Origin of the sequence: Marinobacter xestospongiae (genome assembly GCF_023156385.1) — a bacterium.
GTDB lineage: Bacteria > Pseudomonadota > Gammaproteobacteria > Pseudomonadales > Oleiphilaceae > Marinobacter > Marinobacter xestospongiae.
Window position 1 is genome coordinate 1 of the sequence record NZ_JAKZAK010000005.1, and the last position, 57,671, is coordinate 57,671.

53 protein-coding genes (1 of these 53 running past the window's edge) are annotated in these 57,671 nt (G+C 60.5%); 39 read left to right on the top strand and 14 right to left on the bottom strand.

The genetic code is table 11. The features are described from left to right. Positions 1-187 precede the first annotated feature (187 nt). From MLD24_RS04430 to MLD24_RS04440, 3 genes are all read right to left on the bottom strand, one after another. Entirely contained in the window at positions 188-484 is a 297-nt protein-coding gene (locus MLD24_RS04430) for a PilZ domain-containing protein (RefSeq protein WP_344815562.1), read from the bottom strand. 215 nt (positions 485-699) lie between these two features. After that, on the bottom strand, positions 700-1,371 hold the full coding sequence (locus MLD24_RS04435; protein ID WP_316973642.1) for a TIGR04211 family SH3 domain-containing protein: 672 nt from the start codon (positions 1,369-1,371) through the stop codon (positions 700-702). Positions 1,372-1,470: 99 nt separating this feature from the next. Continuing rightward, complete coding sequence (locus MLD24_RS04440; protein ID WP_248165002.1) at positions 1,471-1,770, bottom strand: YciI family protein; 300 nt, start codon at positions 1,768-1,770, stop codon at positions 1,471-1,473. 139 nt (positions 1,771-1,909) lie between these two features. Here MLD24_RS04440 and MLD24_RS04445 point away from each other — a divergent pair, with 139 nt between their 5' ends. Next, positions 1,910-2,770, top strand: coding sequence for a PHP domain-containing protein (locus MLD24_RS04445; RefSeq protein WP_248164527.1), 861 nt, complete (start codon positions 1,910-1,912; stop codon positions 2,768-2,770). Positions 2,771-2,788: 18 nt separating this feature from the next. On the opposite strand, the gene MLD24_RS04450 is transcribed toward MLD24_RS04445, so the two are convergent. Beyond that, a complete protein-coding gene (locus tag MLD24_RS04450; RefSeq protein WP_248164530.1) occupies positions 2,789-3,328 on the bottom strand; it encodes a YecA/YgfB family protein in 540 nt (179 codons plus the stop codon). A gap of 3 nt (positions 3,329-3,331) precedes the next feature. Then, a complete protein-coding gene (gene rne / locus MLD24_RS04455) occupies positions 3,332-6,673 on the bottom strand; it encodes a ribonuclease E (RefSeq protein WP_248164534.1) in 3,342 nt (1,113 codons plus the stop codon). Positions 6,674-7,416: 743 nt separating this feature from the next. Between rne and rluC the strand changes: the two genes are divergently transcribed. From rluC to MLD24_RS04470, 3 genes are all read left to right on the top strand, one after another. After that, complete coding sequence (gene rluC / locus MLD24_RS04460) at positions 7,417-8,430, top strand: 23S rRNA pseudouridine(955/2504/2580) synthase RluC (protein WP_248164547.1); 1,014 nt, start codon at positions 7,417-7,419, stop codon at positions 8,428-8,430. Positions 8,431-8,452: 22 nt separating this feature from the next. After that, entirely contained in the window at positions 8,453-9,106 is a 654-nt protein-coding gene (locus MLD24_RS04465) for an HAD family hydrolase (RefSeq protein ID WP_344815558.1), read from the top strand. 97 nt (positions 9,107-9,203) lie between these two features. Then, a complete protein-coding gene (locus MLD24_RS04470; RefSeq protein WP_248164552.1) occupies positions 9,204-10,217 on the top strand; it encodes a S49 family peptidase in 1,014 nt (337 codons plus the stop codon). Here MLD24_RS04470 and MLD24_RS04475 read toward each other — a convergent pair. Further along, positions 10,193-10,810 (bottom strand): Maf family protein, encoded by a 618-nt coding sequence (locus MLD24_RS04475; protein ID WP_248164555.1) that lies wholly within the window; start codon positions 10,808-10,810, stop codon positions 10,193-10,195. The two genes, MLD24_RS04470 and MLD24_RS04475, sit on opposite strands and share 25 nt — an antisense overlap. A gap of 175 nt (positions 10,811-10,985) precedes the next feature. Here MLD24_RS04475 and MLD24_RS04480 point away from each other — a divergent pair, with 175 nt between their 5' ends. The 16 genes from MLD24_RS04480 to MLD24_RS04555 all read left to right on the top strand — a co-directional run bounded on the left by MLD24_RS04480 (position 10,986) and on the right by MLD24_RS04555 (position 29,255). Next, positions 10,986-11,531, top strand: coding sequence for a YceD family protein (locus MLD24_RS04480; RefSeq protein WP_248164558.1), 546 nt, complete (start codon positions 10,986-10,988; stop codon positions 11,529-11,531). A gap of 81 nt (positions 11,532-11,612) precedes the next feature. Next, complete coding sequence (rpmF, locus tag MLD24_RS04485; RefSeq protein WP_227175575.1) at positions 11,613-11,792, top strand: 50S ribosomal protein L32; 180 nt, start codon at positions 11,613-11,615, stop codon at positions 11,790-11,792. A 40-nt stretch (positions 11,793-11,832) separates the two neighbouring features. Next, on the top strand, positions 11,833-12,858 hold the full coding sequence (plsX, locus tag MLD24_RS04490; RefSeq protein ID WP_425562297.1) for a phosphate acyltransferase PlsX: 1,026 nt from the start codon (positions 11,833-11,835) through the stop codon (positions 12,856-12,858). Between the two features lie 133 nt (positions 12,859-12,991). After that, a complete protein-coding gene (gene fabD / locus MLD24_RS04495) occupies positions 12,992-13,930 on the top strand; it encodes an ACP S-malonyltransferase (protein ID WP_282450452.1) in 939 nt (312 codons plus the stop codon). Positions 13,931-13,984: 54 nt separating this feature from the next. Further along, positions 13,985-14,728 carry a 3-oxoacyl-ACP reductase FabG gene (gene fabG, locus MLD24_RS04500; RefSeq protein ID WP_248164560.1) on the top strand — a complete coding sequence of 248 codons (744 nt, stop codon included), beginning with the start codon at positions 13,985-13,987 and terminating at the stop codon, positions 14,726-14,728. Between the two features lie 130 nt (positions 14,729-14,858). Continuing rightward, a complete protein-coding gene (gene acpP / locus MLD24_RS04505; protein WP_092021478.1) occupies positions 14,859-15,092 on the top strand; it encodes an acyl carrier protein in 234 nt (77 codons plus the stop codon). Positions 15,093-15,220: 128 nt separating this feature from the next. Continuing rightward, entirely contained in the window at positions 15,221-16,462 is a 1,242-nt protein-coding gene (gene fabF / locus MLD24_RS04510) for a beta-ketoacyl-ACP synthase II (protein ID WP_227175578.1), read from the top strand. After that, complete coding sequence (locus tag MLD24_RS04515) at positions 16,463-17,278, top strand: aminotransferase class IV (RefSeq protein ID WP_248164563.1); 816 nt, start codon at positions 16,463-16,465, stop codon at positions 17,276-17,278. 7 nt (positions 17,279-17,285) lie between these two features. Next, the gene (gene mltG, locus MLD24_RS04520; protein ID WP_248164565.1) at positions 17,286-18,341 is read left to right on the top strand and encodes an endolytic transglycosylase MltG; all 1,056 of its coding nucleotides are present in this window, start codon (positions 17,286-17,288) and stop codon (positions 18,339-18,341) included. Continuing rightward, on the top strand, positions 18,338-18,964 hold the full coding sequence (gene tmk, locus MLD24_RS04525) for a dTMP kinase (RefSeq protein WP_248164568.1): 627 nt from the start codon (positions 18,338-18,340) through the stop codon (positions 18,962-18,964). The genes mltG and tmk overlap by 4 nt, the downstream gene beginning before the upstream one ends. 261 nt (positions 18,965-19,225) lie before the next feature. After that, complete coding sequence (locus tag MLD24_RS04530) at positions 19,226-20,014, top strand: helix-turn-helix transcriptional regulator (RefSeq protein ID WP_248164571.1); 789 nt, start codon at positions 19,226-19,228, stop codon at positions 20,012-20,014. Positions 20,015-20,306: 292 nt separating this feature from the next. After that, complete coding sequence (gene putA, locus MLD24_RS04535) at positions 20,307-23,486, top strand: bifunctional proline dehydrogenase/L-glutamate gamma-semialdehyde dehydrogenase PutA (protein WP_248164573.1); 3,180 nt, start codon at positions 20,307-20,309, stop codon at positions 23,484-23,486. A gap of 102 nt (positions 23,487-23,588) precedes the next feature. Beyond that, positions 23,589-25,064 (top strand): sodium/proline symporter PutP, encoded by a 1,476-nt coding sequence (putP, locus tag MLD24_RS04540; protein ID WP_227175584.1) that lies wholly within the window; start codon positions 23,589-23,591, stop codon positions 25,062-25,064. A 266-nt stretch (positions 25,065-25,330) separates the two neighbouring features. After that, positions 25,331-26,338 (top strand): TAXI family TRAP transporter solute-binding subunit, encoded by a 1,008-nt coding sequence (locus MLD24_RS04545; RefSeq protein ID WP_248164576.1) that lies wholly within the window; start codon positions 25,331-25,333, stop codon positions 26,336-26,338. A 6-nt stretch (positions 26,339-26,344) separates the two neighbouring features. Next, the gene (locus tag MLD24_RS04550; RefSeq protein ID WP_248164579.1) at positions 26,345-28,495 is read left to right on the top strand and encodes a TRAP transporter permease; all 2,151 of its coding nucleotides are present in this window, start codon (positions 26,345-26,347) and stop codon (positions 28,493-28,495) included. Positions 28,496-28,508: 13 nt separating this feature from the next. Beyond that, positions 28,509-29,255 (top strand): sulfite exporter TauE/SafE family protein, encoded by a 747-nt coding sequence (locus MLD24_RS04555; RefSeq protein WP_227175587.1) that lies wholly within the window; start codon positions 28,509-28,511, stop codon positions 29,253-29,255. A 76-nt stretch (positions 29,256-29,331) separates the two neighbouring features. Here the strand turns inward: MLD24_RS04555 and MLD24_RS04560 are convergent, their stop codons facing one another. Further along, positions 29,332-29,559 carry a hypothetical protein gene (locus MLD24_RS04560; RefSeq protein WP_227175588.1) on the bottom strand — a complete coding sequence of 76 codons (228 nt, stop codon included), beginning with the start codon at positions 29,557-29,559 and terminating at the stop codon, positions 29,332-29,334. A gap of 203 nt (positions 29,560-29,762) precedes the next feature. Continuing rightward, entirely contained in the window at positions 29,763-32,357 is a 2,595-nt protein-coding gene (locus MLD24_RS04565; protein WP_248165020.1) for a bifunctional aconitate hydratase 2/2-methylisocitrate dehydratase, read from the bottom strand. Between the two features lie 356 nt (positions 32,358-32,713). On the opposite strand from MLD24_RS04565, the gene MLD24_RS04570 reads away from it, so the two are divergent. Next, positions 32,714-33,322: a MiaE family protein gene (locus MLD24_RS04570; protein ID WP_248164582.1), complete on the top strand. Its 609-nt coding sequence runs from the start codon at positions 32,714-32,716 to the stop codon at positions 33,320-33,322. Here the strand turns inward: MLD24_RS04570 and MLD24_RS04575 are convergent. Next, entirely contained in the window at positions 33,319-34,233 is a 915-nt protein-coding gene (locus tag MLD24_RS04575; protein ID WP_248164584.1) for a LysR family transcriptional regulator, read from the bottom strand. The genes MLD24_RS04570 and MLD24_RS04575 overlap by 4 nt on opposite strands. Positions 34,234-34,347: 114 nt before the next feature. Here MLD24_RS04575 and MLD24_RS04580 point away from each other — a divergent pair, with 114 nt between their 5' ends. The 5 genes from MLD24_RS04580 to MLD24_RS04600 all read left to right on the top strand — a co-directional run bounded on the left by MLD24_RS04580 (position 34,348) and on the right by MLD24_RS04600 (position 38,206). Next, positions 34,348-35,118, top strand: coding sequence for a ferredoxin--NADP reductase (locus MLD24_RS04580; protein WP_248164587.1), 771 nt, complete (start codon positions 34,348-34,350; stop codon positions 35,116-35,118). Positions 35,119-35,256: 138 nt separating this feature from the next. Beyond that, entirely contained in the window at positions 35,257-35,871 is a 615-nt protein-coding gene (locus MLD24_RS04585; RefSeq protein WP_248164590.1) for a hypothetical protein, read from the top strand. 238 nt (positions 35,872-36,109) lie between these two features. After that, positions 36,110-36,961, top strand: coding sequence for a substrate-binding periplasmic protein (locus MLD24_RS04590; RefSeq protein WP_248164592.1), 852 nt, complete (start codon positions 36,110-36,112; stop codon positions 36,959-36,961). Between the two features lie 38 nt (positions 36,962-36,999). Then, positions 37,000-37,587 (top strand): hypothetical protein, encoded by a 588-nt coding sequence (locus MLD24_RS04595; RefSeq protein ID WP_248164594.1) that lies wholly within the window; start codon positions 37,000-37,002, stop codon positions 37,585-37,587. Between the two features lie 34 nt (positions 37,588-37,621). Then, the gene (locus tag MLD24_RS04600) at positions 37,622-38,206 is read left to right on the top strand and encodes a uracil-DNA glycosylase family protein (RefSeq protein WP_248164597.1); all 585 of its coding nucleotides are present in this window, start codon (positions 37,622-37,624) and stop codon (positions 38,204-38,206) included. Between the two features lie 16 nt (positions 38,207-38,222). On the opposite strand, the gene MLD24_RS04605 is transcribed toward MLD24_RS04600, so the two are convergent. Continuing rightward, a complete protein-coding gene (locus MLD24_RS04605) occupies positions 38,223-39,104 on the bottom strand; it encodes a LysR family transcriptional regulator (protein ID WP_227175597.1) in 882 nt (293 codons plus the stop codon). 213 nt (positions 39,105-39,317) lie between these two features. Here MLD24_RS04605 and MLD24_RS04610 point away from each other — a divergent pair, with 213 nt between their 5' ends. From MLD24_RS04610 to MLD24_RS04620, 3 genes are all read left to right on the top strand, one after another. Further along, positions 39,318-40,448 (top strand): S-(hydroxymethyl)glutathione dehydrogenase/class III alcohol dehydrogenase, encoded by a 1,131-nt coding sequence (locus tag MLD24_RS04610; protein WP_227175599.1) that lies wholly within the window; start codon positions 39,318-39,320, stop codon positions 40,446-40,448. A 47-nt stretch (positions 40,449-40,495) separates the two neighbouring features. Beyond that, a complete protein-coding gene (gene fghA, locus MLD24_RS04615; protein ID WP_324197265.1) occupies positions 40,496-41,347 on the top strand; it encodes an S-formylglutathione hydrolase in 852 nt (283 codons plus the stop codon). Between the two features lie 260 nt (positions 41,348-41,607). Beyond that, positions 41,608-43,758 carry a methyl-accepting chemotaxis protein gene (locus tag MLD24_RS04620; RefSeq protein WP_248164600.1) on the top strand — a complete coding sequence of 717 codons (2,151 nt, stop codon included), beginning with the start codon at positions 41,608-41,610 and terminating at the stop codon, positions 43,756-43,758. A gap of 17 nt (positions 43,759-43,775) precedes the next feature. On the opposite strand, the gene MLD24_RS04625 is transcribed toward MLD24_RS04620, so the two are convergent. Further along, positions 43,776-44,108, bottom strand: a complete 333-nt coding sequence (locus MLD24_RS04625) for a phasin family protein (protein ID WP_227175603.1) — start codon at positions 44,106-44,108, stop codon at positions 43,776-43,778. A gap of 267 nt (positions 44,109-44,375) precedes the next feature. Between MLD24_RS04625 and MLD24_RS04630 the strand changes: the two genes are divergently transcribed. From MLD24_RS04630 to MLD24_RS04670, 9 genes are all read left to right on the top strand, one after another. Further along, positions 44,376-44,699, top strand: coding sequence for a TraR/DksA family transcriptional regulator (locus tag MLD24_RS04630; protein ID WP_248164602.1), 324 nt, complete (start codon positions 44,376-44,378; stop codon positions 44,697-44,699). A 29-nt stretch (positions 44,700-44,728) separates the two neighbouring features. Continuing rightward, a complete protein-coding gene (locus MLD24_RS04635; RefSeq protein WP_248164605.1) occupies positions 44,729-45,442 on the top strand; it encodes an ABC transporter ATP-binding protein in 714 nt (237 codons plus the stop codon). Positions 45,443-45,446: 4 nt separating this feature from the next. Next, the gene (locus MLD24_RS04640) at positions 45,447-47,810 is read left to right on the top strand and encodes an ABC transporter permease (RefSeq protein ID WP_248164607.1); all 2,364 of its coding nucleotides are present in this window, start codon (positions 45,447-45,449) and stop codon (positions 47,808-47,810) included. A 45-nt stretch (positions 47,811-47,855) separates the two neighbouring features. After that, on the top strand, positions 47,856-49,052 hold the full coding sequence (locus MLD24_RS04645; protein WP_248164610.1) for an efflux RND transporter periplasmic adaptor subunit: 1,197 nt from the start codon (positions 47,856-47,858) through the stop codon (positions 49,050-49,052). 16 nt (positions 49,053-49,068) lie between these two features. After that, positions 49,069-49,716, top strand: coding sequence for a DUF2238 domain-containing protein (locus tag MLD24_RS04650; protein ID WP_248165023.1), 648 nt, complete (start codon positions 49,069-49,071; stop codon positions 49,714-49,716). Between the two features lie 331 nt (positions 49,717-50,047). Next, positions 50,048-50,848: a C39 family peptidase gene (locus MLD24_RS04655; protein WP_227175610.1), complete on the top strand. Its 801-nt coding sequence runs from the start codon at positions 50,048-50,050 to the stop codon at positions 50,846-50,848. Positions 50,849-50,910: 62 nt separating this feature from the next. Beyond that, positions 50,911-51,921, top strand: a complete 1,011-nt coding sequence (locus tag MLD24_RS04660) for a transporter (RefSeq protein ID WP_227175612.1) — start codon at positions 50,911-50,913, stop codon at positions 51,919-51,921. Between the two features lie 38 nt (positions 51,922-51,959). Continuing rightward, positions 51,960-53,585, top strand: a complete 1,626-nt coding sequence (locus MLD24_RS04665) for an OmpP1/FadL family transporter (RefSeq protein ID WP_227175614.1) — start codon at positions 51,960-51,962, stop codon at positions 53,583-53,585. A gap of 34 nt (positions 53,586-53,619) precedes the next feature. Continuing rightward, positions 53,620-54,771 (top strand): MalM family protein, encoded by a 1,152-nt coding sequence (locus tag MLD24_RS04670; protein WP_248164613.1) that lies wholly within the window; start codon positions 53,620-53,622, stop codon positions 54,769-54,771. On the opposite strand, the gene MLD24_RS04675 is transcribed toward MLD24_RS04670, so the two are convergent. Genes MLD24_RS04675 through MLD24_RS04685 form a run of 3 tightly spaced genes read right to left on the bottom strand, consistent with a single transcriptional unit; the run spans position 54,772 to position 57,159 of the window. Further along, complete coding sequence (locus tag MLD24_RS04675) at positions 54,772-55,812, bottom strand: polysaccharide deacetylase family protein (protein WP_248164615.1); 1,041 nt, start codon at positions 55,810-55,812, stop codon at positions 54,772-54,774. 9 nt (positions 55,813-55,821) lie between these two features. Beyond that, on the bottom strand, positions 55,822-56,466 hold the full coding sequence (locus MLD24_RS04680; protein ID WP_248164618.1) for a DNA-J related domain-containing protein: 645 nt from the start codon (positions 56,464-56,466) through the stop codon (positions 55,822-55,824). Positions 56,467-56,514: 48 nt separating this feature from the next. Further along, complete coding sequence (locus MLD24_RS04685; RefSeq protein WP_248164621.1) at positions 56,515-57,159, bottom strand: TetR/AcrR family transcriptional regulator; 645 nt, start codon at positions 57,157-57,159, stop codon at positions 56,515-56,517. 91 nt (positions 57,160-57,250) lie between these two features. Between MLD24_RS04685 and ttcA the strand changes: the two genes are divergently transcribed. Then, positions 57,251-57,671 carry the 5' portion of a tRNA 2-thiocytidine(32) synthetase TtcA gene (ttcA, locus tag MLD24_RS04690; RefSeq protein ID WP_425562296.1) on the top strand. The gene runs 500 nt beyond the window's last position, so 421 of the gene's 921 nt are visible here — the first part of the coding sequence; it begins with the start codon at positions 57,251-57,253; the stop codon falls past the right edge of the window.

The window sequence follows — 57,671 nt, forward strand, 5'->3', positions numbered from 1 at the left end:
TCGAGACAGACCATCTCGAGTTCGTGTTGTTGTGGGGAGGGCTCTTTGAGCATGGGGCAGCCTCTGGAAAGTCGCTGGCCCAATTACAACAAACCCCCGCTACCATGGCGAGGGTTTGTCAGCAGTCTGAGCGATCCATTGGATCGCTCTTTTTCGTTGTAGGGTGGTCGCGGCTCCAGTTGCCGAATCAGTGTTTGACCTTGACGATGGTGATGCCCAGCAGAAAGCCCTCGCCCTCAGGGGTACTGCGAAGGACTTTGCAGATGGTCTCAAAGGGAGGGAACTGTTCGTTGGTTGAGGGCATCAGGGTCTGGATTTCTGTCCCTTCGGCGATTGGCTGCTCCACGTAAAGCTGCATTCCCGTGCCGCTCAGGTCCCTGCAGATCGCCGTGTAGGTCTGGCCTGAACTGTCTGTGATCTGAATTTCCGTGTTCACCTGCATGCGGTGGAAGTCACGTTTCTCTGAGTAGTCTTTCATGGTCATAGACATCACGGTACCTCAAGCGCGTTGTTTTTGTAGTTATAAGATGTACTTCGTCCAGCGTCAAAGAACGCATAGTCATAACGAGACCTGTAAGCCAAATATTTAGTGTTAGCTTGGGTTGCTACACACCATATGTGGTGTTTTGGCTCGGCTCGGTCCCGGCTTTTTCCGGGCTGCCCGTGGTGAGACCGGCCGGGCAGCCCTCAGGAAGCCTGTCAGGCCCAGTTATCGGTTTTCTTGCTGGGTTTCAGCAGCGGGATGATCAGTGCCAGCAGTACCCCAAGCAATACCAGGCCAGCGCCCAGCAGCATGAAATCAGATTCGCTCTTGGTTTCCAGGCGCTCCTTCTCGGCGGTGAGAACTTCCACGTCGTTGAGCAGGCGCTGGTTCTCCTCCTGAAGTTCGCGATTACGCTTCTCCAGGTTGAGGGCATTGGCGGAGATTGCCTTGATGTTGGCCAGTTCTTCGCTGAGGGATTGGGCGCGGGTTTCAAGGTTGCTTTCTGATGACGCCAGCTGATTGCGTTCCTGCTTCAACTGGGTCAGCTCGGCCTGCAGTGTCTCCAGCCGGCTGCGGGCCTGTTCCAGTTCCTTGTTGGCACGCTCCAGACGGTCCCGGGCAATGGGGGTGTCGGTCAGGTAACGGGTTGGCAGCCAGCCTTCGATGCCCTCCCGGGTGCGGACCCGGCTGTAGCCGGAGTCGCTGGTCTCCAGCAGTTCTACCGCCGTGCCACTGCGCAGGCCCCGGTGCAGTATCCGGAACTGGGTGCCCTCACCGCTGCGTACAGGCGCCATGAGCATGTCGTCGATATACATGGTTCTGGCCTGGGCGGGCAGGTTGATGGCGAGGAGCAGAAAGGCGCAGGCGAGCAGGCGGATAAGCTTCACTGGAGTCAGTTCCTGAGGGATGAATGAAAGCGGTAATTTTGTCATAGCGAACCTTTGGATCAAGGTGAGCCCGATTACAAAAAACTCATGCGCTCCCGATCAGGGTAAAACGCGCTTGAACGGTTTCACCGTAACGCTGCGGTAAACGCCGGCGTCCACGTAGGGATCGGCATCGGCCCATTGCTGGGCGGCTTCCAGTGACTCGAACTCGGCAATGACCAGGCTGCCGGTAAAGCCCGCGTCACCCGGGTCCTCGGTGTCCAGGGCAGGGTGGGGGCCGGCGATGAGCAGGCGGCCTTCGGCTTTCAGTGCGTCCAGGCGGGCCAGGTGGGCCGGACGGGCGGTTTTTCGGTGGGGCAGGCTGTTCTCTACATCTTCACTGATGATGGCGTAGTACATGTGGGTCTCCAGAGTGTCATCCCGGCAGAGGTGAACCAGCATTGCAGGGGCTGGCCAGGTTGGATCGGGCCAAACGGCAATACAGCCGTTCCCGTGACTGGTACACTGCCGACAGGATTCCTGTAACAGATGAGTAGCCGTGACTATACCCCAAGGGACCTCCCTCTGCATTGATCTTCACTGCCACAGCACTGCCTCTGATGGCACTCTGACGCCCTCGGAGCTGGTTGACCGGGCGGCAGCGATGGGCGTGACCCATCTGGCGCTTACCGATCATGACACCATCGACGGTCTGGCTGAGGCGCGGACGCGGGCGGGCGAGGCCGGGCTGGCTCTGATCAGTGGCATCGAACTGTCCTGCGTCTGGCGTCGGCAAACCATTCATGTGGTCGGGCTGGATTTCGATGTTGAGGACAGCCGCTTTCTTGCCCGTTTACAGGCCCAGCACGACAACCGCTGGCGTCGCGCCCACAAAATTGCCGAGCGTCTGGAGCGGAAAGTCCCCGAACCTCTGCTGGATCTGGCGACCGAGCAGGCCGGTGGTGATGTCCCTGGTCGACCCCATTTTGCCAAGGCATTGATCGCCCAGGGTGTTGTCAAGAACATGAACCAGGCGTTCAGTCGCTATCTGAGCAACGGCAAGCCCGGTGACGTCAAGGCCTTCTGGCCGGAGCTTGAGGAGATTGTTGGCTGGATTACCGACGCCGGGGGGGTTGCCGTGCTGGCCCATCCCCGTAAATACGGTTTGACCGGCAGTAAATTGCGCCAGTTGGTGGCGGATTTCCAGAGCGCCGGTGGCCGGGCGATGGAAGTGGCGACCTCCGGGCAGCAACGCGGCGATCTGTCGTTTCTGGCCGAATTATGTCGAGGTAGTGAGCTGATGGCGTCCCAGGGCAGTGATTTTCATTTTCCCGGGGCAAGCTGGTGTGAGCTGGGGCGGTTTGAAACCCTGCCTTCGGGGCTAAGGCCCGTCTGGCAGGGATTTCGTACCCCATTGTAGGGGAAGGCCCGGAGTCACTTACTCCGGGGCGTGGAACAGCAGGTAAAGGTCGGTGAGTGTGTCAGGAATGGCGTCCGCCATCTGACGGCTGAGCTTGTCGCTTTCCCGCGCCTTGCGGAAGTCTTCATCATCGAACAGTCCTGACAGAGCCATCATCGGCACCAGCAGGTTGGCGGTCTCATCTTCATCGCCGGTCAGCCATTGCTCCTCATTTTCCAGGAAGGTGTCGACGAAGCCGGCGCACCAGTTCTCCAGCGCGTTCATCGGGTCGCCATCTTCCGGTTCTGGCAGTTCTGGCGGTTGTCCCATGGTCAGCTCGCCGCGCATGGCGTCGGCGAGCTTGGTAACGGCGGAGGAAAACACCTCAGGCACGCCGGAGGCTGGCAGCTGGTCCATCCCCGTTGCCAGCCGGAAGATGTCCTCAGCTGTCAGAGACACCGGACCGACCACGCTGGCACAGACGACCCCGTGGAGGCCGAAGAAATCCAGGGCTTCCTCGCCCCAGGGTTCTGCGAACAGGATGTCTTCCAGCGCTTCGATCTCAGTGTTGCTCAGCATGCCTTAGTTCCCCTCGGCTTTCTTGGCAGCTTCTTCTGCTGCTTTCTGACGTTTCCGCACTTCCCTTGGGTCGTTGTAGGCGCGGCCTGGTGTTACCGGTGGTTCATCGGCTTTCGGCGCCTTGCTTTCAGCCGGCTTGTCGTCAGCTTTTTCCGCCTTGGCGGCAGGCTTGGCCGCTGCTTCCGGCTTGGCCTCAGGGGCCTTGCTGTCCTTGGCGTCATTGTCCGCAGTTTTCGCGGCTGGCGCTTTGGGCTCAGCGGTCGGCGCCTTGGCCTGCTCAGGCTGGGGCTTGGCTTCCTGCTTGTCGACCTTGCTGTCCGCTGGCTTCACCTCGGCGTTGCGGGCCGGTTTTTTAGTGTCAGCCTCGGCTTTCTCTGCTTGCGGAGTCTTAGCCGGAGAGGTGCCGGCGTCGGCTTTTGCGGCAGGCGCTTTGGTTTCGGCTGGTTTGGCCGCAGGCTTGTCTTTCGCTTTGGCTGCGTTGTCGTCGGCGTTCTTTGACGATTCCTTGGTTGCGTCCACTGTGTCGCCGGCTTTGCGCTCATCAGCTGCCTTGGTAGCCGGTGACGGCTGCTCGGTAGCGACGTCCTTCTTCGCCTCGGATTTGTCGGCACGGGCCGGTTCCTGGTCCTTGCGGGCGACCGCTTCCTGGCTTTCGGGCTTGGCCTCGGCAGGCTTGGCAGAGGGCTTGTTCTCGTCAGCGGGTTTGCGGTCGTCCTGCTTGCCGGTCGACGGCGCGGAGTCGGGCTGTTTGTCAGCTTTGGCGGACTGATCCTTCGCCAGTTCTTCTACAGCCTTTGCCTGGGGCTGAGGTGCGTTCTCCTGCTTGCCGGCAGTGTCCGGCTTGCTGGCAGGGGCAGTCTTGGCGTCGTCGCCGGACTTGCCGGTTTCCTGCTGACTGCCAGGCTTGGCGGCTGGCTTGTCCGCTGCCTTGCCTTTGTTGCTGCTCTCAGCTTTATCCTTGCGACCCTGATCCTTGGGCTTGTTGTCATCCTTTGGCTGGGGCTTGGCTACATCGTCCTTGCCGGTATCCTTGCCAAGGTCCTTGCTGGAGTCTGGCTGGGTGTCCTGCTGGTGGCGCTCAACCCGTGCGGCCTTGCGGTTGGCCGGAGTTGACTCTGGCGTCTCGGCAGGAGAGCCGTCGCGGTTGCGCTGGCGACGGGGCTTGCTGCGACGCTTGTCGTCACCCTGAGGCTGGTTGCGCTTGTCATCGCCCTGGCCGCGCTTGTCTTCACCACCTTTCTGGTCGCGTTTGCCGGCGTTGTCCGCCTGGTTGTCCTTCGGCTTGCCGCCGCGGGACTTGCGATCCTGATTGCGGCCACCAGACTTGCGGTCTTCGCCGTCGCGACGGTTGTCGCCCTGCTGGCCCTTGCCACGGCCCTGGCCGCCACCGTCACGCCCGCTGCCTTTACCGCCACGGCTGCGGTTGTCGTCGCTGTTGCGGCCCTGACCACCAGACTCCTGTTGCCGGCGCTCCTGGCCGCTGCGCTTGTCCTGGCGGTTGCCTTTGTCTTTGGCGACCCGTGACTTGCGGCGGTCCTGGCGGCCCTGATTGCGACGATCCTGGTTGCGGTCGGCCTGTTGCTGACGGCCTTCTTCCTGTTCGTTTTCCTGCTCACCCTGGAAGAACAGTGCAATCTTGCGACCCAGGCGACGGAACATGCCTTCGTCCGATGTTGGCTCGCTGGTGGCTTGTTCTGCAGCGGCTGGCACAGACGCGGGGGTGGGGGCCGGCGCAGTCGGGCGAATCGCCTTTACTGCCGCTTCCTGGCGTGGTGCCGCCTCACGGCTGGCGAAGACTTCGATCTCTTCTTCTTCCCGGTCGGAGTATTCCTGGGCTACCTGGTAGCTGGAGACTGGCTCGCTGCTGGTCTCGTCTTCCCGCATCCTTACGATCTCGAAATTCGGGGTTTCCAGGTGGGGCGCAGGCACAACGACAATGCTGACTTCCTGGCGGGCTTCGATGTCGGCCAGTTGCTTGCGCTTCTCGTTGAGCAGGAAGGTGGCGACCACCACCGGCACAATGGCGCGAACCTCGCCAGTCTTGTCCTTGGAGGATTCCTCGTAGATCAGGCGCATGATGCTGAGAGCAAGAGACTCAATGCCCCGGATGGTGCCCTGACCATTACAGCGTGGGCAGACTTCACTGCGGGTTTCGCCGAGGGATGGCCGCAGGCGCTGGCGTGACATTTCCAGCAGGCCGAAACGGGAAATCTTGCCGACCTGTACCCGTGCGCGGTCAAGCTCGAGCGCCTGGCGGACCTTGTTCTCCACTTCGCGCTGGTGCTTGGCGGGGGTCATGTCGATAAAGTCGATCACGATCAGGCCGCCCATGTCCCGCAGGCGCAGTTGGCGGGCGATCTCTTCAGCGGCCTCCAGGTTGGTCTGCAGGGCCGTCTCTTCGATGTCGTGGCCTTTGGTGGCGCGGGAAGAGTTGATGTCGATGGACACCAGGGCTTCGGTGGGATCGATGACGATCGAGCCGCCAGATGGCAGCTTTACTTCGCGCTGGAACGCCGTTTCGATCTGTCCTTCAATCTGGTAGCGGCTGAACAGCGGGATTTCATCCTTGTACAGCTTGATCTTGTTCTCGAACGACGGCATCACCGCGCGAACAAAGTTCAGCACGTCTTCGTAGACCACCTCGGAATCAATCAGTACTTCGCCAATGTCCTGGCGCAAGTAGTCCCGCACGGCACGGATGATGACGTTGCTTTCCTGGTGAATCAGGAACGGCGCCTTGCGTTTGCCAGCGGCGTCGGTGATCGCTTCCCAGAACTGGACCAGGTAGTCCAGGTCCCACTGCAGTTCTTCGGAGGTGCGGCCAATGCCGGCAGTGCGCACGATGATGCCCATGTTCTTCGGCACCTGCACGTCAGACATGGCTTCCTTGAGCTGGGCGCGTTCTTCCCCTTCGATACGGCGGGAAATGCCGCCGGCGCGGGGGTTGTTCGGCATCAGTACCAGGTAGCGGCCGGCGAGGGAGATGAAGGTGGTGAGGGCTGCGCCCTTGTTACCGCGTTCTTCCTTGTCGACCTGGACAATGACTTCCTGGCCTTCGGACATCACGTCCTTGATATTGATCTTGCCTTCGATCTGGCCGGGCGATTTCTTGAAGTATTCTTTGGAGATTTCCTTCAGAGGGAGGAAGCCGTGGCGTTCAGCGCCGAAATCGACAAAGGCGGCTTCCAGGCTGGGCTCAACCCGGGTAATGCGGCCCTTATAAATATTGGCCTTTTTCTGCTCGCGGGTGCTGGATTCGATATCAAGGTCAAACAGCCGCTGGCCATCTACCAGGGCAACGCGCAACTCTTCTGGGTGAGTTGCATTGATCAGCATTCTTTTCATGGAAAGAATTGTTTCCTGTCGGTTGTGTGACAGAAAACCGTGGGGAGGGCATCGGCGAAGACCAACGTACGCACCGCCAAGCCGCAGGGCTGGCGATCAGACCTGTCATAGCCCGGCGAGTGGCCGTTGCATTGATCTGTTACTGCTTGCTGTCACCCGTTCCCCGGGGGGAATCTGGCGGCAGTGATCACTCAGTGTCTTTTTGCGCATGTGGCTCGTAGTCAAGTTCACGCGGGTGCCTGGGTCTCACGTCATATTCGTCTGCTGGACGGCCCGGCCCTGCGTGTCAGTAATCTTTCTTCGCGATGTTGCCCGACGGTTTTCCGCTCGGTTAAACAACTAGCCTCTGCTGTGATGACGCTCCTGGTTGGGAGTCGTTCAGGGCACGTTGGCAAGGGAGGTCGGTTCCTGGCGTCACGCCCGGACGGCCGGAAGCACTGACGATACGTTTACCCTTGGGTTGCTGTATCAAGCTTCGTTGATCCGGGTGAACGCAATCGGCGGACTCACCCCGCTGCCTCGGCGGAGGCACTCTGCGCGCCGAAACCTGTCATGATCGGTTAATCGGCGTTCAAACTGTCAAATAGTGTCGGTATACTTCTGCCGCTCCGGCGGTTGGCATGAAGGCCAGGCCGTATACAAACAGCAGAGCACGCCGGAATATAACAGTAATCCTCTGGGGCATCAATCCCGATCCGGCACGGTGTCCGACCTCCCCATTTTTCGGCATTATTTCAGGTGTTATGAGACCCAATTCCAGACGCAGGCAGCCATCCCATTCGACCCCCAGGCAACCGTCAGATCCGGCTCCGGGCCAGGAGCGTTCAGGGGTTCGCTGGGTGACCGTGGACGACGATACCGCCGGCCAGCGGGTCGATAACTTCCTTCTGGCCCAGTTGCGGGGCGTCCCCAAGAGTGTGATATATCGCATTTTGCGGAAAGGCGAAGTGCGGGTGAACAAGGGGCGGGTTAAGCCTGACAGTCGGCTGAAAGCGGGCGACCAGGTCAGGATTCCGCCGGTCACCCAGAAGAAAAAAGAAGCGCCGGTGGTACCGGGAAGCCGGGTTCAGGCGGTCATGGAAAACGCCGTGGTGTTCGAGAATGAGCAGATGCTGGTGGTGAACAAGCCCTCCGGCATCGCGGTTCACGGCGGCAGCGGGCTGGATTTCGGGCTGATCGAGGTGCTTCGGGCAGCCCGTCCGGAGGCGCGTTTTCTGGAGCTTGTGCACCGGCTGGACCGGGATACGTCCGGGTTGGTAATGGTGGCCAAGAAGCGGTCAGCGCTGCGCTTTCTTCAGGATGAGCTGCGCCAGAAGCGGATTCGTAAGCACTACCACGCCCTGGTGGCGGGGGACTGGCCCGATGCGCTTGATCGTATCGACGAGCCGCTGTTGCGATACGAGATGAGCAATGGTGAGCGCCGGGTTCGGGTAGACGCCGAGGGCAAGGCGTCGCTGACGCTGTACCGGGTGCTGGTGCGTTACCCGGGTTATACCCTGGTGCAGGCCTCTCCGGTGACCGGGCGGACCCATCAGATTCGGGTGCATAGCACCTGCGCTGGTCATCCCATCGCTGGGGATGACAAGTATATGGACGACGCCAGTCTTAAGGCCTTTCGGGCGGCCGGCGGGCAGCGATTGATGCTACATGCCCGGTCGCTGGAGTTGACCATGCCGGGATCAGAGGAGGCGGTGAGGTTCGAGGCGCCGTATGATGAGGCGTTTGACGCAGTATTGGCGCGGATGGCGCGGCGATGAATTCAGCTATTCGGGGGCAGGTGTGAGTCAGCAGCACAAGGTTGTTATTTTTGATTGGGATGGAACCGTGGTGGATTCCATTGAGCACATCGCCGATTGCCTTCACCAGGCAGCCACGGATCTCGGGTTTCCGGCCCTGGAGTGGGCGGCCTATCGGGATATCATCGGCCTGGGAATGGTTGAGGCGCTCGAAGCGCTTTATCCGGGCATCAGTCGGGATGAGATGAAGGCTATCCGTGACGGATATGGCAGTTACTTCTTCGCTCGCATGGTGACGCCGAAAGAGGTGTTCGAGGGAATGGCCGACATATTGGTGGATCTCAATGCCGGCGGCCGGCACTGTGCGGTCGCGACCGGCAAAAGTCGGCGCGGACTGGACCGGGCTCTGGAGAGCAGCGAGCTAGGCGGGCACTTCGCGCTGACCCGCTGTGCTGATGAAACCCGCTCGAAACCGGACCCTGCGATGCTGGAGGAGATTCTCGCGCATTTCTCAATCGCCCCGGATGAGGCGGTGATGATCGGGGACACCCGCTATGACCTTGAAATGGCCCGTCGTATCGGCATGCCGTCTATTGGCGTTGAATGGGGCGTTCACGATCGTGAGGAGCTTGGCCGCTATGAGCCGCTGGCGGTTGTCAGTCAGGTGGCAGAACTGCGTGACGTGCTGGGGCTGTAGCCGGGGTTTGTGATAATCGGGTTTTGCAATAGTGATGTATAGGGTGTGCGCAAGCACAGGGATTTAACTGTCAATGGAAAGGAAGTAGGAAAAGCTTATGTCTGAATGGGATTCGGGTCGACAATCCGGCTTGGGTGAGAGGTCGGCGCCAGCGACGGGCGCTAGCGGTGCGCCGGAACAGGGGCGTGACTGGAAGTTGATCGAGAAACTGGTGATGTCGCTGCAGTCTGAGCAGCGCCGGAGCCGGCGCTGGGGCATCTTTTTCAAGCTTTTGACGTTTACCTACCTGTTTGCGTTGCTGGCGTTGCTGGTGTTTCCAGCGGGGCAGGGCATGCAACCCTCTGTGGGTGAGCATACCGCGTTGATTGAGGTGACTGGCACCATTGCCGCTGACGAGGACGCCAGTGCGGATAATCTGGTGGGCGCCCTGCGGGAGGCTTTCGAAGAGGAGAAGGCCAAGGCGGTGGTCATGAGGATCAACAGTCCGGGAGGAAGTCCGGTTCAGTCTGGCTATGTGTACGATGAGATTCGCCGGCTGCGGGAAGAGTACCCTGACAAGAAGCTCTACGCGGTGATTGCTGATATCGGTGCGTCTGGTGCCTACTACATTGCGGCCGCGGCGGATCAGATCTATGCCGATAAGGCGAGTCTGGTGGGCTCGATTGGCGTGATTGGTAGCGGCTTTGGCTTTACCGGGCTGATGGAAAAGCTGGGCGTTGAACGTCGGCTTTACACCTCGGGTGAGAACAAGGCCTTCCTGGACCCGTTCTCGCCGGAGAAAGAAGGTGAGGTGGCGTTCTGGGAAGAGGTGCTGGAGACCACCCATGAGCAGTTCATCGCGCAGGTTCGCGCCGGTCGGGGCGATCGTCTGGTCGAGGACGACCGGCTGTTCAGCGGTTTGGTCTGGACTGGCGAGCAGGCGCTGGAGCTTGGTCTGATCGATGCACTTGGCAGCTCCTCCTACGTTGCCCGGGATATTGTGGGTGCCGAAGACCTGGTGGACTACACCCGGGGCGGCTCGCGCCTGGAAGAGTTTATCGAGCGCCTGGGCGCCTCTGTGGGCGCCGGTTTTGCCGAGCAGGTGGTTCAGTCCCGGCTGGAGATGCGATAGCGCTCCGCCAGGAGGTCGAGACCCCAGTCTTCCAGCAGGTCGCACAGGGCGATCAGTGGGAGTCCGATCAGGGCGTTGGGGTCGCGGCCATTCAGTGAGCTGAACAGGGTGATGCCCAGGCCTTCCATGCGGAAGCTGCCGGCGCAGTCGTAGGGTTGCTCAACCCTGAGGTAGTGCTCGATGTCCTGTTCAGACAGTGCCCGGAACTGTACGTCAAAAGGTTCGCACAGCACGGCGGCGCGCCCGGATCGGGTGTCCAGCAGGGCGAGACCGGTCAGGAAGCGGACGCTTCTGTCGCGGCAGCGGCGCAGTTGTTCCACGGCGCGGTCGTGGGTGTGCGGCTTGGTCAGGACGGTGCCGTCATCGAGGGTGGCGACCTGATCCGAGCCAATGACCCAATGGTCGGGAAATCTGGCCCGCAGGGCTTCGGCTTTTTGTCGTGCCAGGCGCTGGACCAGTTTCGTGGCGGATTCGTCCGGCTGGCTGGATTCATCAATATCCGGGCTGGCGCAGTCGAACGGCAAGCCGAATCGTTCCAGCAGCTGTTTGCGGTAGGGCGATGAAGACGCCAGCACAAGTTGGGGTAAGGTCATGATTCGCTCGGGCTCTTGAGGGCTTCGAAGGCGAGCTTACCACAGGGGCTGGGGCGGTATTTGGCGGAGATTTTCGGGTTCGGGGTCAATAATAGTCGATGGTTGACCGAAAATTGAACGCCAGGGCCACGAAGTCTTTGACAGCCGGGGGGTAGAGCCCTAGAATTGCGCGCCTATGTCAAACGCCGAATTGCCCAAGATCGTCGATCCCTACAAACTTGCCGAACAAGGTGAAGTGCTTGAGGGAACGATTCCGCTGAAACAGCTGGACCGCTTCGCCGATTGCATTGTCGGGATGGATGAAGACGGGCACTGTCAGGTCAAGCTGTCATTCTCAATGGATGACGAGCGGCGCCGGATCGTATCGGGACAGCTGGATACTCAGGTACAACTGGAGTGTCAGCGTTGTATGAATCCGATGGATGCGGCACTGACATCCCAGTTTCGTCTGGGGCTGGTGACCAGTGATGAGCAGGCCCAGCAGTTACCCAAGGAGCTCGAGCCGTTTCTGACGGATGAGTTCAATGCAGATCTGTGGACTATGGTGGAAGACGAGTTGTTGCTCGTGCTGCCGCCATTTCCGCTCCACGACCGGGGACAGTGTCCGGCCAGGGAGCAGCTGGAGGCGCTGGAAGAGGATGATGCCGAAATGGATTCCGAGGAATCCAAGCGGGACAATCCTTTCAGTGTTCTGGCGGGTCTGAAGACGAAAAAACATTAACGAATGTAGCTGGCGGAACCGCTGCAAGGTGGTTTCGCTGCTGTTTATACGAACGCTAGTTTCAAGGTCAGGAGCATAATCATGGCTGTACAGCAAAACCGGAAAACCCGCTCTAAGCGTGGCATGCGTCGTTCCCACGATGCTCTGAATGCTGCCACTCTGTCCACCGACGCCACCACAGGTGAAGTTCATCGTCGTCACCACGTCTCTCCGGACGGCTTCTACCGTGGCAAGCAGGTAGTTGAAGCGCGCGACGAGTAATCGTTGCGCCTGATACCGCCCTGTGTCTGACGGAACCGTGGTGAAATCGGTCACCCTGGCCGTCGATGCCATGAGTGGCGATCGCGGGGCTGCGGTAGCAGTCAGCGCGGCGCTGGCGGCGGTAACAGAAAACGAGGCCTTGAGCGTCATTCTGGTTGGTATCCGGAGTGAGCTTGAGGCCTTGTTGTATGGGGCGGATCGTGATTCCGGGTCGGCCGGCCATCCCCGAATCAGCATTGCTGAGGCGGTGGATGTGGTGCGGATGAATGAGCGTCCCTCCCACGCCCTGCGGCACAAGCAGAATGCCTCCATGGCAGTGGCGCTGCGGCTGGTTCGGGATGGCGAAGCCCAGGGCTGCGTCAGTGCCGGTAATACTGGCGCGCTGATGGCGTTTGGTCGTTCGATCATCCGCATGTATCCGGGGATTGAGCGCCCCGCCATCACCAAGCTGATTCCCTCCCTTCGCGGTCGCTGTCACGTCCTGGATCTGGGCGCAAATGTCGATGCCAGTGCCGAGAACCTCTACCAGTACGCTCTCATGGGCTCGCTGATGGCGTCTGCGATCAGTGACCTGCCTGAGCCGCGGGTGGCGTTGCTCAACGTCGGTGAAGAGGAGATCAAGGGCAATGAGCAGGTGAGGCTGGCGTCCCATCTGCTGGCTCAGTGCGATACCATCAATTACATCGGCTATGTCGAGGGCAGTGATCTGTTCCGGGATGTGGCGGATGTGGTGGTGTGTGACGGTTTTGTCGGCAATATCGCCCTCAAAACCGGAGAGGGCGTCGCCGGGTTGCTGATCGAGCTGCTGGAGCAGGCATTCAGTCGCGGACTCTACGGCCGATTCGTTGGCTGGCTGGCGCGTCCGGTGCTTGGGCGCCTGCTGAAGCTGATGGACCCGGCCCGCCACAATGGCGCCAGCCTGCTTGGGCTGCAGGGCGTGGTGATCAAAAGTCATGGTAATGCCAATGAGTGGGCCCTGCTGGCCGCCATTCGGCAGGCAACAAAAGAGGTGGAAATGGAAGTTCCCCGCAGAATCAACGACAGACTGGACGACCTGATGCTGTGATCGGCGCCATCCTCTGGCCTGCATTGCGACCAATGTCCTAGCAACTGCAGTGGCCGGCCGGTGGTTGTTGCGGGGCTTGCCTTGTACTATTGGCTAATCTCTCATTCCGCTCACAGACGATAAGATTCCCATCATGAAATCAGCCTTCATTTTTCCTGGTCAGGGTTCGCAGTCCGTTGGCATGCTGGCGGACGCGGCGGGCAACTGGCCGATCGTTGAACAGACATTCTCCGAGGCGTCGGATGTGCTGGGGTATGACCTCTGGCACCTGTGTCAGCACGGCCCTGCCGAAGAACTCAACCGCACCATGGTGACGCAGCCGGCGTTGTTGACGGCCAGTGTTGCACTCTGGCGTCAGTGGCTGGTGGCCGACGGACCGCGTCCGGATTTTGTCGCCGGGCACAGCCTGGGTGAATACAGCGCGCTGGTTGCTGCCGAAAGCCTCAATTTCCTTGACGCTGTGAAGTTAGTGAGCCTGCGGGGCGAACTGATGCAGGAAGCGGTGCCCGCCGGCGAAGGCAAGATGGCCGCCATTCTGGGTCTGGAAGACAATGACGTGGCAGCTGCCTGCGAACAGGCGGCTGGTGATGATGTGGTGTCCGCGGTGAACTTTAACGCGCCTGGCCAGGTTGTGATTGCTGGCTCGGCGGCAGCGGTTGACCGTGCCATTGAGACCTGTAAAGAGAAGGGCGCTCGCAAGGCCATGCCGTTGCCCGTGAGTGTTCCGTCTCACTGTGCGCTGATGAAAGGGGCCGCTGAGGAGTTGGCCGGTGCACTGGATGAAGTCACCTTTAACGATGCTGTCATCCCGGTGGTGCAGAATGTCTCCGCGCTTGCCGGTCAGGATCGCGATACCCTGAAAGCCAACCTCGTTCGCCAGCTTTACTCTCCTGTTCTGTGGACCGATTCCGTGCGCCATCTGGTGTCTGAAGGCGTCTCGGTCGCGGTTGAGTGTGGTTCAGGCAAAGTGTTGGCGGGCTTGGCCAAGCGGATCGACCGTAACTTGGCGGTTCACAGCATTGAGCAGCCGGATTCGCTGGCTGCGGCAATCCAGGCTGCATCGGCAAAATAATGAAGGCGAACGGCGGTTTCAGCATCTACATGAACCATTGTAAGGAAGCTTTCCATGTCACTTGATGGCAAAATCGCGCTGGTTACCGGAGCAACCCGGGGTATTGGCAAGGCAATTGCTAAAGAACTTGCAGGCCAGGGTGCGCTGGTCGTGGGGACTGCCACCAGCGAAGCAGGCGCCGAGAGCATCAGTGAAGACCTCGCTGGCGCGGCCACACCCGGCTTTGGCATCGTTATGAACGTGTCGGACCCCGAGAGCATTGAGGCGGGGCTGAAAGCCGTCGCTGAGCGGGCCGGCGCGCCCCACATCCTCGTCAACAACGCCGGTATTACCCGGGATAACCTGTTGATGCGGCTCAAGGATGGCGACTGGTCCGATGTGATCGAAACCAACCTTGCCAGCGTGTTCCGCCTGTCCAAGGCGGTGCTGCGGGGTATGGCCAAGGCCCGCTGGGGGCGGATTATCAATGTCAGCTCGGTGGTTGCCGGCATGGGGAACCCCGGCCAGACCAACTACTGCGCGGCCAAAGCCGGGGTTGAGGGCTTCACCCGCAGCCTGGCGAAAGAAATGTCAAACCGGGGAATCACCGCCAACTGCGTGGCTCCGGGCTTCATCGACACCGATATGACGCGAAAACTGGACGACAAGCAGCGCGAGTCTATGATGGAAGTCATACCTGCGGGCCGTCTTGGGGAGCCGGAAGAAGTCGCTGCCGTGGTGGGCTTTCTTGCCTCGGACGCGGCCGGCTATGTGACCGGCGAAACCATACACGTCAATGGTGGTATGTACATGGGATAAGGCTTGCGCAACAATAGCCGTAATTCCTTGTTGCACAAGGCGTTAGACAGTTTGTTCGCTTGTTTGCGAATAGGCTTTAAACTAAACTGGCAATCCGATATTGCTTGGTTGAAATCAAAGTGAGGAAATTATGAGTACAGTTGAAGAGCGCGTAAAGAAGATCGTCTGCGAGCAGTTGGGCGTTAAGGAGTCCGAGGTTCAGAGCACATCTTCTTTTGTTGAGGATCTTGGCGCTGACTCACTGGACACTGTTGAGCTGGTAATGGCTCTCGAAGAAGAGTTTGAAACCGAAATTCCTGACGAAGAAGCTGAAAAGCTGGCGAGTGTCCAGGACGCGATCGACTACATTGTCGCGCATACCTGATACTCCGCTCGATTAGTTCGCCAAGCAGAAGCCGTCCTGAGCATCGTCCACGGGACGGCTTTTTTATTGGCTGTCATTTTCCCGAGTTTGTCGGTTTATTCAGATAAAGGACGTAGGTGAACGGTGTTATGGCTGAACGACGTGTTGTGATCACAGGTCTGGGCATGCTTTCCCCGCTGGGGAATGATGTCGAATCCTCTTGGCAGGGTATCAAGTCGGGGCGCAGCGGTATTGGCCTGATCGACCGGTTTGACGCTTCCGAGTACAACACCAGGATTGGTGGTGCGGTTCGGGATCTCGATATCAGTGCCTATCTGTCAGCAAAGGACGCTCGCAAGATGGACGCGTTCATCCACTATGGCCTGATTGCCGCCCAGCAGGCGGTGGAAGACGCCAGGCTGGACGCCAGCGATGACCTGGACGTAGACCGGGTTGGTGTCGCTATCGGGTCCGGTATCGGGGGCCTGGAGTTTATCGAGAAGAACGTGCTCGCCCTGAATGAGAACGGCCCGCGCAAGGTGTCACCGTTCTTTGTGCCAGCCTCGGTGATTAACATGATCTCCGGCAATGTTGCTATCAAGCATGGCTACCAGGGCCCCAACATCGCCATCACCACGGCCTGTACCACCGGTACCCATAACATCGGCTATGCCGCCCGCACGATCGCCTATGGCGATGCGGATGTGATGCTCGCCGGTGGCGCCGAGATGGCGACCACGCGGACCGGTGTTGCAGCTTTCTCCGCTGCACGCGCGCTTTCCACCCGCAACGATGAGCCGGAGAAGGCCAGCCGCCCCTGGGATAAAGACCGTGACGGCTTTGTGCTCAGCGATGGTGCCGGCGTACTGGTGCTGGAAGAGCTTGAGCACGCCCGTCGTCGTGGCGCGACTATTTACGGCGAAGTGATTGGTTTTGGTATGAGCGACGATGCCTACCACATTACCGCGCCTTCCGGCACCGGTGCCCAGAAAGCCATGCGCAATGCCATGCGCGATGCGGGCCTGGCGCCGGAAGAGGTGGACTACATCAACGCCCACGGCACCTCAACGCAGCTTGGTGATGTGGCGGAAGTGGATGCGGTGAAAGCCGTATTCGGCGACCACGCCCATAAGCTGGCCATGAGCAGCACCAAGTCCATGACTGGTCACCTGCTGGGAGCCGCCGGGGCAGTGGAGGCGATCTTCTCGACACTGGCGGTGCGGGAAGGCGTGTTGCCTCCGACCATCAACCTGGAAAATCCGGGGGAAGGGTGCGATCTCGACTTCGTCGCCAACCAGAGTCGGGAAGCCGATGTGAAAGTGGCGCTGTCCAACTCCTTCGGGTTTGGCGGCACCAATGGCACGCTGATCTTCCGTCGCTTCGAGGATTGAGTGGCCGGTCTGGACGTAATCTGGGCCGACCGCCAGGACCTGCCGGCCAGTGACCGTGGGCTCGCCTACGGTGACGGTCTGTTTGAGACCGTTCGGGTTGAGGGCGACCAGCCATTGCTGCTCCGCAGGCATCTGGAGCGACTGGTCGCCGGTGCCCGGAGGCTGGCGATTCCATTGCCGCCCGATCAGCTCCAGCAGCTGGTTGGGGAGGCCCTTGAGCACTACGGCCGGCCATCGGCCTGGGTGCTCAAGCTGGTCCTGACCCGGGGCAGTGGTGGCCGGGGCTATCGTCCTCCGGCCCAGTCCCGGCCCCGGCTAGTGCTGTCCCGTCATGCCATGCCGCCCCTGCCGGCGCCGGGTGGGGTAACGGCAACGGTGGCGAGCACCCCGTTGGTGGTCAGTCCTGAGCTGTCGGGCCTGAAGTCACTGAACCGCCTGGAGCAGGTGATGGCCAGCCAGCATCTGTCGGCCGAGGCCTATGAAGCTGTGTTTACTGACGCCGGCGGCCGCCTGCTGGAAGGCACGCGAACCAACCTGTTGCTGCGGTTTGATGGCCAGTGGTGGCAGCCACCAGCGGAAGGTGTTGCTGTAGCCGGGGTTATGGCTGCCGCACTGGCGGACGGTTTGACCGCTGCCGGCGAGCGCGTGCGACAAAGGCCGTTGCCACTGTCTCTGCTCACCCGGCCAGAGTGTGAGGGGCTGTATCTGACCAACAGCGTGATTGGCGCTGTGCCGGTGCGCAAACTGGGATGTCTGTATTTGCCAATTGATAACACCCTTGCGACAATCTGCGATCCGTTGAAGCTGCCGAAGTAAACCTCTTTTGATCCGTAAACTCGTTGTACTCATTGTGTTTTTGGTGGTTCTGGCTGCTGCCGGGTCCGGTCTCTGGGTGTGGCAGGGGTTCAAGACCCTGGAGCAACCGGTTACCCTGGACGAGCCCGTGCTGTTCCACGTGCCTTCCGGTACCGCATTTTCTCAGGTGGCCCGCAACCTGGAACGCCAGGGGCTGGTCACTCGCAGTCTCTGGCTTCGCCTGTATGGCCGGCTGGTACCGGAGCATGCTCGTATCAAGGCTGGCGAGTATGAGTTCGTCGCTGGCATGAGTCCTCGCGATATGCTGATGGCCATGGTCAACGGCGACACCAAAGATTGGTCGATGCAGTTCATCGAGGGCTGGACATTCCGCGATGTGCGGGCGGCGCTGAGTGCCAGCGACAACATCCGCCACGTCACCCGTGACTGGAGTGACGAGCAGATCATGACCGAGCTGGGCGCGCCCGGAGATCACCCCGAAGGCCGCTTCTTTCCGGATACCTACCTCCATACCAGTAATGACTCGGATCTGGATCTGCTGCGACGGTCGTTCGAGGCGATGAACCGCGTGCTGGAGGAAGAATGGGCGACCCGTTCTGACAACCTGCCCTATGACTCCCCCTATGAGGCGCTGATCATGGCGTCTATCGTGGAGCGTGAGACCGGAGTGCCGCATGAGCGTAACGAGATTGCCGGGGTGTTCGTTCGCCGGCTTGCCAAGGGCATGCGGCTGCAGACCGATCCGACGGTGATCTACGGTATGGGTGAGCGTTACAACGGCCGTATCACCCGTCGTGACCTGCGCCAGCACACCCCGTACAACACCTATCGCATTGATGGCCTGCCGCCAACGCCGATCGCATTGCCGGGCCGTGAGGCAATCCATGCGGCCCTGCACCCGGCCGATGGCAACACCCTCTACTTCGTCGCCCGGGGCGATGGCAGCCATAAGTTCTCCCGCAACCTGCGGGAGCACCAGCAGGCGGTGCGCCAATACCAACTCAATCGCCGTGAGGACTATCGCTCATCACCGGCCCCCGCCAGTCAAGGAGCCGGGCAATGACCTCTCGTGGGCAGTTCATTACTTTCGAAGGTGGTGAAGGGGTTGGTAAATCCACCCAGATCACCCGGGCTGCGGACCTGCTGAAGGCGCGCGGACTCGACGTGATGGTGACCCGGGAGCCGGGCGGGACGCCGATGGCCGAAGCTATCCGGGAGTTGCTGCTGGCGCCGCGGGACGAGGCCGTGCACGAGATGACCGAGCTGCTGCTGGTGTTCGCCGCCCGGGCGCAGCACCTGCATGGTCGCATTCTGCCGGCCCTGGCGCAGGGCGCCTGGGTGCTGTGTGATCGCTTCACCGACGCAACGTTCGCGTATCAGGGGGCGGGACGCGGGCTCAGTCAGCAGCGCATCGCGGCCCTGGAGCAGTTGGTGCAGGACGACGTGCGGCCCGATCATGTCATCGTGCTGGACGCCCCCGTTGCCACCGGCATGGCCCGAGCGGCCCGCCGGGGTGAACTGGACCGCTTTGAGCAGGAAACCGTGGCGTTTTTTGAGCGCATCCGCCAGTGCTACCTGGAGCGGGCCCGGGCGTTGCCCGCGCGCTACCATCTGGTGGATGCCGGCCAGGCCCTGGACGCTGTGAGCGAAGACGTCTGCCGCATTCTGAGCCAGCTGCTGCCATAAGAGCCATCGGCTGCGATATATCGTTGGCGTCATCTGCGTACATTTCGCATTGAATCCTGTCGTCTAATGCCACAGACTTGGCCTTTGGCTGCAAGTGAGAAAGGCTTGCATCCGCCCGGTCAGTGATCCTGAGTGTCGGCGGCCAGGTGCTTCCGACGTGCAACTGGTACGCGACACTGCTTTACTGATCGGGGAGTGAATCAATGCGGGCCCAAACCAACAGGGCGGCCCGCGGTACGGTACCCCTGGCCAGGCCTGTTTATGCTCAATGCCCGACTGCTGAAATTGCCGGAAGCGGCCCATCAGCATCGCCATGACTACCACCAACTGGTAATTGGTATCCGTGGCGAGGCGGAGCTGAGCGTTGATGGCAACGGCTCGCGCCTAGACAACTGGCGGGCCTGTCTGGTGCCAACGGAAGCCCGGCACGATTACCGGGGTGATCACCAGAATCATGTCCTGGTGATCAATCTCGATCCCTACATTCCTTCCCTGAACTCGCCTCGGCATGCCGATTACGATCAACTGGCGCCGATGTTTGAACGCGCCCGTACCGTCAGTCTGGATACCCGGTTGCAGGGGATGGTGCAGTTCTGTGCCACGGAGTTCGATCGCTCACCTGACAACGAGGCCCTGCGCCGTCACCTGTCGGCGAGTATCCTGCATTGCCTGGCGGAGCGGGTGGCTCTCAGCGAGCCCCGGCGTGCCGTCAACCGCGTCGGCCTGAGCCCGGAAACGATTCGTCGTTATGTCATGGAAAACCTGCACAAAAAAGTGACGGTAAAAGACATGGCCAATGTGGCCTGCCTGAGCGTCAGCCGTTTCCATGAAATATTCCGCGAACTCACCGGCGTCTCTCCCCATCAGTTCCTGATCCAGACCCGGCTGGACCAGGCTGTCCAGTTGCTGACCGGCACCCAGTTATCGGTCACCGAGATCAGCTATCGAACCGGATTTTCCAGTCAAAGTGCGTTGACCAACGCTTTGCGAAAACATCGCGGCACAATTCCGTCTAAGCTGAGGAATAGCGAGAACGTTCGCGGGCAATGAGGAGAAATTCCCGAGTATCGGAGGAATTTGCAATAAAACCGTAGCAATTTGTAAGTCACGCCCGGTGTTCCGAACTACCTTTACGGATCAATCGAATCCAGTCAGGGCGTCTTTCGATCGTTACAGGTTTCCTGATCCTCATAGGTAACAATGACAATCAGCCTATCGTGCTCTCCAACGGGTGAACGGGCAGGCCGACCATGGTGTCGGCACTTGGCGTTTTCACCGGGTGGAACACCAGTCGTGGCTTCGGGCCAGCGTCTGGAGGCTTCGAAGCTTTGAGAGGTATCCCATGTTCAATGCACGCAAAGTTCTTGAGCCTGCATTCCAGGAACAGCCCCGGTCCTTCTTCTGGAAGGGGATCACAGACAATTACGCCGTCGACGAGGCGGAATACCTCAACGAACTGATCCCGCTTGCGCAGAGCGACGCCGCCGAGCACCGGGATGTCACCGATACCGCCACCCAACTGATCCAGAAGGTTCGCGAGCAGGACGATTCGGTCCACATGGTGGATGCCCTGCTTCAGGAATACAGCCTCGATACCGAAGAAGGCATTCTGCTGATGTGTCTGGCAGAAGCGCTGATGCGAATCCCCGACAAGTACACCGCCGATGCCCTGATTGAAGACAAGATGTCGGTGGCCGACTGGCAGAAGCATGTCGGTCGCAGCGACTCGACACTTGTTAACGCCTCAACCTGGGGCCTGCTGCTTACCGGCCATGTGGTCAAGATGGACCGGCGGCTGGATGGCTCTCCCGCCAATATCTGGAAACGCCTGGTCAAGCGCAGCGGCGAACCGGTGATCCGCAGCGCGATGTACCGCGCGATGGGCATCATGGGCAAGCAGTTCGTGCTGGGGCGGGATATCGACGAAGCGCTCAAGAACGCCCGCGAATACCGTGAGAAGGGGTACACCTACTCCTTCGACATGCTCGGCGAGGCGGCGATGACGCGGGAAGACGCCAATCGCTACCTGCAGGATTACCTCAACGCCATCGAGTCGGTCGGGAACAACCGCTACCCCTCCGGCAATGTGCCGGCGCCCTCCATCTCCATCAAACTGTCGGCGCTGCACCCGCGTTACGAGGTAGCCCAGGAGGAGCGGGTACTCACGGAACTCTACGACACGGTTCTGGGGCTGCTGAAGCAGGCCCGCGAAAAGAACGTGGCGATCACCATTGATGCCGAGGAAATGGATCGCCTGGAGCTTTCCCTCAGGCTGTTCGAAAAGCTGTTCAAGTCTCCCGAGGCCAAGGGCTGGGGTGGTTTTGGTCTGGTTATCCAGGCCTACTCGAAGCGGGCATTGCCAGTGCTGTGCTGGCTCACCAAACTGGCGAAGGAGCAGGGCGACGAGATTCCCATTCGCCTGGTGAAGGGCGCCTACTGGGATACCGAGATCAAGATCTGCCAACAACTCGGGCTCGATGGTTATCCGGTATTCACCCGCAAGGAGGCGACCGACACCTCCTACCTGGCCTGTCTGCGTTATCTGCTCAGCGACTACACCGACGGTGCCTTGTATCCGCAACTGGCGAGCCATAATGCCCATACCGTGGCGTCTGTGCTGGCCATGGCCCGTAACAAGGATCGCCGGATCGAGTTCCAGCGCCTCCATGGCATGGGCGATGCGCTCTATAACACGGTGCTGGAAACCCACGACTACCCGGTGCGCATCTACGCACCGGTCGGGGCCCACAAGGATCTGCTGCCGTACCTGGTGCGTCGGCTGCTGGAAAACGGCGCCAACTCCTCCTTTGTCCACCGGCTGGTGGATGCCGCCACTCCGATCGACGATCTGGTGCGCAACCCGGTGCAGGAGCTCCTCAAGTACGATGCCCTGCCCAATGACCGGATACCGCTGCCAAACCAGATTTACGGCGGCGAACGACGCAACTCCAGGGGCGTTAACCTGCACGTGGATGCCGACCTGGCGCCACTGCTGACCGATCTCGAAAAATGGGCCGGCACCCACTGGGAAGCCGGCCCGATCATAGCCGGCGTCAAGCGCCGGGATGGCGACCAGCAGGAAGTCCGCGCGCCTCACGACCAGAGCCGGCTGGTGGGGCAGGTGACCTGGGCTGGAGAGCAGCATGCCCGCGAAGCTCTGGATATTGCCCATCAGGGCTTTGAGGCCTGGAACGCCCGCCCGGTGGAGGAGCGGGCGCAATGCCTCGAGCGTTACGCTGACCTGATGGAAGAGAACCTGGAAGAGTTGATGGCGATCTGCTGCCGGGAAGCCGGCAAGACGCTCCAGGACGGCATTGACGAAGTCCGCGAAGCGGTGGATTTCTGCCGCTACTACGCGGTGCAGGGGCGGGCCCGGTTCGGTCAGCCAATCGCACTGCCAGGGCCGACCGGAGAGAGCAACGAGCTCTACATGGAAGGGCGGGGGGTATTCCTGTGTATCAGCCCCTGGAACTTCCCTCTGGCAATCTTTACCGGCCAGGTGGTGGCAGCACTGGTCGCCGGCAATGCGGTCATTGCCAAACCGGCGGAACAGACCAGTCTGGTGGCCGGGCGGGCCGTTGAGCTGATGCTGGAGGCCGGTATTCCCGGTGACGTCCTGCAGTTGCTGACCGGTGACGGCGCCACCATCGGTGGCGCACTGACGCCGGACCCTCGTATCGCTGGCGTGGCCTTCACCGGCTCAACCCAGACGGCCCATGTGCTCAACCGCACGCTGGCACAGCGCGAAGGCGCCATTGTGCCACTGATCGCAGAAACCGGTGGCCAGAATGCGATGATTGTCGACAGCAGCGCCTTGCCCGAGCAAGTGGTCCAGGACGTACTGCATTCAGCGTTTGCCAGTGCCGGCCAGCGCTGCTCCGCGTTGCGGGTTCTGTACATTCAGAAAGACGTGGCCGAGCGGATGGAAACCCTGCTGGCCGGGGCGATGCAGGAGCTGGCGGTGGGTGACCCGGCCTTTCACAGTACCGATGTGGGGCCGGTGATTGATGAGGAGGCCCAGCGTGGTCTGCAGGAGCACCTGTCGTTTCTGGAGAAGAATGGCCGTTACATCGCCCGCACGCCGATGCCGCCGACCTGCCAGGCCGGGTTCTTCATTCCGCCCTCTGCCTATGGCATCGACAGCATCAGTCAGTTGAGAAAAGAAAACTTTGGTCCGATCCTGCATGTGGTGCGTTACGCCGCGGAGGATCTGGACAAGATCATCGACGAGATTAATGGGGCCGGGTACGGCCTCACCCTGGGCATTCACAGCCGAAGTGAAAGCACCGCCGCTTACATTGAGCGGCGGGTCAAAGTGGGCAACACCTACATCAACCGCAACCAGATTGGCGCGGTTGTGGGGGTTCAGCCCTTTGGTGGTCGGGGCCTTTCCGGCACCGGTCCGAAAGCCGGTGGTCCACATTACCTGCTGCGTTTTGCAACAGAGCGTGCCCGGACCATTAATACCACGGCGGTCGGGGGCAACGCGTCCCTGCTGTCGCTGGGAGTTGAGAAGATCTGACGGACGTTGCTGGCCGGGAGCCTGAGCCCGGTGTGGCACTGACTGTCAGATTCCAGAAAGCCCATAACAAAGAGCGACACAGCGCACTGGGAGATAATTATAATGATTGAAGGCAACATCGGCGTCAGCCTGACCTTTATCTTTTATATCCTGCTCATGCTCGGGGTAGGCTACGTAGCCTATCGCCGAACATCGAACCTGTCAGACTACATCCTGGGTGGCCGGAGTCTTGGCCCCCTGCCGTCGGCCCTGAGTGCCGGTGCCTCCGACATGAGTGGCTGGCTGCTGCTCGGTCTGCCCGGTTACGCCTATGCGGCCGGTTACGAGGCAGTCTGGATTGCCATCGGTCTGTTGGCCGGTACCTGGCTGAACTGGCTCTTCGTCGCCCGTCGCCTGCGGACCTACTCGCTGGCCGCTGGTGACTCGCTGACCCTGCCGTCTTTCTTCGAGAACCGGTTCCACGATACCTCGCGCATCCTGCGGGTGGTTTCCGCGTTCTTTATCCTGCTGTTCTTCCTGTTCTACACCAGTTCAGGTCTGGTAGCTGGCGGTAAGCTGTTTGAAACCGTATTTGGTCTGGACTACACCACCGCGGTGGTTATCGGTACTCTGGCCGTGGTTTCCTACACCTTCTTCGGTGGCTTCCTGGCAGTTGCCTGGACGGACGTTATCCAGGGCCTGCTGATGTTTGCTGCCCTGCTGCTGGTACCGATCATCGCGATCAATGCTGACGGCGGCTGGGGTGCGACCAAAGCAGCCATGGAAGCGAAGAATCCGGAGTTCCTGTCGGCTCTGACAAGCTCTGATGGCTCTCCGATGACCGTAATTGCCATCCTGTCCCTGCTGGGCTGGGGTCTGGGTTACTTTGGTCAGCCGCACATCCTCGCCCGCTTCAAGGCGATTCGCAGCGAAGCCGACATCCCGGCTGCCCGTCGTATCGCGGTGATCTGGAGTGCTCTGGGCCTGTTCGGCGCGCTGCTGGTCGGCTTTGCCGCCATCGGTTACTTCGAGACTCCACTGGAAGACGGCGAGCGCGCCTTCATCCTGCTGGTAGACGCCCTGTTCCATCCGGTCATTGCCGGTATCCTGCTGGCTGCCATTCTGGCTGCGATCATGAGTACCGCAGACTCCCAGCTGCTGGTCTCCTCGTCGGCCCTGGCAGAAGACTTCTACAAGGCGCTATTCCGTCGCGAAGCCTCCCAGGGCGAGCTGGTCTGGGTTGGTCGTCTGGCCGTTGTTGGTATCGCCGTGATTGCCTGTGCGCTGGCCTTTGATCCGGACAGCAAGGTTCTGGAGCTGGTCTCCTACGCCTGGGCTGGCTTCGGTGCCGCCTTTGGTCCGGCCCTGATCCTGTCGCTGTACTGGAAGCGGATGACCCGCGCCGGTGCGGTTGCCGGTATCGTGGTTGGTGGTGCGACCGTGGTGATCTGGGGCAACATGTCCGGTGGTATTCTCGACCTGTACGAGATCATCCCGGGCTTCATCCTGGCAACGATTGCCATCGTTGCAGTGTCCCTGGCCGGCGGCGAGCCGCCCAAGGAAACCCAGGACGCCTTCGATCAGGCGATGGGCTCCTGATAGCAGCAGGAGGCTGCTGAACGCGGCCTCCGCACCTGCTTCTGAAAAGGCGCTCCCCGGAGCGCCTTTTTTGTGGCTGACTCTCACACCAATAGCTTATACATAAGTCCAATAGCGGGGTGGCGACATGGCACCGAACGGTCAGGCAAGCTATGTTGTGAACGTAAATTCCCCCCGTTAAATCAAGAGACTGACCCATCGTAGGGCAGGGCTCTGGCAGGCTGCACACACAGTCGTTAATAACAAACACAAGAAGGAACCTGAAGATGACACAGACACGATTTGGCAAGAGCACCCGCGGCTTGGTCGCGACAGCGGTACTTGGGCTGGCCGGCGCGGCTCAGGGGGCCGGGGACTATGTGATGGGCACCGCCACCACTGGTGGTACCTATTATCCGGTGGGCGTTGCGATTTCGACGCTGATCAAGGTGAAGCTGGAGCCCTCGACCGACATCGCGGTCTCCGCCATCAGCTCCGCCGGCTCCGGCGAGAACCTGAAGCTGCTCGATGAGGGCCAGATCCAGTTCGGTATCCTGCAGGGCCTGTATGGTGCGTATGCCTGGAACGGCACCGGCCCGGTCGACAAGAAATACGAGGGCCTGCGTTCGGTCTCTATGCTGTGGCAGAACGTGGAACACTTTGTGGTGCGCCAGGAAGTGGCTGAAACCGGCACCATTGCCGACATGACCAACCTGTATGGTGAGAGCTTCTCGATCGGCAAGCGAAATTCCGGCACCGAAGGCTCCGGCCGTTTCATTCTTGGTAAGCTCGGCATCGATGTGGAGCAGGTGGATCTGGCGTATCTCGGTTACGGTCCCAGCGCGGACGCACTGCAGAACGGCAACATCGATGGCATGAACATCCCGGCCGGGGCACCGGCAACTGCGGTCACCCGTGCCTACGCCAGCCTGGGGGATGACATTACTACGCTGTCGTTCACCGACCAGCAGCTGGCGAACGTGAACAGCGATTTCGAACTCTGGACCCCTTACGTGATTGCCGCGGGCACCTATCCCAACCAGGACGAGGATATCCATACCATTGCCCAGCCCAACATTCTGGCGGTTCGGAACGATGTCTCCGAAGACGATGTCTACCAGATCACCAAGACCATCTATGAGAACCTGCCGTTCCTGAACAACATCCATCCCGCTACCAAGGCGATGGCCCTGGAGAAGGCCATTGCCGGTCTGCCCATGCCGCTGCATCCGGGCGCGCTCCGGTTCTACCGGGAGCAGGGCCTGACCATTCCGGACCGCCTGGTTCAGGAGTGAGGTCGGGTGGATCGTAACCAGTCCGAAGGCGAGCCGCAGCCGGCGGTTCGCGACGACACCGTCAGTGAGGCGGATGAGCGGTTGGGCCATCGGCTGCTGGGGCCGGCAATCTTCCTGCTGGCAATTCTGACCTCGCTGACTCACCTGTACTTCAACACCTTTTCGACGCTGTCGGAGGTGTGGACCTCCGCGTTGCACTTTGGCTTCTTCGGCCTGCTGTGCGCGCTGACCACGCCGATGCTCCGGGGCCGTTCGCCCTCGGGGCGGCGGCTGGTGCTGGGGCTGGACCTGCTGTTCGGGGTCGCCGCAGTCGCTTGTGCCGTCTATGTCATGCTGTTTGAGGACCAGCTCTACCAGCGCGGGGTGAATTTCGACACCGGTGACTGGATCGTCTCCATCACCGCGGTGGTTCTTGTGCTGGAGTTTGCCCGCCGTACCGTAGGCTGGTTCATTCCGGCACTGTGTGTTGTGGCGCTGACCTACGTCGCCTGGTGGGGACAGTATGTCGAAGGCATCTTCAGCTTTCCCGGGCTGACCTGGGAAACGGTGCTGTTTCGTTCCTACATCGGTGGTGAGGGCATGCTGGGCTCCATTGCCCGCATTTCGTGGACCTACGTGTTCATGTTCATTCTGTTTGGGGCCTTCCTCGTCAAGTCCGGTGCCGGGGATTTCATCATTGAGCTGGCTCGCTGCGCCGCCGGACGGTTTGTTGGCGGGCCGGGGTTTGTGGCGGTGTTTTCGTCGGGGCTGATGGGATCGGTGTCTGGCTCCAGTGTTGCCAATACGGTGTCGACCGGTGTCATTACCATCCCCCTGATGCGCAAGGCGGGCTTTCCGGCCCGCTTTGCTGCCGGTGTTGAGGCCGCAGCGTCGACCGGCGGGCAACTGATGCCTCCGGTGATGGGGGCAGGGGCGTTTATCATGGCGTCCTATACTCAGGTGTCCTATCTCACCATCATCGCCGTGGCGGCGCTGCCGGCAATTCTGTATTTCCTCTCGGTGGCGATGTTCGTGCGAGTGGAGGCCCGGCGCAGCCATGCGGTGAAACTGGAGGACGAATCGGCGCCCTCGTTTAAAGAGGTGCTGCTCGATGGCTGGCACTTCCTGCTACCGCTGGTGGTGCTGGTGGCGGCGCTGATCTACGGCTTTACGCCAACCTACGCGGCGGGGATCGCTATCCTTTCGGTCATTGGTGCTTCCCGGTTGTCCCGTCATCCAATGGGCTTACGGGATATCCTGGACGCCTTGGCGATGGGGTCCCGGAACATCATGACCACGGCAATCCTGCTGATCACGGTGGGCCTGATCGTGATGGTGGTCTCCACCACCGGCATCGGTAATACCTTCTCGCTGATGATTACCGACTGGGCCGGTGGCAGCCTGCTGGTGACCATTGTCCTGGTAGCGCTGGCCTCTCTGGTGCTTGGTATGGGGTTGCCGGTGACCGCGGCCTACATTGTCCTGGCGACCCTGTCTGCACCGGCGATCTACCAACTGATCGCCCAGAGCCAGCTGTTGGAGCTGATGATGGCCGGCGGCTTGCCGGAACAGGCCAAGGCCATCTTCATGTTGGCGGCCCCTGACCGAATGGAGCTGCTCAATGCGCCGATGGACCGGGCGACCGCTGAATCGCTGTTGGCGGTGGTGCCGGATACCTTCTCCAGTCAGTTGCTGGAGCAGGCGCTTTCGCCGGCTACCCTGTCGATGGCGCTGGTGGCGGCTCACATGGTGATCTTCTGGCTATCCCAGGACTCCAACGTGACACCACCGGTATGCCTGACGGCCTTTGCAGCGGCCGCCATTGCCGGCACCCCGCAGATGCGGACCGGGTTTACTGCCTGGAAGCTGGCCAAGGGGCTTTACATTGTGCCGTTGCTGTTCGCCTATTCGCCCCTGATCACCGGAGACCTGACGGAGATGCTGGTGACCTTCGGTTTTGCCCTGTTTGGCATTTACGCCGTTGTTGGTGGACTTGAAGGCTTCCTTGAAAATCGTCTGCAGCTTATTGAAAGGCTGTTGATTTTCGTTGCTGGAGGGGTAATGCTTTGGCCTCACGGCCTGATTGGGCTGGATGTGGCAGGGCTGGTGGTTTTCATTGCCCTGTTTGCCTGGAATCGCCGACGGGGTCGCCACACAGGGGGAGCCGTGCCGGCCTGAACGGATAGCCGACATGTCTCTTCTGGAAGTACTGGCGATGCTCGCAGTGGGCGGCATCGCCGGATTTATCAACGTATTGTCCGCAGGCGGGTCCATGCTGACTCTGCCGTTACTGATGTTCCTCGGCTTGCCGCCTCAGGTTGCCAATGGCACCAACCGGGTTGCTGTGACCCTGCAGAGCGTCAGCGCTGTGAGTGGGTTCCGGCGGATGGGGCATGGAAATCTTGCGGTTGGTCTGCGGCTGGCCATTCCCGCGGTGATTGGCTCCCTGGTTGGTGCCTGGCTCGCAACCGGCGTATCCGATGCTGTCTTTGAGGCGGTGCTGGTCACCGCGATGGCCGGGGCCTCGCTGTTCATGCTGCTGCCGCAACCCAAACTCGACACCCGGCCTCTAACGCCGGAGCGGCTGACGCCGACGGTCTACCTGGCAATGTTCCTGATCGGTGGCTATGGCGGGTTCATCCAGGTTGGGGTAGGGGTGCTGTTCATTGTGGTGCTTTACCGGATGCTGCGCATCGATCTGCCCCAGGTCAATGTGCTCAAGGTGTTTATCGTGCTGATGTATACCCTGCCGGCGCTGCTGATCTTCGCGATCAGTGATCAGGTGCGCTGGGCCTTTGGTCTGGTGTTGGCTCTTGGTAATATCACCGGCGCCTACCTGGCGGTCAAGGTCAACATGGGTGAGAAAGGGGCCCAGTGGGTGAAGTGGATTACGCTGGTTGTAGTGGTGGGCATTCTGGTTCGGCTGATGCTGGCCTGACGTGCTCCTGGTTGGCATTGGAGCATCCCTGCCGGCATCGGTGCAGAGGTGCTCCGTTATCCCTTCAGCTGAGTTGTTATAGCGCGAACTTCGCGCTCAGCGCCTCCAGGCGCTCTCTCATGGCTGCATCCACTTCTTCTGGCTTGATGCGCCGGATCACGCTCTTCAACACCTCAATCTCTTCGTTGGTAACGACGCCATCCGCTTCGGCCAGAGCGACCATCTTGTCGAGTTCGTGGGCGTTAAGCTTGCCATCGTCCATAAAGCACTGGATCGACAATAGTGACATATCAATGTGAGCCATCTTCTGTTCCTTGTATGGTCGTTGTAATCACAGGGTTCAGTCCCGCCCCTGTCGGGTAGCGCCATAATCTAGTGAATCCAGCCAGTTGCTGCAAACAAAAAAACCGCGACCAGAGTCGCGGTTTTTTCAGGTGCCCCGCAGCCGACAGCGAGTCGGGTTCCGGGGCAGGGCCTGGCGGTTGACTAACCGGTCGGGCCGGAAGCTCAGCTCACGCTGGCTTCGGCGGCCTTCTTGGTGTAGTCCTCCATCTGGTCGAAGTTGAGATACTTGTAGATCTCGCCAGACATGCTGTTCAGGTCCTTGGCGTACTCCATGTACTCGGCCGGGCTTGGCAGCTTGCCGAGAACCGCACCGACCGCAGCCAGTTCGGCAGAGGTCAGGTAGACGTTGGCGCCATCACCCAGACGGTTCGGGAAGTTCCGGGTGGAGGTGGACAGAACGGTGGACTTGGCGGCCACACGTGCCTGGTTACCCATACACAGGGAACAACCCGGCATTTCGGTGCGAACACCGGCGGTGCCGTAGGTGTTGAAGTAGCCTTCTTCCATCAGCTGTTGCTGATCCATCTTGGTGGGCGGAGACATCCACAGCCGCGTCTTCAGCGGTTCCTTGTTCTGCTCCAGCAGCTTGCCGGCGGCGCGGAAGTGACCAATGTTGGTCATGCAGGAGCCGATGAACACTTCGTCGACCTTGTCGCCAGCCACTTCGGACAGGAACTTGGCGTCGTCCGGATCGTTCGGGCAGCAAACGATCGGCTCTTTGATGTCGGCCAGATCGATCTCGATAACGTGAGAGTACTCGGCGTCCTTGTCGGCGCGCATCAGGCTCGGGTTGGCCAGCCAGTCTTCCATTGCCTTGGCACGACGCTCCAGGGTACGCGGATCGCCATAACCTTCGGCAATCATCCAGCGCAGCATGGTGATGTTGGAGCGCAGGTACTCGGCCACGGAGTCTTCAGACAGGTTGATGGTACAACCGGCCGCGGAACGCTCGGCAGAGGCGTCAGACAGCTCGAACGCCTGCTCAACGGTCAGGTGCTCCAGACCTTCGATTTCCAGGATGCGACCGGAGAATTCGTTGATCTTGCCTTTCTTCTCGACGGTCAGCATGCCCTGCTTGATGCCGTACAGCGGGATGGCGTGTACCAGATCACGCAGGGTGATGCCCGGCTGCATTTCGCCTTTGAAGCGAACCAGCACAGACTCCGGCATATCCAGCGGCATAACGCCGGTAGCGGCGGCGAAAGCCACCAGACCGGAACCAGCCGGGAAGGAGATACCCATCGGGAAGCGGGTGTGGGAGTCACCACCGGTACCGACGGTGTCCGGCAGCAGCATGCGGTTCAGCCAGGAGTGGATGATGCCGTCGCCCGGACGCAGGGCCACACCGCCACGGGTCTGGATGAAGTCCGGCATGGTGTGCTGCATTTCAACGTCAACCGGCTTCGGATAAGCGGCGGTGTGACAGAAAGACTGCATCACCAGATCGGACTGGAAGCCCAGGCAGGCCAGGTCTTTCAGTTCGTCACGGGTCATCGGACCGGTGGTGTCCTGGGAGCCTACTGTCGTCATCTTCGGCTCGCAGTAGGTGCCAGGACGAACGCCTTTGCCTTCTTCCAGGCCGCAGGCCTTGCCAACCATCTTCTGGGCCAGGGAGAAGCCCTTGGTACCGGCTTCCGGATCAACCGGCAGACGGAAGGTGTCGGTGGCGCCCAGGCCGAGCACTTCGCGGGCCTTGTTGGTGAGGCCACGACCGATGATCAGCGGGATACGGCCGCCAGCCTGAACCTCGTCCAGGATCACGTCGGACTTGAAGCTGAACTCGGAGATGGTTTCGCCGGCTTCGTTCAGGATCTTGCCGTCGTAGGGACGGATTTCGATCACGTCGCCCATGTTCATGTCGTCAACAGGCGCTTCGAAGACCAGGGCACCGGCGTCTTCCATGGTGTTGAAGAAGATCGGGGCAACCTTGTTACCGATACAGACACCACCGGCACGCTTGTTCGGCACGCCCGGCATGTCTTCACCGAAGTACCACAGAACCGAGTTGGTGCCGGACTTACGGGAAGAACCGGTACCGACCACGTCACCCACGAAGGCAACCGGCAGGCCCTTGGACTGGATTTCTTCGATCTGCTTGATCGGGCCGGTCACGCCGGGCTCTTCCGGAGTCAGACCGTCACGCTCCATCTTGTACATGGCGCGGGCGTGCAGCGGGATGTCCGGGCGGGACCAGGCATCCGGAGCCGGAGACAGATCGTCAGTGTTGGTTTCGCCAGTGACCTTGAACACGACCATCTTCATGCTCTCGGGAACGGCTTTCTTGTTGGTGAACCACTCGGCATTGGCCCAGGATTCCATGATGCTCTTGGCGACGGCGTTGCCGGCGTCCATTTTTTCCTTCACATCGTTGAAGGCGTCGAACATCAGCAGGGTTTTCTTCAGCTGTTCGCCGGCCAGTTCGGCCAGCTCGGCGTTGTCCAGCAGGTCGACCAGGGTGGCGATGTTGTAGCCGCCCTGCATCATGCCCAGCAGTTGCACGGCTTTCTGCTTGTTGACCAGCGGAGATTCTGCTTCGCCCTTAACGATCGCAGTCAGGAAGGCGGCCTTTACATAGGCGGCTTCGTCAACGCCCGGCGGGATGCGGTTTTCCAGCAGCTCAACCAGGGTTTCTTCCTCGCCGGCCGGCGGGTTTTTCAGCAGTTCAACCAGTGCGGCTGTCTGTTCGGCATTCAGGGGCTTGGGGGGGATGCCCAGAGCCGCGCGTTCTGCAACGTGTTCACGATAGGCTTCTAACACGATATGGACCCTCATCAGTTGGAATATCCCGCGCTTACGGCGTCACTGCCAGGCAGGAGTGTTATGGCGTAAAGGCCTTGGGAGCCTCTGAGTAGATCCCGGAACGCAAGCCCTGAAGTCTGGATTTCGCCAAGGGTCAGAGACGTTGGCGAGAGTCGGTCGGAGGGTGCCGAACCACTTGGAAATGCAGGCTTCAGGGCTCGCAGATACGCTCCAAGAGCTACTCACAGGCTCCCTAACTGGCGCTGCATTCTATAGGAATCCATGATGAAAGTTAAGTTGGACAGTGGTCGGACGGCATTTGTCAATCGTGTATAATCGCGCCCCCTTAGAATTTCCACGGTGATTTTGCCCCCATGACTGCCGCTCTCGACGACATCCACAGCTTCCTTCCCTGTCGCACCCCCAGGGGCTGGATCGACGATGCGCTGGCCCATCAGGACCTGCTGCTGATCGACCATGCCCATTGCGAAAAGAAGGCCGCATCCACGGCGCTGAGCCTGATGTACCGCTACGTCGACAACTCCGACCTGCTCAACAAGATGTCCCGTCTGGCCCGGGAGGAGTTGCGCCACTTCGAACAGGTACTGGCGATCATGAAGAAACGTGGCGTCACCTACGACCACCTGACCCCGGCCCGGTACGCGGCCGGGCTGCGTCAGGCGGTTCGCAGCGAGGACCCCGGTCGGTTGGTGGATGTGCTGATCGTTGGCGCCATCATCGAAGCCCGTTCCTGCGAGCGTTTTGCCGCGTTGGCGCCGTACCTGGACGACAAGCTGGCGGAGTTCTACACCAGCCTGCTGAAGTCAGAAGCCCGCCACTATCAGGATTACCTGAAACTGGCGGAACAGGCCGCCGGCGAGAGCATTGATGATCGGGTGGCGACGTTCCTGGCCATCGAACAGGAGCTGATCGAGGCGCCTGATACCGAGTTCCGGTTTCATAGCGGGCCGTTAGGTGCTTAGCGAGCCATTTCCGACAAGCCGTCGTAATGCTCCAACTCCCGACACAACGCCATCCAGCGGTCGATACCGGCACTGCGGTACTTCTGTTTGTGGAGGATAAAGTAGAACTGGCGGTCGAAACGGCGGTGTTCCGGCACCGCCAGTTCCACCAGGTTTCCCCGCCGGAAGGCATCTTCCAGGCACACCCGGGACAGGCAGCCAATGCCCAGACCGGCTTCAACCGCGCGCTTGATGGCTTCGGTGTGTTCCAGTTCCAGCAGGATGTTGAGGTCCGGCAGCAGACCATGGAGGCCTCGGTCGGCGGTCTGGCGGGTGCCGGAACCGGATTCCCGCATGATCCAGGTGGCGGTGCGCAGGTCGTCGTCGCTGAGAGCTTTCTGCCGGGCGAGGGCATGGTCGGAGGCACAGAACACCACCAGTTCGTCCGCCAGCCAGGGAATTACTTCCAGCTCCGGGGACTGCAGTTCCCCTTCAATCAACCCAATGTCCAGTTCGAAATCGATCACCCGCTGGGCGATGGTGCGGGTGTTGGCAACTTCCAGCGATACCCGTGGGTGATTGTCCGAGTTCATATAGCGGGCCATCAGTTCCACCGCCAGGTAGTTGCCTATGGTCAAGGTGGCACCTACTTTCAGTGCGCCGACTTCGGTATGTTGCAGGAAGGCCTGTTCCAGTTCGCCAGCCTGCGCCAGCAGCGACTCCACCTTGGGTCGGTAAAGCCGGCCCAGCTCATTCAGTTGTAAGCGTTTTCCGACACGATCAAACAGTTGGATACCGAACTGGTTCTCCAGCTCCTTCAGCGCGCTGCTTGCCGCCGATTGGGACATGGCCAGGGAATCTGCGGCCTTGGTGATGTTCTGGAAGTGGGCGGCGGCCAGGAAGACCTCCAGTTGGCGAAAGCTGTAGCGCATAATCGGTATTCCCGAATAAGGTTATGAAAATATCCCATTTCATCGATAGGTTACATTTGCTGTAGGATGTGTACAATATCGATTTGATAACCATTCGCGATAACGGGCAGCATCATGAGCAACTTGAATAAAGAAACCGTCACCAGTGTCCGCCACTGGAACGACACTCTGTTCAGCTTCACTACCAGCCGGGACCCGGGTTTCCGTTTCAAGAACGGTCACTTCACCATGATTGGCCTGGAAACCGATGGCAAGCCACTGATGCGGGCGTACAGTATCGCCAGTGCCAATTATGAGGAAGAGCTGGAGTTCTTCTCCATCAAGGTGCCTGATGGTCCGCTGACGTCCCGGCTCCAGCAGATTGAGGTGGGTGATGAGATTCTGGTCAGCCGCAAGCCTACGGGTACGCTGATTCTGGACAACCTGCTGCCGGGCAAGAACCTGTGGTTGATCTCCACTGGCACCGGTCTGGCGCCGTTCATGAGCATCATCAAGGACCCGGAAGTCTATGAAGCCTTCGACAAGGTCATCCTGACGCACGGCGTACGTTACGTCAGCGAGCTGGCCTACCAGCAGGAAATCACCGAGCTGCCGGACAACGAATTCTTCGGCGAGATGGTGGACGGCAAGCTGCTGTACTACCCGACGGTCACCCGCGAAGAGTTCCGCAACCAGGGCCGCCTGACCGACGCCATGGAGACCGGTAAGCTGACCAGCGACCTGGGTCTGCCGGAGCTGGACCCGGAGAACGATCGCTTCATGATCTGTGGCAGCCCCAGCATGCTGAAGGATACCTGTGCAATCCTGAATGCCAAGGGCTTCAACGAAGCACGACACGGCAACATGGGTCACTACGTGATCGAGCGGGCTTTCGTCGAGCAGTAAACCTGTTCAGCGGTTGCTGTCCGGCGCCGGCTTTGGCGAGGGGCAGGCCCGTGCGTCCGCCTTGCGACAAAACCCCGAGGTTAACAGCTCCGGGGTTTTGTTTTATACACTGGCACCAAACAATCAGGACGGTGGGTAATGCTGGACACCAGCGCCTCTGACGATAAAGGAACGGCCATGTCGCCACGGCAGCTTTATCACCAAGCCGGACTCAAGGCGCTGTTGCCTGAGGGCAGGACGGAGGCCCGGGCGTTGTATCAGCAATTGATCGATGACCATGATTACTCGCCGTATTCTGATGACGCTGCCCAGGCCCTGGACCGACTGGAGGGCAGGTCGACGTCAGGCTTGTCGGTGACGGCCGGCAACCTGGTTGCGGTGGGGTTCTGCATCCTGATCAGCACGATTGTATTTGGCCTGGTAGGGCCCTTGGCTGGAGGACACCTGTTTTCGTTTACCCCAGCGGTGGTGTTCGTTTACGGGGTTGGTCTGGTGCCGGCACTTCTGGCCGGGGTGATCTTCGGTGTCTGGCAATCCTGGTGTCTGTACCGGGGCCGCCCACTTGGCTTGGGGCTGCTCGCGGGCGCCACCTGTGGGCTGGCCGCGTTCTCGCTGATCATGGTTGTGGCTGGTTTGTCCGGCGGCTTCGATGTTGTCGGATTTGCATTTCTGGGGTTTTCGTCCCTGCTTGGCGGTGCCGTTGCTGGCCTGGTGTCAGCACTGTTGCTGCGGGGCGTCTTTGCTTCGCCCTGACTGACTTCTCGCCGTTTTACGTTGCTGTGCCTCAAGTCTTCCCCGCATCCGGTCGCTGTGTTCCCCGTTAGTTCGGTTCGGTTAATCCGGAAGCGTGGTTGAGCTGGCAGAGTGGCTGAGCTGCCCTTATGCTTAGTGGATCAAACCGTTGGGTGCTGAAAACAGTTGCAGGCCGATGTTGGAACGGGGGGCGCGGAAAGCATGGCTTCACCCGCAAGCGGCAAGGCTGGAGGTAGTAATGAGCATACGGTCCAGATACCTGCGTGGGGTCTGTGCGGGCCTTGCGCTGCTGGGGGCCACTGGGGTGGCGCTGGCGGATTGTTCCCGCTCCTTTGTTGTCAATCAGGCAGATTGGTTGCCTTACATGTACCGAGATGCCGACGGGCGTCGCGCGGGGCTGGATTACGAGCTGGTGAAAGGTGTCCTGGATCACGCCGGCTGCGATTATGAATTCGTTGATTATCCGTCGAAGCGCGCCCTGGTCAAACTGCAGGAGGGCACCATCGACCTGTTGGCCGGTGCCTCAGTGACGCCGGAGCGTGAGGCCTACAGCCGCTTCACCGTGCCTTATCGCCAGGAGCGGATTGTGCTGCTGGTACGGAGGGAGGATCGGGATCGCCTGCCTACCCAGGAGCTGGGAACCCTTATTGAGGACTTCAACCTAGTATTGGGCGCGATTGCCGGTGGCTATTATGGTCAGGCGTTCGATGGTCTCGACCGGGACGTCCTGATGGAGCGGGACCGACTGGTGATGCTGAACAGCAACCGCCAGCTGCTGAACCTGCTGACAATCGGCCGTATCGATGCGGTGGTGGGTGATGGTGTCAGCCTGCATGTCTCTGCCGCGTCACTGGATCTGGTGGATCAGGTGTCGGTGCATGGCCGCTTTTTGAACCAGGACCCGGTTCACCTGATGCTTAGTAAGCGCACCACCTCCGAGCAGGATCTGGAGATGATCAATCAGGCCATTCGAGAGTACACCGTCAGTGAGGACTACCAGGCACTGATCAATCGCTACCAGTTTGAGATGGTGGTTGAGGCCACACCCTCCGAAGAAATCGAAGACAGCTATCGGGTGCTCGGCCAGTAGGGCACTCACATTCTCCAAAACTAAGGAAGGACTGTACGTTGAACTGGATGGAGTTCACCCTGGCACTGTTGCAGCAGCTGGTTTGGCCAGTATCCATTATCATTTGTCTGGTACTGCTGCGAAAACCGGTTTCCCGCCTGATTCCGATGGCCAAACGGTTCCGTTTCCAGGGCATGGAGGTGGAGTTCCATCAGGAACTGAAAGCTGCCTCCCGCAATGCTCAGGCGGCGTTCCCCGAACTGCTGGCTGATCGCCGTTGCCTGTTGTTGTCCTCGGTTGAGCATCTCCCCAACACTTCCATGCTGGAAGCCTGGCGGGCAGTGGACGAGGCGGCGGAAACCCTGGTCCTTCGGCATCGTCCCGGTGTCGACCTGAGCTCCGATACCCGCTACAAAGACATTGAGACACTGCTGATCGCCGAGGACCTTGTCGATACCAAGAAGGCCAAACTGTTCAGCGAGCTGCGCCAGCTGCGAAACAAGGTTGCCCACGCCCGCAGCTTTGAAGTGGGAAAAGCCGAGGCGATGAAGTACATCGAGCTGTGTTTCCGGCTGGTGGAGTACCTGGAGCAGCGGGCCCGCGGTACCGACGCCACCCGGCGCAACCCTGAGGCGTCTTCGGCTTAGACTATTGCCATGAGCGATGGGGGAGCAGATCACCGTGGAATCGTTTGATGAGCTGCTGGCGCGCGTACGGCAGTGCACGATTTGTGAGGCCGAGTTACCGCATCCGCCGCGACCGGTGGTTCAGGCCAGCGAATCGTCACGGATTCTGGTGGTCGGGCAGGCGCCCGGGCGCCGGGTCCATGAGACCGGGCTGCCGTTCAACGACCTCAGCGGAGACCGGCTGAGGGCCTGGATGAACATCGATCGGCAGACCTTCTACGATCCGCAGCGGCTGGCAATATTGCCCATGGGATTCTGTTACCCCGGCACGGGCAAGTCCGGTGATCTGCCGCCGCGACCGGAGTGCGCACCGGCCTGGCGGGAAGCACTGCTGAGCCGCCTGCCCAATATCCGTCTGACGCTGGTGATTGGTCAGTACGCCCAGGCCTACCATCTGTCCGGAGCCAGGCAGTCAGTATCCCAACGGGTTGCCCAGTGGCAGGATTTCTGGCCTGACGTCGTACCGCTGCCACATCCCAGCCCCCGCAATAATCTGTGGTTACGTCGTCATCCGTGGTTTGAGGCGGATGTCGTACCGGCCATTCAGGCGCGGGTCGCTGAAATATTGGCTGAATCCTAAGCCCGATCAGACCCGGTCAGCTCCGGGACTGACCGATACCCTCCACCAGGTGGTCCACCAGCAACCGCACTTTGCGGGTCAGGTGTCGGTTCTGAGGGTAGAGCGCCCAGATACCTTCCTCCGGTTCCCGGTACTCAGAGAGCACCTCCAGCAGGGCGCCACTGTCCAGGTGTGACTGCACGTAATAGTCTGGCAACTGAACCAGCCCGATGCCTCGTAGCGCGGCATCGGTCAGACTGTTGCCCGAATTGCAGTGCAGGCTGCCACTGACGCGCACCAGTCGCTCCCGTCCCTGTTCCCGGAAACGCCAAAAATCGTTCGATCCCAGCAGGCAGTTATGACGGCTGAGTTCCGACAGCGTATGAGGGCGGCCATGGGCGCGGATGTAATCCGCTGACGCGCAGACGTGAAGGCTGCGGTTGGCGAGCTTTCGGGCCATCAGCGACGAGTCCTTAAGTCTACCCAGGCGGATTGCGAGATCGAACCCGCCTTCCAGCAGGTCCAGAGTCTGGTTGGTTAGCTGCAGGGTTATCTCCAGTCCGGGGTATTGGGCCAGGAAGGTATTCACCAGCGGCGCAATGTGCTCTTCGCCGTAGGTCACCGGTGCGGTCAGTCGAAGCTGGCCGCTTGGGTGACGCTGTAGGTTGGTGACTGCCCGTTCCGCTTCCTCGAGTCCCTCAAGGGCGGTACGACAGTGGCCGTAGTAGAGTTGACCCGCTTCGGTCAAGGAGACCTGACGGGTGGTACGGTGGAACAGCTTGCAGGTGAGCTTCTCTTCCAGGCGACGAACCTGTCGACTGACGCTGGCAGTTGAGATGCCAAGGCGGTGGCTGGCACCGGTAAAGCTGCCGGCGTCGGCCACGGCGAGAAATTCCCGGACACCATCCCAAAGAGCCATTATTGCATTCCTGAAAAAGTTAATTTAGTGATTGGTAGATTATCGCAGATCCTGTCGGCAATATAATCGCAAAGGTGAGTCGGAGTTAATCAGAAGCTCCTTAAACCAAATCTCTTTTACACTGAACAGAAGCAAGAGCGTCTTTGAGCCTGACCAGATCGATGTCGGTGGTCAGACGCTCGCCAACAAACGGAACCGAGAGAGGGTAACCGAATGTCTGACCAGTTCATCAAATCCCGCGCCGCCGTCGCGTGGGGACCGAACCAGCCGCTGACCATCGAGGAAGTGGACGTGATGTTGCCCAAGGCCGGTGAGGTCCTGGTGCGTATCGAGGCCAGCGGTGTCTGCCACACCGATGCCTTCACGCTGTCGGGTGAGGACCCGGAGGGTATCTTCCCGACCATTCTCGGCCATGAGGGCGGGGGCATTGTGGAACAGGTGGGAGAGGGCGTGACCAGCGTCAAGCCTGGCGATCACGTTATTCCCCTGTATACGCCGGAATGTGGCGTGTGCAAGTTCTGCACCTCAGGCAAAACTAACCTCTGTCAGCAGATCCGCGAGACCCAGGGCAAAGGCCTGATGCCTGACGGCACCACCCGCTTCTACAAGGATGGCCAGCCAATCTATCACTACATGGGCTGCTCCACCTTCTCCGAGTACACCGTACTGCCGGAAATCGCGTTGGCCAAAGTTAATCCCGAGGCCCCGCTGAAGGAAGTGTGTCTGCTCGGCTGCGGTGTCACCACCGGCATGGGCGCGGTGATGAATACCGCCAAGGTTGAGCAGGGCGACACGGTGGCCATCTTCGGTCTGGGTGGCATCGGTCTGTCAGCCATTATTGGTGCGACCATGGCGGGGGCCAGCCGGATCATCGGTGTTGATATCAACGAGAGCAAGTTTGATCTGGCCCGCAAGCTTGGCGCTACTGATTGCATCAACCCCAACGACTATGACAAGCCAATTCAGGAGGTCATCGTTGAGCTGACCGATGGCGGTGTTGATTACTCATTCGAGTGTATCGGTAACGTCAACGTGATGCGTTCCGCCTTGGAGTGTTGTCATAAGGGCTGGGGCGAGTCTGTCGTCATCGGCGTGGCCGGCGCCGGTCAGGAAATCTCCACCCGTCCCTTCCAGTTAGTGACAGGCCGGGTCTGGCGCGGCTCTGCCTTTGGCGGCGTTAAGGGGCGTTCCCAGCTGCCAGGTATTGTGGAGCAGTACCTTGCCGGCGAGTTCCGTCTGGACGACTTCATCACTCACACCATGGGGCTGGAAGGCATCAACGAAGCCTTTGATCTAATGCATGAGGGTAAGAGCATCCGCAGCGTGATTCACTTCGACCAATAATCGACAACGATTCGACAAGGAGGAAGGCTGGCATGTCAGACGCAACCGTGGCTCTTGAGCTGGTCAGCGAGAACAAGTCGTTCGGAGGCTGGCACAAGCAGTACCGCCACTTTTCCCGGGTGCTGGACTGCACTATGCAGTTTGCCATCTACCTGCCCCCGGCCGCCATGCTGGGGGAGAAAGTGCCGGTGTTGTACTGGCTGTCCGGGTTGACCTGCACCGACGAAAACTTCATGCAGAAGGCCGGTGCCCAGCGGCTCGCGGCGGAACTGGGCATGGCCATCGTGGCGCCGGACACCAGCCCCCGCGGCGAGGGCATTCCAGATGATCCGGACCAGGCCTACGATCTGGGCCTGGGAGCCGGGTTCTATGTCAATGCCACCATGGCGCCCTGGTGCGATCACTACCGCATGTATGACTATGTGGTGGCGGAGCTGCCCGCGCTGGTGGAGGCGCATTTTCCAGTCAGTCAGCACCGCTCGGTGGCGGGGCATTCCATGGGTGGGCACGGCGCTCTGGTCGTAGCTCTGAGGAATCCGCAACGCTACGCTTCGGTGTCAGCCTTCAGTCCGATCAGCAATCCCTGCAATGCGCCCTGGGGCCAGAAGGCGTTCACCGCCTATCTCGGGGATGACAGAGAGGCCTGGCAGAGCTACGACGCCAGCGTGCTGATGGCTAAACAGCAGGACCTTGTTCCGGCGCTGGTTGACCAGGGGCTGGCGGACAGCTTCCTGGAGCGGGAGCTGCAGCCTGAGGCACTACTGGCAGCGGCGAAAGACAGCGGTTATCCGCTGACACTGCGCCAGCATGAAGGCTACGACCACAGCTACTATTTCATCGCCAGCTTTATCGAGGAGCATCTGCGCTTCCATGCCGGCCACCTGCAGAAGGAAGTCTGATCCGGCATTTTGCTGGCCTGGTGCAGTCGGGGCTTGAAAAGTGAAAGAGCGCGCCTTGTTGGTGCGCTCTTTTTCTTTCTGCACATCTATGGTGCTCTGGCGACATGCCTCACGGCAGATCAGGCTCATCGACGCCCCAAAATTGCGCTGTGAGCCAGTTCACAAAATCAGGCGCAAAGATTGCTTCCTAACTGGTATCGAAGTTCGCCGACAGGCATCGGGGTCTGTCGGTCTGCAGTACCGCCCAGGAGGTAAGAGCAATGAGATTGCACAGCGATGCGATGAACCTGAGTGATCGGGAGCGGGGATGGTTGCCCTGGTTTGGGGCGATGGGCAAGGTCAGGATGGCATGGTCCTGCTACCTGAACCAGGACAGCTACCCGGTGAATGAACAGATTTTCGAGAGTATTGCCCGCACCCGGAGAGAGGCGCTGATTGCCTGGGCCGAGAACAAGTGGACGTTCCTTCGTGGCATGGCAGAGAGCCTGGACAGCCTGCCCCTGGAGCCCGCGCGGGCCATTCTGACGGCCACCGACAGTCGGCTGCGGGAGATTTCCGAGTTGGCCATTGTCAGTAGCGGTGGTGAGGTGCTGGCGTCGACCGTGAGCAACCGGGTCGGCACCCGTGATCTGCCACCAACGGCGGTTGCGCGGGGTGTCCAGGCGCCTTTCCTGCATGGTCCCTATCGGGACCCGGTGACCCAGTCCCTGGGTGCGACCACGTCCCGTTTTCACGACGCCGTTACCCTCATGTTCTATCAACCGATACAGCTTGCTGACGGCAAGCCGGCGGTGCTGTGTGCCCGGGTGCCGAACGACGTAATGAGCGACCTGATCCAGCGGGAGGCGGGGCATGTTTTCGAGGAGTCCGGCGATAACTACCTGTTCATGATCGACAGCCATTTCGATCCGACGATCCCACCGGGCACCGCATTGTCCCGATCCCGCTTCGAAGACGCCACGTTCAGTCATGGCGACAACCTCAAGGACGGAATCGATACCGGATTTGGTACCGTGCGCATTCGCGAGCACACCGAGTTCGAAATCCGTTTTACCGATCCTGCCACCGGCAAACTGCACCCGGGCGTCCGCGAAACCATTGCCAGGGGGGAGAACCTCTACGTCAAGTATCCAGGGTATTCCGACTATCGCCATATACCGGTCATCGGCAAAGGGGTAACGTTCCAGGTACCCGGGTCGCCGGACCGCTGGGGCATGATGTGTGAGGGGGATCTGGAAGAGGTCTATCGCAAACGCTCCCTGGGCTATCGGTTGACCAGCCGATTTGCCCTGATGGTGGTGTTGATGTGGTTGGCCAATGTCTCGATGGCGGCGCTGGCAGTGCCACTGTGGCTGGAAGCAGCGGTGAACGCCGGGGTGGCCCTGGTCGCGGTGCTGTTGTTCCGGGCGTCCATGGCCAGGCCATTGGCCCGGCGGCTATCGACCATGGCGGAGGTGATCCGCAACATCGCGGAGGGCGGCGGTAACCTGCGTCAGCGTCTGGATCTTGCCACCATGGCCCGGGATGAAACCGGTGACCTGGCGCGCTGGATCAACAGCTTTATCGACAGTCTTGATGGGATGGTCGGCCAGGTGATCCGATTGGCCACCGAATCCCGAGCCGCCAGTGAACAGTTGATGTCGCAGAACCGCTTTGCCGATGAGCGGATTCGCCAGGTCAGCGGCGACATCGAACAGATGCTTGCCGGTGCCAACCAGCAAAAAGGTGAAATCGACGAGGCTTCGGAAACGGCAGCCAACATGCGATCGGGTCTGCAATTGGTGGTCGCCCGCGCCCAGGAGCAATATGCCCGGGTCAGTGAGGAGACCCGGGGGCTGCGGGACGTGATTGATCGCTCAGCCGAGAGCATTCGTGCGGCCAACAGCCGCACCGATGAGATCAGCAAAACCGCGGAAGTGATCAATGACATTGCCGCCCAGACCAATCTGCTGGCGCTCAACGCCGCCATTGAGGCTGCAAGGGCCGGGGAATCCGGTCGTGGCTTTGCGGTGGTAGCCGACGAGGTTCGTCAACTGGCCAGTCGGACGTCCCAGGCCACGGAGGAGATCGGTGAGCGACTGCTGCGGGTCAAGGAAGAAACCCGGAGAGCGGTACAAACCATGGAAGATGGCATGGCGGACATGGCCCGTCGACTGGCGCAGACCGAAGCCGCCGCCGAGGACAGCGACGAATTGACCCAGATGGTGGAGCGGCTGTTCCGCACCATCGAAGGAATTGCTGAAACCAACGGCGTCCAGAGTGCCCAGACTGAAAGTGTCGCCAGCAGCGCAGGTGAGATGAACCGGGTCATTGCGGAACTGGAGGACAGCTCCAGGCTGACCCACAGTGCCGCCCACAAACTCAAACACCTGACGGGGCTGTTTCAGGTCAGCGAGGGCGCGACTCACTGACCGCAGATCAGGCGATCCTACCGGTTTTCCAGCTCCAGAATGTCGTGAAGCTGCTGGCGGGTGGTGTTGAAGTACTCCTGCCAGGCTTCCCAGTCGTCATTGAACTGCTCGCTCATGGCCTTGAACGCCTCCGCCTGCTCCTGCGAGAACGCCTTGTAGTCTTCAAGGTCTTGGATTTCAGAGACCTTGCGGGCGTGCTCTACGGCGGCATCCGCGTAACGGCGGAATACCAGCACCTGCAGTTCAGTGGCCTTGGTGAACTGTTCAAACAGCGTTTCATTAAACAGTGTGGCCCGCTCAACCAACTGGCGGGATTTTTCCTGGACACTGTCGATCAAATCATTATCCATGGTCGTTATGCTCCAATACCCTGTCAGAAAGGGAGACGTGGGAGACGGCTGTTGTTGTGTGTGACACGATCGGAGCTTTGCTGATAACTCCTTCACTGTGAAAGCCATTGTTGCGCACGCTGATTAGCCACGCTTTGACGGGCATCAATCCCGGGGCGGGCATATGCTTGTTAAAACGTTACTGTCCTTTAATCAGGGGCATCGTAATGACGCGCCGATCCGCATGACGGGTTCGCGGCCAATCAGATCAATTGTGGGAGAGACGCTATGACCGACCGCAAAACGGAACTGCAAACCCTGAAGGCCGACCTGCAGGCACGCCTGCGGCGGCTGCAGGCCCACCAGCGTCGGGAAGACGGCGCCATTAACCGGGATTTCGAAGAGCAGGCGGTAGAGACCCAGAACGATGAGGTGGTCGACGGCCTGGAGCAGGAATCCCGCCTGGAGTTGTCCCAGGTCGAGCATGCCCTGGAACGGATCGACGCCGGAGAAGGGGATGACTGTGAGCGCTGCGGTCACCCGATTGATCCCCGCCGCCTGCAGATACTTCCTTACACCACCTTGTGTGTAAAATGCGCTGAACAGGTCTGAAACGGCCGTATCCAGATTAAGGAAAGCGAATGTCCGACGGATCGGTGGTGTTCTCCGCCCGTGGCGTAACCAAGGTCTACCAGCAGGGAGAGGTGGCCGTTCATGCCCTGCGCGGCGTGGATTTTGAACTCAGTGCCGGTGAGCTGGTGGTGATGCTGGGCGCTTCGGGGTCCGGTAAGTCGACCCTGCTGAATATCCTGGGCGGGCTAGATGTGGCTACCAACGGCGACGTTCGCTACGGCGACCTGGTGTTGACCGGCGCCAGTGATCGCGAACTGACCCGTTACCGCCGAGATTTCGTTGGTTTTGTGTTCCAGTTCTACAACCTCATTCCCAGTCTGACTGCCCGGGAAAACGTTGCTGCGGTCACAGAAATCGCCCGCCACCCGATGACGCCAGAAGCGGCCCTTGCCCTGGTCGGCCTGAGTGAACGACTGGACCACTTTCCCGCCCAGCTTTCCGGTGGCGAGCAGCAGCGGGTGGCGATAGCAAGAGCGATTGCTAAACGCCCGGATGTCCTGTTGTGTGATGAACCCACCGGGGCGCTGGATTCGGCCACCGGTACCCTGGTGTTGGAGGCGCTTGCCAAGGCGAATCGGGATACCGGTACGGCCACCGTGATCATCACTCACAACGCTGCCATTGCAGGGATGGCGGATCGTGTCCTGACCTTGTCGGATGGGCGGATCAGTGGCGAGTATCGCAACGACGAGCGCTGCGATCCGTCAGCGATCAAGTGGTGACGCGATGTCGGTGCTGCAGACAAAACTCAGACGGGAACTCTGGCAACTGCGTAGCCAGGCACTGGCGATCGCGCTGGTGGTGGCCGGGGGTGTTGCGGTCTGTCTGATGGCCCTGGTCAACTACGGTTCCCTGATTGCCACTCAGCAGCAGTACTATCAGGATTACCGCTTTGGTGACGTGTTTGCCTCGCTGAAGCGGGCCCCCGGCCACGTTGAGCGGGCGTTGGCGGCGCTTCCGGGTGTGGAAGAGGCGGCGACGCGAATTGAAGGTGGTGCCAAGCTTGCGGTGGACGGCATGAATGAGCCGATCACGGCCCGCATGATGTCGCTGCCTGAGGGGGGGCGGTCTGGCGTGAACGCCCTGCACCTGAGGGCGGGGCGGCTGCCCGACCCGGCGCGGGACAATGAGGTGGCGGTGCTGGCCGGGTTCGCTGAAACTCATCGGTTGGTGCCCGGCAGCTCACTGGAAGCGGTGATCAACGGACGCTGGCAGGTGCTGCGGGTGGTCGGGGTGGTGGAGTCGCCCGAGTTTGTCTACCTGATTCCGCCGGGCAGTCTGTTGCCGGACTACCAGCGCTACGGTGTGTTGTGGCTGTCTCGTCGTGCCATGGCCGCCGCAATGGATATGACCGGTGCCTTCAATAGTGTCGCCCTGCGCCTGGATGGCAGCCTCAGCCCGCAGCAGGTGATCGAAGCTGTCGACCGACTGCTGGCACGTTATGGCAGTACCGGCGCCTACGCCCGGGCGGATCATCCTTCCCACCGGTTCCTCACGGACGAACTGAACCAGCTCAAGACCATGGCCGTGGTGTTTCCGGTGATCTTCCTCTCGGTGGCGATGTTTCTGCTGCACGTAGTGGTGAGCCGGCTGATCGCCACCCAGCGGGATCTGATTGCGGTGCTCAAGGCCTTCGGCTACAAAAACCGGACCATTGCCTGGCATTACGGTCAACTGGTATTGGTGATTGCCACTCTGGGGGTGGCGATCGGTTGTGCGCTGGGAATCTGGCTGGGCCGGGGCATGGGAGAGCTGTATATGGAGTTCTACCGCTTCCCGTCGCTGCTGTTTCGACTGGACCCCCGGTGGGTCATGGCGATTGCCGCTCTGGTTCTGGCTGTTACCTGGCTCGGCAGCTGGCGTACCATCGCCCGGGCCGCGCGCCTGCCGCCGGCTGAAGCCATGCGTCCACCGGTACCGGAACGTTTCCAGTTGGGGTTTGTGGACCGGCTGCTGAACCTGGTGCGGTTGAGTCAACCGTCGCGGATGATTCTGCGTCAACTCAGTCGTCATCCCGGCCGTACACTGCTGGCAGTGCTCGGAGTGGCGATGGCCACGGCGGTGGTGATGGTGGGTAATTTTCAGTTCGATTCCGTCACCACCATGGTCCACAGCCAGTTCAGCCTGGCGCAGCGACAGGATGTCACGCTGAGCCTGACCGATCCGGTCAACCAGGCGGCGATCAACAGCCTGGTGCGGCAACCGGGTATACGTTACGCCGAGGGCCGGCGGTCGGTTGCGGTGGAGCTGATCCACGGTCACCGGCGCTGGCGTACCGCGTTGTCCGGATTGCCGGAGGCGGCTCGCCTGCAACGGGTTCTTGATCGCCGCAGCCAGCCGGTCAGCGTGCCACCGGGGGGCGTCCTGCTCACCGACTTTCTGGCAACCAAGCTGGCGGTGGAGACCGGTGATGTCCTGGAGGTGGCGGTGCTGGATGGCCGTGGCCGGCAACTGGCAGTGACGGTGGCCGGCATCACCAGCGAGTACCTCGGGGTGGGGGCCTATATGGCCTTACCGGCGATGAATCGCCTGCTGGGGGAAGGGCCGGTGGTGGATCAGGTGCTGCTGACTCTGGACCCGGAGCGGGCTGAAGACAGCTACCGGCTGTTCCGTACTATGCCGGGGGTTATGGCCACCAACCTGAGGCAGGCCGCCCTCGACAGCTTCAACGACACGTTGGGCAAGACCTTCCTGACCTTCACCTTCTTCAATGGCGTTCTTGGCAGCATCATTGCGTTTGGGGTGATCTACAACACCCTGCGGATCTCGCTGTCAGAGAAGAGCCGTGAGCTGGCAAGCCTGCGGGTGCTGGGGTACGGCCTGGGCGATGTCTCCCACATCCTGCTGGGGGAGCTGGCGGTCATCATCCTGCTGGGCATTCCGCTGGGCTGGCTGCTGGGCAGCGGTCTGGCGCTGGCGATGGTGACCGCGCTGCAAACTGAGCTGTATCGTATTCCGCTGGTCATCTCCTCGCGCACCCTGGCGCTGGCGGCTCTGGTGGTGTTCCTGTCGGCGCTGGCCTCGGGCTGGGTTGCCTGGCGTCGGTTACGCCGGCTGGATCTGGTCTCAGCTTTGAAAACCCGGGAATAGCATGATGTGGATATGGGCCGGAACGGCCGTAAGAGGGAGTAAACGATGAAATCAAAGGGCCGCTGGCTGTTCTGGAGTGTGCTGGCTGTGTTGGTGCTGTTGGCCATCTGGCTGGCCTCACGACCGGACCCGCGCTGGGTGGATCTGGTGGAAGCCAGCTCCGGGCCACTCCGTGTCACCATCGTGGAGGAGGGGCGGACGCGAGTGAAAGATCGCTACGTGGTGTCCTCTCCGGTCAACGGTTATCTGCACCGTATTGACCTGGATGTTGGCGATGCCCTGACCGCCGGGCAGCCGCTGAGTTCGGTGGACCCGTTGCCGGTCAGTGTTCTGGATGCCCGCAGCCGGGCCGAAGCACAGGCTCGGGTCAAGGCCGCGGAAGCGTCATTGGAGTCGGTGCGCCAGGAGGTGAGTGCGGCCCAGGCGGATGCCGAGTTGGCAGCCAGCGACTATAAGCGTCTGCTGTCGCTGACCGAGTCCCGCTTTGTCTCTGATGAGCAGTTGCAACAGGCACGCGCCGCCACTTCCCGGGCCCAGGCGGTGGTGCGTTCCGCGCGCTTCCGGCAGGAGGTGGCGGTTCACGAGCTGGCCGCCGCCAGAACCCGGCTTGATATCTCCGCAGGTGCTGCCCCGCAGGGGGAGATTCTCGATCAGGTGGCGGTGCGATCACCGATCAAAGGCGCGGTGTTGGGCCTGAAGCGGGAACATGAGGGCGTGGTGAGCGCTGGTGATCCCCTGGTGGAGGTCGGCGACCCAGCGGCGTTGGAGGTGGTTGTCGAGGTGCTCAGCTTTGATGCGGTCAAACTGTCGCCGGGCATGGCGGTGGAGCTGACCGGGTGGGGCGGCGATGTGCTGGATGCCCGGGTGCACCGGGTGGAGCCAGTGGGCTTCGAGGAAGTTTCGGCACTTGGGGTGGAGGAGCGCCGGGTGCAGGTAATTGTCGACCTAGCCTCGCCGAGGCAGCTGTGGTCAGCGCTGGGGGATGGCTATCGGGTGGATGCCGAGTTCATCCTTTGGCACGGTGAAGACCAGCTTCAGGTGCCCGCATCGGCGGTATTCCATGTCGACAACGGTCAGGGGGTATTTGTGGTGAGTGATGGCATCGCCCGGCTGCGCCCGGTGCAGACCGGCCCGGGTAATGGCTTGATGACGGTGATCGAGCAGGGGCTGGCGTCCGGTGAGCGGGTGGTGCGTCATCCCGACCGTGACCTGAGCGAAGGAGATCCGGTCCGTGCCCGCTGAACAGCCTTCTGCCCGGATGCAGGCCTGGGCTGACTGGCCGGTCTGGCTATGGAGCGGTGTGTTCCTGGCGGTTCTGGTCTGGTCCGGTATCAACCCCAAGGACACCCTGACCTGGGGCCTTGAGGTTGCACCCGCGGTGTTGGGGGCGTTTATGCTGGCGGTCACCCGTCAGCGCTTTGCACTGACGCCGCTGGTCTACGTGCTCATTCTCATCCACTGTGTGGTGCTGATGGTCGGTGGCCACTACACCTACGCCGAGGTGCCGTTGTTTGATTTCATCCGTGACCAGTTTGAGCTATCCCGCAATCACTACGACAAACTGGGGCATTTCCTTCAGGGGTTCGTGCCGGCCCTGGTCGCACGTGAAATTCTGTTGCGACGGGCGGTGATCCCGTCATCCCGCTGGCGGGTGTTTTTTATTGTCTGCTTCTGCCTTGCCTTGAGTGCCTTCTATGAGTTGATCGAGTGGTGGGTGGCGCTAATGAGCGACGAAGCGGCGGAGTCTTTCCTGGGTACTCAGGGTTATGTCTGGGACACTCAATCGGATATGGCGTTTGCCTTGGTCGGCGCAATACTGGCACTGCTGACGCTGGGTCGATGGCACAATCGTCAGCTCGATCGCCTGGGTACCTGTGGTAGGGTCCCTTCGACGTCTGATGCTTGATACGAGGCTCGCTAACTCATTGCCGGGAACAGCGATTCGGGCCATTACCGTAGGCCATGAACCAGTTCTCAGAATCCTTGCCGGCGGCCTCTTCTGCAGGGATAGATTTGAGGAACAGTTATCTTTAGCCCCTGTGTGATTCAGGTATCTTGGCGTAACAGGATGTAACGGCGGTTTGCCGGATTATTCAAACGACAATAGATTTCTTGTCGGCAAACCAACACCGCCGGTATTGTGGCTTTTTCCTGTCGGGGCGTGGTGCCGCGACCCATTGGTCATCGTGGAAGGTTGATGCGATGGCTGCATTTAACTGCGGGGTATTCTCTTAATCATGTTGCTGGTAATGGCAGGCTCCATCATGACCTTGGCAATGGTGCATGAGGCGACGGTTGTCGAGCCCCATGAGCGCGGGGTTGTGGTTATCGAACAGAACGTTGATCCCGGGCCGGTGGATCTTCGCACCGACGTGGTGGTGGAACCCCTGGTCGAGCAGCGTTACCGCAACATCGTCCGCCAGGCCTACGACTACAGCTGCGGCAGCGCCGCCCTCACCACGGTGCTGGCGTATTACCTGGGCCGCAACCTGAACGAGCGTCAGGTGATGGAGGGGTTGCTGCATTACGGCGAGAGTGAGCGCATCGTCGAGCGACGGGCGTTCTCCATGCTGGATATGAAGCGCCTGGTTACCGCCCTTGGCTATCCCTCCGGCGGCTTCCGGGCCACCGTTGATGATCTTCTGGACCTCGACCACCCCGCCATCGTTCCCATACACCACGCCGGTTTCAAGCACTTTGTGGTCCTGCGGGCGATCAGGGACGGTCGTGTCTACCTGGCCGACCCTTCGGTGGGCAATATTTCCTTTACTCTGGCCCAGTTTGAAGAGAAGTGGGATGACAATGTTCTGTTCATTGTTTTCCCGGGAAGCGAAAAACCCTTTGATTCCCTTGAGTTAAAAGAAGAAGATCTACGTTTTGTTGATGACCAGACAATGACGCTGTTGGCGAGACAGCAGATACCGGCGTTCCATGAAGCGACCGAAAGACGCATCCAGAATCTCCTGGAGCGACAGAAGAACAATCCGGACGGCAGTGTGGAAAACACCCGCAAACAGCTGCACTACCGTCGCAATTAATTCGGCCCGCCCAGCTTTGGCGGGCACCAGAGCACACTATAAGTAAAAAATAGGGAGCTGGGATGAATCGTTGGTTCGTGCGAGGATGTATCCTGTGGTCAGTGGCCGGGCTGGTGCCTGCCATGGCCGCGGCACAGGAGGAGAACGTGGACCGGGCCAGGGAGGCCCTGGCGCAACAGGCAGGCGATGAGGACGCATCCCAGCAACTGGAGGAGGTGTTCCAGGCGGCGGAAAAGAACTACTCCCTGCAGAAACAGGGCAGTCATTCCCTCAACTACTCGCTGGACTATTCCTACACCGGTGACCAGCGGCTCGATATCGAGATTTCCGACGGCTCGGTACGCAACCTGGATATTGTCCCCTCCGCAACCCACAGTTTTACCAATGCGTTCAGCTACGATTTCGGCCTGCTGGACAATCTTACTGTCGGTGCCCGGGTTCCCCTGGTGGTGAAGTACGATACCCAGGATGAACTGAGTGCCTACGATCTTGGTGATGTTTCTTTTACCGCTCGCTGGCAACCATTGGCCTATGTTCCTGGCAAGGTGTCGATCACCATGTTCGGAACCTTCTCCAGCAAGACCGGCGTCAGCCCCTACGAAATCGATATTGACGACCAGTTGTCCACGGGCAGTGGCTATTACACCTTCTCTGGCGGCGCCAGCTTGTCGAAAGTGCTGGACCCGGTGGTGGTGTTCGGCTCCACCAGCCTTTCCTACAATATGACCGCGTCCGGTCTGAACCAGGTTCGCGGTGCCCGGTTGCTGGAGGAGGTAGACCCGGGCTTTGGTCTGTCCGGCTCCGCCGGTTTTGCCTACTCCCTGTCTTACGATATCTCCCTGAGCGTGTCCGCGCAGGTCAGCTATTCCGACGAAACCCAGCTTTTCTTCAGTGACGGCTCGCAGGCGGTGGCCCAGGACCAAGTGACCGGCTTCCTGAGCATGTCGCTGGGGACCCGGGTGAGCGATACCACCATCGTCAACACCAGCCTTGGAATTGGCCTGACAGAAGACGCGCCGGATTTCTCTCTGGGGATTTCCCTGCCCATTAACATCGCTGGCCTCAAGGACTGATTGACGCCACTGACGTGACACGGGAAGGGAAGGATTTCATGGCAATGTTGAGCCGCAACAAACGAATTCTCGGGATGATGGTCGCCTCGGCGCTGTCCTGCGGCGCCCAGGCGCAGATGGCCCAGAACCTGACCATTCACCCGAAGGCGTTGGCGCTGGGCAACGCAGTCACCGCCGATCCGCCAGGGGTGATGGCGATTCACTACAACCCCGCGGGCCTCGCCAAGCTGGATGATCGTCAGCTGGAAGTGAACCTGATGGCGATCTATCTGGACATTGATGCCGATTTCATCGCGCCGGAAGGCTATGAAATCTTCGGTATCGATGGCCTGGAAACCGACCCGCTGACGGGTAAACAGCGGGACCCGGTCGCCAACAGCCACAGCCACACCAACAACGTCGCGCTGTACGTGCCTGGCTACGGCATCCTCAGAATGCCTCCAGGACCTGCGATGGCGCCCTCGGCGGGCATAAGTATCAAGCCACCGGGCTCCAAGCTGACCTTCGGTAATGCCTTCTATCTGCCTATGGCCGCCGGTTTCTATCGTGATGGCGACGATCCGGCACGCTACCAGCCCCGGGCAACAGCACTGCAACGAACCACCTACCTGTCGCCGACCGTGGCGTACGAGATCAACGATGACTGGGCGGTCGGCCTGGGTATCCACCTCTCTCACATGGGGATCGCCGCTGACCAGAACATGCGGGCTCCCAATATGTTGCTGGGGGTAGCGGAGATTCTGCAGGACGCCTTCAGCTGTGAGACCGGCGACGAACCGCTGCAGCCGTGGATTGCCCTGTGTGGTGGTAACGTCGGCCCCTGGGACGACATCGGCGCGCTTAACATCAACGTGCAGGAAACTCTGTCGCCGACCTACGCCGTGGGGGTAACCTGGGAGCCGAGGGACTGGTTCAGCTGGGGGGCGAGTTACACCTCGGAAGCGGACATGAATCTCAAGGGGACCTTTGAGATCGAGTACACCGAAAACTGGGTCGGATTCTGGCAGCGACTCAACAGTTCGGTGTTGGGGGCGATTACCTCGGCAATTCTCAGTCTGCCTTCCGGGGCGCCGAGAGAGGCGGGGAACGTGTCCATGGATCTGGTCTATCCCCAGCACTTCCAGACTGGTATCAGCTTCGATGTGCATCCCAAACTGACACTGAACGTGGACGTTGGCTGGACTGACTACAAACAGTGGGATGCGTTCGAGTTCCGCTTCGACCGTAACCTGGAATTCCTCAACGCGGCGCGGATACTGTCACCGGAGAACGCCACACCCAGCAGCCTGCGGTTGCCCCTGGGGTTCAAGGATCAGTGGAACTGGGCATTCGGGGTGGAATACCACGCCTCCTCACGACTGGACCTGCGTGCCGGGGTGGAAATCCGGGATTCGGTGATTCCCGATGACCAGCGTCAGGTTATGGCGCCCTTTGGTGGTGCCAACCTCTACAGCGTGGGTATGGGCTACCGTTGGGATAAAGACACCGAAATTGACATGAACCTCAGCTATCTCCATTCGGTGGAGAGCATTCCGGCGGATTCCAGTTGCAACCTGAACTGTGACAACATAACCAACATCATTTACAACCCGTATGCCGGTCTCGACGTCAAGACCTCCCTCCGGGTGGTGATGGCCGGTCTGAGCTTCCGAACCAAGTTCTGAGCCGCCCGGGGTGCCAACGCAAGGGCAATTCGCCATGAAGTCTGCATGTTCCATTCGGCTGGCTGTCCGTGCCAGCCTGCTGGCAGCCGTTTCCGCGCTGCTGGCCGGATGCCAGGGTGCCGCACCCCAGGGAGACGGGGAGCGCTACTTTACCTGGGTGGATGAGCAGGGGCGGGTGCGTCAGAGTCCGATCCGGGATGAGCGCGATGCGGTGCCCATCGAGACCCTGGCCGCCCAGTCGGCCAGCGAGGGAGAGCAACCAGCACAGCCTGGCGGTCAGCAACCTGAACCCCGTTTGACCAGCAGCGCTTCCTCACAACCGGCGGATCAGAATGTCGGGCCGGGCATGACACCAGGCTCTGGTACCGACGTCAGTTCGGGTGCTGCCGTGTCTGCAGATGCCAAAGACGGTGAGTACACCCTGGACAACTACCCTGATGGCGATGAGCTGGCAAAGCGGGGATTTGTCAGAGAAGGGGAGTCTGGCCCCTATTTCACATGGCGTGATGCTGAGGGCAATCTGCGGGTCAGTCACTATCAGCCGGATACCCGTGAACTGACGGCGACAGCAGCCGATCGGGCGCCCCAGTGGACACCGGCAACGGTGATTCGTTCTGATCGCAACCCTGAAACCGCCCAGGCCAATCCGGAAGCGCTTGCGGTTCTCGGCCTGGCGCCATCATCCATTGATCCTCTGACCGCCTGGGCACAAGCCTGCTGCCAGGATCTGGACCAGAGCCAGTCGGTGGCGTGGCAGCCAGACCGTGAATTCCGGGTGGTGATTGACCAGGATGGACCAAGCCACGGGTTCGTGTCTGGCGATAGCCATTACCGCCTGGTTCAGTTACCGGAGGTGCCGGGGCGAAGTGGTTATGGACTGCGGTTGCGATCCTTTGCCATGGATGGTCTGTACGTGCCCTCCATGGCGTTTCTGGACCGGGACCTCCGGCCGTTGCGGGTGATGACCGATCTGGTGGCGGAGTATGTGCCGGAGACCTGGTATCGGCATGGCTACCTGGAGATTCGGGTACCCGTTGCGGCTGCCGCCGATGAGCGCTGGCTGCTGATCTACGACCGCCCCGAGGACCGGGACGGGCAGACCGTCACCGAGACCAAACGCGGCCCCAAAGCGATACCCCATCAGGGAACCGGAACCCTCAGCCTGCAGCGCATCGAGCCGTTCTGATCAGTCCTCGGGACGGGTCAGATCCAGCCAGGGCTGGGACAGCCAGAAGAAGCGACCGTTGCCCGCCGGGTAGGTGCAGTTGTAACGAAAGCGCCGGCTGGTAAACGGCTCTGCTGCCTGTATGCGGACGTCGCTGGCGGTCTGTTCGACAGCAATCCGTCCCTGTCCCGAGGCGAAACAGCCAAGGCGATTGGCGTCAAAGGCATCTGGCAGCGCCAGCGCCAGCGTTGGTGGGTTACTCTCCACCACGCCGTCCGGAAGCTCGCCATGATCAAGCGGAAAGGCGCGGCTGTGCAGCTTGTCGGGTAGCGCGTCTGGCTGGCCGTAACGGTTGGCCATGGGGAAGCGCGGCAAACGAGTGCGACCCGAGCCCTCGCCAATCGCCCCGGAATGCTGCCCGTAGGCTAGCCAGCCTCGCGTTTCCAGCAGTTCCTCCAGCTCGGCACTGAACTCGCCATAAGGGTAGGCGAACAGGGGCACCGTTTGCCCCAGTTCCTGCTCCAGCGTCCGCTGGGCGGTATCCAGGCTGTGATCCACCCGCTGACGCCAAGTCGTGTGGCTTTCCTGCGGGCGCCGAACCAGGTGGCCGTGATCGTGGCTGTGATTCGCCAGGGTAACCCCCGGTTGCCGGGCCAGCTCTGCAAGCTCTGGCCAGCTCAGGTGCCCACTTGCTCCAACCGCCTCGGTGTTTATGAAAATCGTGAACGGCCACTGGCGTTGCTGCAGTAGCGGTACGGCAACGTCCAGCACTGAGCGGTAGGCGTCATCGAAGGTAATTGCAACCTGCTGGGTCTCGTTGAGCTCTCCCGCCAGTGCTGCCCGGGTTCCCGCTTCCAGCTCCACTACCTCCAGGCCCGCGTTGGCAATGGTCTGCAACTGGGATTCGAATAGCTCGGGTGTGGTGCTGGTGGCCGCCGGTGTGGTGGCGCTGATGTGATGGTACTGCAGCACGGTCAGGTCGGCCGAACTGACCTGGGTAACCAGTGCCAGAATCAGTGCGGTTGGCCAGCGCCACGGATGTGACTTTCGCGTTAGTTGCATGCTGTCGGCTTACCTGCTGTCTCGGAAGTGGGTTTTGAAGACCGCAAAGGCATGATTGAGTTCCTGTACCCGCTCAACGTTGCCGCCACGATCCGGGTGGGCCTTCATAACCTCGCGACGAAAACGCTGCTTGACCGGTGGTAGCTCGGTGGGTACCGCTTCGAACCCCAGAACCTCGGCGGCCATCCGCAGTTCGTCATGGGCCGGTGAGGCCTGGCTTTGGCCCGACCAGAACGCGTCCATCATCCGATAGACCGCATCGTCCGAGACCAGGCAGTGGTTCAGGTCGAGGTAGTAGCTTCGCAACGTATCGCCATGGTCTGGCAGCCCCTGGCCGCCCACCACATCGGTCGGCTGCAGCCGAATGGACAGAGGGGAAATGTCGAGCTTCCAGCCCTGGGGAGACAGCTCGTCCCGTAGTCGGTACAGCGAATGAAACAGCAGAAAATGAACGGGAAACAGGCGGGCCGGGTCGCTGTAGTCGACATCGCCAATCAGGTTCCAGGGGCGCGCCTGCAGAGTACGGATCAGCGTTAGCTCGGAATGCGCACTTGGGGACTGGCGCAGAATGGTCTCCAGTGCCACCAGCAGGTGCTGGACCTGGTACTGCAAAGGCTCCAGCTGTTCCTGCTCAAGTGTTGATCGGGTTTGCAAGGATTCGGAAGTCATCGCTCTAGGTTAAGCCAGGGATGATGGTCCGGTCTATTGCAGCGTGGCCATTCGCTCCATGCCGCCGAGAAACAGTGCGGTGGCGAAGTGGGCGGCCTGTTCGGGCTCGTGCTGGCTGGAAGCCTCGTCATCGTGGGTTCGTCGGGCCACCCGCAGGCTGAGCTCATAGGCAACGCCGAAGAAGGCGGCGCAGAGGTATTCGACATCGACTTCAGGCAGCAGCTGCTGGTCGATGGCGCCCCGCACATCCTGCTCCAGGGAGCGCATTGCCAGGCCAAGTACGCCGGACCCAAACAGTTCCTTGATGGCCTGGTCATTGCGATGGGCCAGCTCATACACCAGCGGATCGTCGGCGGTGGCCTGGAACAGGGCGAGGTAAGTGGAGCGCACGAAGTCCTCGGTGGAACTGGCGGCCTGCCGCTGTTCGCTGAGATTGCGGTTGAGCTGCTCCAGAAAGTCCTCGAGCAGTGCGATGAAGATGTCCTGCTTGCTGGCGAAATAGTTGTAGAAGGTGCCGGCCGCCAGCGGGGTGCGGCGGACGATGTCGCGGATGGTGGTGTTCTCAAAGCCTTTTTCACGGAAGCATTCGCGGGCGGCGGTGAGGATGGCGTTGCGGTTGTTGATGCGGTTGATTTCGCGCTTGCCTGGAACCCGGGAGGGCGTCTTCATCATATTCATGGTTGCATCCTGTCCTTGGATTGGTGGCGTGCGTATAATGCTCGCTCACTTTTTCTTACTGTATGTGTTGTTCGCTATGTCCGATGCCATCATGCCTGAAACCGCTTCCACCACTGACCCGTCTGAATCCCAGACCGAATTGCGGGGGGAAGCCGACCGCAAGCAGAAGCTTGAGCTGAACAAGCTCCAAAAGCGCCTGCGTCGGGAAGTGGGGCAGGCCATCGCCGATTTCTCGATGATCGAGGCCGGTGACAAGGTCATGTGCTGCCTCAGTGGCGGCAAGGATTCCTACGCCATGCTCGACATCCTGCTGAATCTGCAGAAGAGCGCACCGGTGTCGTTTGAGCTGATCGCCGTCAACCTCGACCAGAAACAGCCGGGTTTCCCGGAAGAGGTACTGCCAGACTACTTGGCCAAGCTGGGGATCGAATACCACATCATTGAGAAAGACACCTACAGTATTGTTAAAGAAAAAGTTCCTGAAGGGAAGACCACCTGCGGGCTTTGTTCAC

What these genes read in the sequence shown, in the direction of transcription:
- MLD24_RS04430 (WP_344815562.1), bottom strand. Translation starts at nt 484, where the DNA reads ATGACCATGAAAGACTACTCAGAGAAACGTGACTTCCACCGCATGCAG.
- MLD24_RS04440 (WP_248165002.1), bottom strand. Translation starts at nt 1,770, where the DNA reads ATGTACTACGCCATCATCAGTGAAGATGTAGAGAACAGCCTGCCCCAC.
- MLD24_RS04450 (WP_248164530.1), bottom strand. Translation starts at nt 3,328, where the DNA reads ATGCTGAGCAACACTGAGATCGAAGCGCTGGAAGACATCCTGTTCGCA.
- rne (WP_248164534.1), bottom strand. Translation starts at nt 6,673, where the DNA reads ATGAAAAGAATGCTGATCAATGCAACTCACCCAGAAGAGTTGCGCGTT.
- rluC (WP_248164547.1), top strand. Translation starts at nt 7,417, where the DNA reads ATGAGACCCAATTCCAGACGCAGGCAGCCATCCCATTCGACCCCCAGG.
- MLD24_RS04470 (WP_248164552.1), top strand. Translation starts at nt 9,204, where the DNA reads ATGTCTGAATGGGATTCGGGTCGACAATCCGGCTTGGGTGAGAGGTCG.
- MLD24_RS04475 (WP_248164555.1), bottom strand. Translation starts at nt 10,810, where the DNA reads ATGACCTTACCCCAACTTGTGCTGGCGTCTTCATCGCCCTACCGCAAA.
- MLD24_RS04480 (WP_248164558.1), top strand. Translation starts at nt 10,986, where the DNA reads ATGTCAAACGCCGAATTGCCCAAGATCGTCGATCCCTACAAACTTGCC.
- rpmF (WP_227175575.1), top strand. Translation starts at nt 11,613, where the DNA reads ATGGCTGTACAGCAAAACCGGAAAACCCGCTCTAAGCGTGGCATGCGT.
- fabD (WP_282450452.1), top strand. Translation starts at nt 12,992, where the DNA reads ATGAAATCAGCCTTCATTTTTCCTGGTCAGGGTTCGCAGTCCGTTGGC.
- fabG (WP_248164560.1), top strand. Translation starts at nt 13,985, where the DNA reads ATGTCACTTGATGGCAAAATCGCGCTGGTTACCGGAGCAACCCGGGGT.
- acpP (WP_092021478.1), top strand. Translation starts at nt 14,859, where the DNA reads ATGAGTACAGTTGAAGAGCGCGTAAAGAAGATCGTCTGCGAGCAGTTG.
- fabF (WP_227175578.1), top strand. Translation starts at nt 15,221, where the DNA reads ATGGCTGAACGACGTGTTGTGATCACAGGTCTGGGCATGCTTTCCCCG.
- tmk (WP_248164568.1), top strand. Translation starts at nt 18,338, where the DNA reads ATGACCTCTCGTGGGCAGTTCATTACTTTCGAAGGTGGTGAAGGGGTT.
- MLD24_RS04530 (WP_248164571.1), top strand. Translation starts at nt 19,226, where the DNA reads ATGCTCAATGCCCGACTGCTGAAATTGCCGGAAGCGGCCCATCAGCAT.
- putA (WP_248164573.1), top strand. Translation starts at nt 20,307, where the DNA reads ATGTTCAATGCACGCAAAGTTCTTGAGCCTGCATTCCAGGAACAGCCC.
- putP (WP_227175584.1), top strand. Translation starts at nt 23,589, where the DNA reads ATGATTGAAGGCAACATCGGCGTCAGCCTGACCTTTATCTTTTATATC.
- MLD24_RS04545 (WP_248164576.1), top strand. Translation starts at nt 25,331, where the DNA reads ATGACACAGACACGATTTGGCAAGAGCACCCGCGGCTTGGTCGCGACA.
- MLD24_RS04555 (WP_227175587.1), top strand. Translation starts at nt 28,509, where the DNA reads ATGTCTCTTCTGGAAGTACTGGCGATGCTCGCAGTGGGCGGCATCGCC.
- MLD24_RS04560 (WP_227175588.1), bottom strand. Translation starts at nt 29,559, where the DNA reads ATGGCTCACATTGATATGTCACTATTGTCGATCCAGTGCTTTATGGAC.
- MLD24_RS04570 (WP_248164582.1), top strand. Translation starts at nt 32,714, where the DNA reads ATGACTGCCGCTCTCGACGACATCCACAGCTTCCTTCCCTGTCGCACC.
- MLD24_RS04575 (WP_248164584.1), bottom strand. Translation starts at nt 34,233, where the DNA reads ATGCGCTACAGCTTTCGCCAACTGGAGGTCTTCCTGGCCGCCGCCCAC.
- MLD24_RS04580 (WP_248164587.1), top strand. Translation starts at nt 34,348, where the DNA reads ATGAGCAACTTGAATAAAGAAACCGTCACCAGTGTCCGCCACTGGAAC.
- MLD24_RS04585 (WP_248164590.1), top strand. Translation starts at nt 35,257, where the DNA reads ATGCTGGACACCAGCGCCTCTGACGATAAAGGAACGGCCATGTCGCCA.
- MLD24_RS04590 (WP_248164592.1), top strand. Translation starts at nt 36,110, where the DNA reads ATGAGCATACGGTCCAGATACCTGCGTGGGGTCTGTGCGGGCCTTGCG.
- MLD24_RS04605 (WP_227175597.1), bottom strand. Translation starts at nt 39,104, where the DNA reads ATGGCTCTTTGGGATGGTGTCCGGGAATTTCTCGCCGTGGCCGACGCC.
- MLD24_RS04610 (WP_227175599.1), top strand. Translation starts at nt 39,318, where the DNA reads ATGTCTGACCAGTTCATCAAATCCCGCGCCGCCGTCGCGTGGGGACCG.
- MLD24_RS04620 (WP_248164600.1), top strand. Translation starts at nt 41,608, where the DNA reads ATGAGATTGCACAGCGATGCGATGAACCTGAGTGATCGGGAGCGGGGA.
- MLD24_RS04625 (WP_227175603.1), bottom strand. Translation starts at nt 44,108, where the DNA reads ATGGATAATGATTTGATCGACAGTGTCCAGGAAAAATCCCGCCAGTTG.
- MLD24_RS04630 (WP_248164602.1), top strand. Translation starts at nt 44,376, where the DNA reads ATGACCGACCGCAAAACGGAACTGCAAACCCTGAAGGCCGACCTGCAG.
- MLD24_RS04635 (WP_248164605.1), top strand. Translation starts at nt 44,729, where the DNA reads ATGTCCGACGGATCGGTGGTGTTCTCCGCCCGTGGCGTAACCAAGGTC.
- MLD24_RS04640 (WP_248164607.1), top strand. Translation starts at nt 45,447, where the DNA reads ATGTCGGTGCTGCAGACAAAACTCAGACGGGAACTCTGGCAACTGCGT.
- MLD24_RS04645 (WP_248164610.1), top strand. Translation starts at nt 47,856, where the DNA reads ATGAAATCAAAGGGCCGCTGGCTGTTCTGGAGTGTGCTGGCTGTGTTG.
- MLD24_RS04650 (WP_248165023.1), top strand. Translation starts at nt 49,069, where the DNA reads ATGCAGGCCTGGGCTGACTGGCCGGTCTGGCTATGGAGCGGTGTGTTC.
- MLD24_RS04655 (WP_227175610.1), top strand. Translation starts at nt 50,048, where the DNA reads ATGTTGCTGGTAATGGCAGGCTCCATCATGACCTTGGCAATGGTGCAT.
- MLD24_RS04660 (WP_227175612.1), top strand. Translation starts at nt 50,911, where the DNA reads ATGAATCGTTGGTTCGTGCGAGGATGTATCCTGTGGTCAGTGGCCGGG.
- MLD24_RS04665 (WP_227175614.1), top strand. Translation starts at nt 51,960, where the DNA reads ATGGCAATGTTGAGCCGCAACAAACGAATTCTCGGGATGATGGTCGCC.
- MLD24_RS04670 (WP_248164613.1), top strand. Translation starts at nt 53,620, where the DNA reads ATGAAGTCTGCATGTTCCATTCGGCTGGCTGTCCGTGCCAGCCTGCTG.
- MLD24_RS04675 (WP_248164615.1), bottom strand. Translation starts at nt 55,812, where the DNA reads ATGCAACTAACGCGAAAGTCACATCCGTGGCGCTGGCCAACCGCACTG.
- MLD24_RS04685 (WP_248164621.1), bottom strand. Translation starts at nt 57,159, where the DNA reads ATGAATATGATGAAGACGCCCTCCCGGGTTCCAGGCAAGCGCGAAATC.